Genomic DNA, 53,822 nt, shown 5'->3' with positions numbered 1-53,822 from the left:
GACGATGCCGGGGCTCGAACCGGGCGAACTGGCCCGCGTGGAACGGCTGGTGAAGAAGGCCACCGGCGCGAAGGAGCTGTGGGTGCAGAGCACACCCTCCGGGGGCACGCTCAACCACAACTGCGTCCAGGTGGTCGGCAAGGACGAGGGCCAACCGCGCCCGCACACCGACTCCCGCGCGCTGTGCCGCTACGCCGCCGTGCTCTATCTCAACCCGGTCGTACCCAAGAACTGCGGAACCAGCTTCTACCGGCAGAACCTGCCCGGCGGCCGGCTCGGCGGGAACGTGGTGGCGGCTCCGCACAACAACCTGGTGGACGCGCTGGGTACGCGGTTCGTGGCGCCGGACTCCTTCGTCGAGGACCTCGAGGTCCCGCACCGCTACAACCGGCTGCTCCTCTACCACGCCAACCTGATGCACAGCGCCACCGGCTACTGGGGCAGCACGATGGAGGACAAGCGGATGACCGCGGTCTTCTTCTGGATGGCCTGAGCCCGCATACCGAAAGCGTGAGCCCGCGCACCGAAGGTGTGAACCCGCATACCGATGCCGAGCGGCCCCGGACCTTGGAGTCCGGGGCCGCTCGGCCGGGCGGGGCGGCGGTGCTCAGTTGCCCATGAGTTCGCGCTCGATGGAGGCCAGTTCGTCGGCGCTGCCCTGGACCTTGGGGCCGGAGAACCACTTGCGGGCCGACAGCATCCACCAGGCGCCGGCGAAGCCGAGGACGACGACGACCGCGATCGGCGCGTAGTTGAAGGACTTGGCGGTGACCGGGCTGACCTGCGGGAGCATGAAGAGGATGGTCACGCAGGCGACCCAGCCCACGGCGACGACCGCGACGGGCTTGCTCCAGCGGCCGAGGTTCCAGGGGCCGGCCGCGAAGTCGTCGCCCTGGCGCAGCCGCAGATAGATCGGGATGACGTAGGCGATGAAGAGGCCGATGACCGCGATCGAGGTGACGGCGGCGTACGCGGTGGGGTTGATCAGGTAGGGCAGGCCGAGGAGGAAGGCGCCGCCCGAGGCGAGCCACACCGCGTTGGACGGCGTGCGGGTGCGGTCACTGATCCGGTGCCAGAACGCCGAGCCCGGCAGCGCGCCGTCCCGCGAGAAGGCGTAGATCATCCGGGAGTTGGCCGTCACCGAGGACATCCCGCAGAAGAACTGGGCACCGATGACGATGAGGAGCAGCAGCTTGCCGCCGGTGTCGCCCAGGGCGTCGAGGAAGATCTGCACCGGGGGCACGCCGGTGGAGCTGCCGAGCGCGCCGTCGTAGCTCTGGATCGCGAAGGTGACACCGATCAGCAGGATCCAGCCCGCCACCAGCGAGACGAGGATGGAGTTGACGATGCCGCGCGGACCGGAGCGGGCCGCGTCATGGGTCTCCTCGGTCATGTGGGCGGAGGCGTCGAAGCCGGTCAGGGTGTACTGGGCGAGCAGCAGGCCCAGCAGGGAGACGTACAGGCCGGATCCCCAGCCGGTGTTGTTGACGAAGTGGCCGAAGACGAAGCCCGCCGACTGGTGGTGGGAGGGGAAGACGACCAGCGCGAGGACGACGACCGCCACCCCGATGACCTGCCACCACACGCTGATGTTGTTGAGCAGGGCGACGAGCTTGACGCCTCGCACGTTGAGGAGCGCGTGGACGAGCAGGGTGATGCCGAAGAGGAGCACGGTGTGGCCGGGGGTGGCGGTGAAGCCGAACTGGAGGTCGAGGAAGGCGTTGAGGAACTGGGCCAGACCGAAGTCGATGCCCGCGGTGACGGCGACCTGGCCGAGGAAGTTGAACCAGCCGGTGAACCAGGCCCAGGCCGGGCCTCTGCTCTTGGCGAGCTTGGCCGCCCAGTAGTAGAGGCCGCCCGCGGTCGGGTAGCTGGAGCACACCTCGGCCATGCCCAGGCCGACGGTGAGGGTGAGGACACCGACGATCGGCCAGCCCCACACCATGACGGCGGGGCCGCCGGTGTTCATACCGAAGCCGTAGAGCGTCATGCAGCCGGAGAGGATGCAGATGATCGTGAACGAGACGGCGAAGTTCGAGAACGGCGACATGCTGCGCTCGAGTTCCTGCGCGTAGCCGAGTTCGTGCAGCCGGACCTCGTCGTCGGTCATCGTGGGTGCCGCGCTGTCGTTCGGTCCGGGTGAGCCGGTCTTGTCCAGCGTGTTGTCCGAAGCCACGGGTGATCCCCTTTGTGTGCTGGGGCGGTTGGGAGGGTGTACGGCGCGGACGGCGCACCTCGCGCGAAGGGCGCGAGCGGCGGGGTGGCGGGTGGGTGACGGCTACCGCGACGTCACGCCGCCGTCGACCGCGACGATGCTTCCGGTCATGAAGTTCGCCTCGTCGGAGGCGAGGAAGAGGGCCACGTTCGCAATCTCGCGGGGCTGCCCCGGACGCCCGATGGGCTGGAAGGAATCGATGGTGTCGTAGAGGTGCTCAGGGCCGCCGAGGAGCTTGGCGTGCGCGTGGTTGATCGGTGTGTCGACCCATCCCGGGCAGATCACGTTGCAGCGGGTGCCTGCTTGACGTAGTCCGGTGCCACGCCCTTCGTGAGCATCACGCCGGCACCCTTGGAGGCGTAGTAAACAGTGAGGAAGGGCTCGCTGACCAGCCCATTGACGCTGGAGATGTTCACAATCGAGCCGCCGCCCGCGGTGAGCGTGTGCGGGACGACCGCACGGCAGCCGTAGAGCGGGCCCTTGACGTTCACATCGAGAGTGCTGTCGATATCCGTGTGCTCGATGACATTCGCACCGCCGCGCAGCGGTTGCACATCCATGCGCACACCGTGCGCTACCGACTGACGAAGATCGAACAGAGCGTCGGTATCAATCTCGCCGATCCCGATGTCGGGCTCGCCCTCGCTCTCAGCTCACGTCACTCGACCCCGCCTGCACCACCCGTCCCGTACGACCTCGCCCTCGACGTCGCGGAACACCGCCCGCTCGGGGAGAAACACCCCTGACTTCCACCCGCCATTTCCGGACATGCGTGGGCTACTGCTCAGTTACGGCTTGCTCAAGTCCTGGTGGCCGGACGGTGAGCTCGTCATGATGGGCGCATGACGTTGGCCTCGCGTGCCATGACACAACTGGCGAGCTGGCCGGACCTCACGGAGGCCCGGCCGAGCTGCGGCACAGGGCGGGCGCTGAGTTCGGCACAGGACGAGATCGTGCATTTCCATTCGGATCACGATGTCGACCTGCACCTCACAGCCCGTGCCATTCACCGTTTCCAGGACCATCTCAGGGGCGCGACCGCGGTCCGGATGGTGCCCGAATCGCGGTGGGTGACCATACGCCTCGAAGTCAACGCCGACATCGGCCTGCTCCTCACCTTGATGAGCCTCGCTCTGCAGGCCCACCAGACATGGCCGGTTCAGGGCGACTCTTCCTCGGCGGGCTGCAACGACCTCCGCAGCATGGTGCTTCCGCGCAACAGCGTCGGCTGAGACGCCGCCTCGACCCCGGACGCCCCTCTGGTCGACGGGGCACAGGCCGAGATTCAAGTCGGCTGGTGGGGGCGGGCCAACCGGCCGGGTTCGCCATGCGGCCGCTGGCGATTGTTCCGGGCGTGGCGGATGAAGGCCGGCGGCTTCCAGCGCGTTCAGGACGCTGTTGCAGGCGTTGGAGACGTCGAAGACCGGGCAACTGAGGCCGGTCTCGCCGCGACGATGTGAGTGTCGGCGGGTCCCTGGACGTCGGTACTCCCAACAGGGCCGCCCAGCTTGTGGGCGGAGAAGGTCTACGCAACACGCTCGATGTGTCGGCCCCTGACAGAACCGCCCACGTTCACTGAGGGAGCAGCGGGGGACTGTCGATGGCGAGTTGGACCAGGTGTTCGGCGAGGCCGGTGTCGAGCGGGGAGCCGGTCATGAGGCGTCGGTAGAGGATGGTGCCGGCCCAGATGTCCTGGAGGAGGTCGATGTCTAGGTTGCGGGGCAGGTCGCCGCGTTGGGGCGCAGTTCGGCGCGCGTGTCGCCCAGGTCGGGGATCCCCTCGGCGCGGAAGATCTCGGCGAGCGCGTCGGCGACGAGCGCCTCCTTGCTGGGCCACCAGCGGTAGCTGGTCGATCTGCCGACGCCCGCGGCCGCCGCGACGGCTTCGATGGTCAGCGCCGGATATCCCTGCCCCGACAGGACATCCCGCGCCGCGGCAAGGATCTTTGAAGCAGGCCCTTGACCAGTGGCGCGCGCTCATGAACCGATCTTTCCGCGGCCCCTTTTTGAAGCGGCAGGCGTTGCGGGTGGCTCCTCTTTCGGGGCTCCGGCGGCGTGCTGGTGCGCGCGCCGAGGGGGAGTCGGCGACGTCCCAGGCGAGCTCTGCCCGAACGCTTCGGCCCACGGCAGATTGTCCAAGCGGCACACGATGTGAGCTTGCGCCGGGCCACTGGGGTCGTTCACCTCACCCGGTCTGGCCCACGACGAGCTGGTAGAAGACAGGCTCGCCGGTCGTCGTCACCCGGTGCCGGAACCGCGTCCGTTCCCTCACTGCGAGACCTCCGGAGGCCACCAGCCGCTCGACCGCGGCGCCGAACCCGTCCGGATCCGACTCATCCATCCACCGCTCATCGATCGTGAAAGCCACGGGAGCGCCGGGTGGCAGGACCGCGAGTGCATTTTCGAGCGCCTGCGGTGTGGCGTGCGTGCCGCCGAACGCTCCGGCCGACACCAGCCCCCCGAGCGCGTACGGGCGCAGTGCCTCACGGAGTGCGTCGTCGCGCAAGAAGTCGCCGACCACGTAGTCGGCGTAGACGCCTGGCCGGTCGCGCAGACTCGCCACGCGCGCTGCCGGCAGCGAGTCGACCCCAACAACCTGGGCAACGCCACCACGACGCACGAGTTCGCCGACCAATCCCGTACCGGCGCCGACGTCGAGGACCGTCATCGAGCCCGGCTCCAACCCAAGGAGCGCGGCCGCGCGCAAGAAGCCCGCTGCCGCGACCTCCGGCGACCTGCACTGGAGCCTTTCCTGGACGACATGCTCATAGAGTCCGGGCACGGCATAAATCCGCGTGTACTCGTGCAGGTGCACCATCTCGTGCTCACTCAACGCGATGTACTCGCCGTCGGTCACTGGCGGACCGAGGAGCCGGACACCCGCAAACACATCTGCCATGTGCGCGAGACTATGCGACCGTGTCTGTGCGCCACCACCAGCGACCGGACCGGACCGTTGAGCCGCTGTCGCGGCACCGAGTTCTCATGCCGCTGCACCCGCCACTGCAGCCGTCCCAGGGGGCGAGACGTGCGGGTACGGACAAGGCAGCGTCAGGGACGGCCAACGGCCGGGAAGAAGCCCGGCCGCCGGTGGTGCGGCCGGGCTATTCGACCTTGACCCAGTTGAGCGTGCGCTCCACTGCTTGCTTCCAGCCCGCGTAGCCCTCCGCTCGCTGGTCGTCGGACCACTCGGGCTCCCAGCGTTTGGACTCCTGCCAGTGGGTGCGCAGTTCGTCGGTGTCCCGCCAGAAGCCGGTGGCCAGCCCTGCCGCGTAGGCGGCGCCGAGCGCGGTGGTCTCGGCGACGACCGGGCGGCTGACCGGTACGCCGAGGACGTCGGCCTGGATCTGCATGCACAGGTCGTTGGCGGTGACACCGCCGTCGACCTTGAGCACGTCGAGGTGGACTCCGGAGTCCTGCTCCATGGCCTCGACGACATCGCGGCTCTGGTAGCAGATTGCTTCCAGCGTCGCCCGGGCCAGGTGGCCGTTGTCGTTGTACCGGGCGAGGCCGACGATCGCGCCCCGGGCGTCGGAGCGCCAGTACGGGGCGAACAGGCCCGAGAACGCCGGGACGAAGTACATGCCGCCGTTGTCCTCGACGGTGCGGGCCAGGGTCTCGCTCTCGGCCGCGCTACTGATGACCTTCATCTGGTCGCGCAGCCATTGCACCGCGGACCCGGTGACCGCGATGGAGCCCTCCAGGGCGTAGATCGCCGGGCTGTCGCCGAACTGGTACGCCACGGTGGTGAGAAGGCCGTGCTGTGAGCGGACCAGTTCGGTGCCGGTGTTGAGCACCAGGAAGTTGCCGGTGCCGTAGGTGTTCTTGGCCTCGCCCGGCGCGTAGCAGACCTGTCCGACGGTGGCCGCCTGTTGGTCGCCGAGCACCCCGCTGATGGGGATGGCGGCGCGCAGTGGCCGGGACGTGCGCGTCACACCGAACGCCTCCCGATGGGACGAGGGGTTGATGGTGGGCAGCATCTCCCGGGGGATATCGAAGAAGCCCAGCAGTTCGTCGTCCCAGTCGAGGGTTTCCAGGTCCATCAGCATGGTGCGGCTGGCGTTGGTCACGTCGGTGGCGTGGATGCCGCCGTCGGGGCCGCCGGTCAGGTTCCACAGGACCCAGCAGTCCGTGTTGCCGAAGAGGGCGTGCCCCCGCTCGGCCGCCGCGCGGACGCCGTCGACGTTCTCCAGGATCCACTGGATCTTGCCGCCGGAGAAGTAGGTCGCCGGCGGCAAGCCCGCCTTGTGGCGGATGACGTCTCCCTGGCCCGAGCGCTCCAGGGCCGCGGCGATGGAGTCGGTGCGGGTGTCCTGCCAGACGATGGCGTTGTAGTAGGGGCGGCCGTTGCGCGGGTCCCAGACAACGGTGGTCTCCCGCTGGTTGGTGATGCCGATAGCGGCCAGGTCGGTCGGGGACAGGCTCCCGTGCCGCAGGGCGTTCTGCATCACGGAGTTGGTGCGCTCCCAGATCTCCACCGGGTCGTGCTCGACCCACCCGGAGCGCGGAAGGATCTGAGCGTGCTCCAGCTGATGCTTCGCCACCTCGTTGCCCGCATGATCGAAGATCATGAATCGGGTACTGGTGGTCCCTTGGTCCACCGCGCCGACGAAGTCAGCCATGGGGGTGCCACCTTTTCGTAGGTGTCAGTCCTTGGGAGCGGGGATGCGGCCCGGGGGCTCCGGCTCCGCAGTCGGCAGGAACCGGCCGACAAAGAACTTGTACAGGGCCGCGCCGACCAGACCGCCGACCAGTGGACCGAGGATCGGCACCCAGAAGTAGAAGTGACCGTACTGGTCTCGCCATGCTCCGCCGTACCCCGTGAGGAAACTGGCCAGACGGGGGCCGAAGTCACGTGCCGGATTGATCGCGTAGCCCGCGTTGGTACCCCAGGCCATGCCGATGGCCACCACGACCAGGCCGATGATGAAGGGGCCCAGGTTGGCGCCAGGGGGTGTGTTGAGCAGGTCCGTGATGGCCAGGATCAACAGCAGCAGGATGGCGGTGCCCATGACCTGGTCGCGAAACGCGCCCCACTCGTAGACCGGCAGGTTCGTGTTGCCGTTGGCGGGGAGCGTGGAGAACACGATCTGCGTCTTGAAGGTGTGACCGGGGTCGGCCTTCGCCAGCGCTTCCGTGTAGTTCCACCGCACGAGGAGGGCCGCCACGAAGGCGCCGGCCGTCTGCGCCAGCGCGTAGGGCGCCACCTTGCTCCACGGGAAGCCCTTGAAGGTGGCCAGGGCGACGGTCACCGCGGGGTTGAGATGCGCGCCGCTCAGCCGTGCCGCGACGTAGACACCCATGGTGACGCCGATGCCCCATGCCCAGGAGATGCTGTCGTGGTTTCCGAGGCCACCCGGTGGAGTCGTGAGCGCTCCGCCGGCGACCACCTGGGCCACCACGCCGCAACCGAAGAGGATGAGAATCATGGTGCCCGCGAATTCGGCCGATAGCTCGCCTATCAACCCCGACCTTCTGAACCGCTCAGTCATGGAAGCCCGCCTCCCGCCGGCTCAGCACCGGCCGTCGACTGCCCGAGTCCTCACGGCATCAGCATAGGGCGATCAAGAAATAACCGCACAAACAGTGAGATATCGCGCCCTCGGCCCCGGTCATGCCAGGAGCGGCTGGACGGCCATCGGACGATCGGTGAGGCCCTGGCGAGGCACGCGGCGGCCCCGTCATCAGTGTGCTTCCCGCGACCTACGCGGATCGACCACGCGGCGGACCTGGACCGGGATTCGTCCGCGGCCGGCCGAAGAGGGCGGGCGTCAGCACGGTGACGGAGGTGCCGTCAGGTGACTGCGCCGAGCAGGGCGCTGACGCCGGCGATGATCGCTCCGCCGATCGCGATGGAGACGAACGAGCGGACGAAGCCAGTGTTGAAGAAGCGCCACCGGATCCAGGCCAGGCTCACCAGTTCGAGAGTGATCGTGGCCAGCGCCACGGCGAGGGCGATGTGGTACTGCGGTATCAGGAAGGGCAGGGTGTGCAGCACTCCGCCGAGAAAGGTGCCTGCTCCGGTGATGGCTCCGCGCAGGTAGGGGTTGCCGCGGCCGGTCAGGTCTCCGGTGTCGGACAGGCCTTCGGAGAAGGCCATGCTGACACCGGCGCCGATGGCGGTGGCCAGCCCGGCGAAGAACGCGTAGCGCGGCTGGTGCGTGGCGATCGCGACGGCGAAGATCGGTGCCAGCGTGGACAGCGAGCCGTCGATCAGTCCGGTCATGGCGGGTTGCGCCCGTTGCAGGAGAAACGAACGCCTGTCTTGGTGCTCTGGCGGACGCAACAGCGTCGTGGTCATGAGGTGTGCCTCCTTGCCGATCACGGCTCTTGAGGGCGCCGCAGCAGGGAGAAGCGTCAGGGCGGCGGCGCCGGATGGCGGACCGTGAAACCTGCCGGGCCTGGCAGACAGGGCCCACCCCTGGCGTTCCGCCAACGGGTCGCTCCCCGCGATGGCGCGGTCGTGATTCGACGGTGGCAGACGCCGGCGGCCCCTGGTAGCGGCCGTAAACTTGAGGGGATACAACCCCGGCTTGCAGCTGGGAGGGCGGTGCCATGGCGCTCAGCACGCACGTCCCCGACCTCGCCGCGCTGGAGTTGCTGCTCGTCGTCGCCCAGGAGGGCAGCCTCAACAGCGCGGCCAGGGTCGCGGGGGTGAGCCAGCAGGCGGTTTCGGCGCGGATCAGGGCGATGGAGGCGCAGACCGGCGTCACGCTGGTGCACCGCAGTCCGCGCGGGTCCAGGCTGACTGCGGAAGGCGTCATGATCGCCGAGTGGGCCGCCCGGCTGCTGGACGCCGCCGCCGAGGTGGACGCCGGAATCGCCGCCCTGCGGGCGGACCGGCGCGCCCGGCTGCGGATCAGCGCCAGCCTCACCATCGCCGAGCAGCTCCTGCCGGGCTGGCTGGCCTCCTTCCGCGCGGCGGGACGAGTGGGCGACGCCGCCCCGGAGATCGTCCTGACAGCGATCAATACGTCCACGGTCATCACCCACGTCATCGAGGGCACCGCTGACATCGGATTCACCGAGGGCCCACAGCGGCCGCCGGGTCTCCACGGCAGGGTTGTCGGCCACGACCACCTCGCTGTGGTCGTCGCTCCGGACCATCCCTGGGCCGACCGCCGCCGACCGGTCGGCGCCGCCGAGCTGGCCGCCACTCCGCTGGTGAGCCGCGAGGGCGGTTCCGGTACCTGGGAGACCCTGGCGGCTGCGCTGGCCGCCGTGCTCGGCCCCGGCTCCTCCCAGGCCGGCCCGGCGCAATGGCTGCCGACCACCGCGGCAGTCCGTGCGGCCGCGCTGGTCGGCTCGGCGCCGGCGGTCATCAGCGAACTGGCCGTCGAGGACGACCTGAGCACGGGTCGGCTCATCAGGGTTCAGACGCCGGAACTCGACCTGAGCAGGGCCTTGCGCGTCATCTGGGACGGTGCCACCAGCCCGCCCAGCGGTGTGGCACGGGATCTGATCACCCACATCATCAATCGCCGCGATCGACGACGCGGGGGTGGGCAGACGCGCCGGCCCGCGTCCGGCCCCGGGCTCGCGACCGGCACCGCCCGCCGTCCCACCCAGTGACCGCGCCGTCCCATCCATTGACCGCGCCGGCCCGGCGCACGTGACGACGGACGCGTACAGGTCGCTGCCCCGCCTCCTCAGCGGGAGGCCTCGGCGCTGACTCGTTCCAGCTTCGGCACACCAGCCACAACGCCAGGTTGTATCCCGGCAAGCAAACGGCCCCTACCGGCCGGTTCCCGCGGATGTGAGTGTCGAGAAAGAAGGTCCCAACCATCACGGGAGGACGACATGCAGACGGTGACACTGGGAGTGACCGACCTGAAGGTGACTCCTCTGGCCTACGGCACTTGGCAGTTCGGCGGGGACTGGGGACCGGTGGACGAGCGCGCGGGGCGCGAGGCGATCGGCTGCGCCAGGTCGATGGGCATCAACTTCTTCGACACCGCACAGGCCTACGGGTTCGGCCGGTCCGAGCGGCTGCTCGGGGCGGCTCTGGCCCACGACCTGCGCTCGGCCCGCGAGTCGGTGGTGATCGCCACCAAGGGCGGACTGCGCATGGACGGCGACCGGCTGGTCCGCGACTCCAGCCCGGCATGGCTGCGCAAGGGTGTCGAGGCCAGCCTGGAAGCACTGGGCACCGACCACATCGACCTCTATCAGGTGCACTGGCCCGACCCGGGCACCCCTGTCCCGGACACGGCCGCCGCGCTCGCCGAACTGGTACGGGAAGGCCTGATCCGCCACGTGGGTGTCTCCAACTACAGCCCCGCGCAGATCGCCGAGTTCGCCACGGTGCTGCCGGTGGCAACCGCCCAGCCCCCTTACCACCTCTTCCGCCGCGACATCGAAGCCGACCTGCTGCCCTACGCCGTCGCGCACCGCATCGCGGTGCTGGCATACGGACCGCTGGCCCACGGGCTGCTCGGTGGGGCCCTCACCGAGGGCACGGTGTTCGATCCCGGTGACTGGCGCGCCGACCATCCGGCCTTCACCGGTCCCGGCTTCACCCGCAATCTCGACGTCGTCGCGGCCCTTCGCGCCTTCGCCGCCAATCGCGGCACATCGGTCGCCACGCTGGCGGTGGCCTGGGTGCTCGCCCACCCGGCCGTCCAGGTCGCCATCGTCGGCGCCCGCACCCCGGCCCACCTGGCACAGAGCCTCGGCGCCCTGGACCTGACCCTGACCCGGTCCGACCTGGCCGAGATCGACCACATCATGACCGCCGCGGTACCGATCGGCGGTCCCACCCCGGAAGGCATGTCATGACCACCTCCCAGACCCCCGCACAGCACAGCACCCCGGTCCGCCCGAGCGGCGGCCACCGCACGAAGACACCAGTGATCGCGTTCCTGGGCACCGGGCGGATGGGCGGCCCGATGGCCGCCAACCTGGCCCGAAGCGGCTTCGAGCTGCGGGTGTGGAACCGGACCACCAGCCGCGCCACAGACCTCGCTCAGCACGGAGCGTTCGTCGCACGCAGCCCGGCCGAAGCGGTCGAGGGCGCCGGAATCGTCATCAGCATGCTGGCCGACGGGCCCGCCACCGAGGGGGCCGCGACCGGCCCGGACGGGTTCCTGGCCCGGTTCCCCGGACTGATCTGGGTACAGATGGCCACCGTTGGAGCCAGCTGGTCGGCAAGACTCGCGGTAATGGCCGCCCGGCAGGGAGTGACGTTCGTGGACGCTCCGGTTTCCGGCAGTCAGGAGCCGGCCCAGGACGCACAGCTGCTCATCCTGGCCAGCGGGCCCGATCGGGTCCATGACGTTCTTGCGCCCGTGTTCGACGCGCTGGGCCGGACCACGCTCTGGCTGGGTCCGGCCGGCGACGGCACCAAGGCGAAACTGGTGTTGAACACCTGGCTCGTCGACCTCGTGGAAGCGACCGCGGAAACCCTGTCCTTCGCCGGCCACCTGGGCTTGGACCCCGCCTCGATCGTGGAACTGCTGCAGTCGACCCCGCTCGGAAGCCCGTATGCGGTGCAAAAGGCCACCACCATGCTGGCCGGCAACTTCACCCCCGCGTTCGCGCTCAAACACGCCCTCAAGGACGCCGAACTCGCGGTGCAGGCCGCGCACTCCAGTGGCACCCGACTCGCGCTCACAGAAGCGCTGCTGCCCCGCTGGCGGCAGACCGCCCTCCTGCACGCCGACAACGACCTGTCCGCGGTCTACATCACGGCCTGATCGAGCCGGCGCAGCGAGAGGACGCACGGCGATGAAGACGAACGTCTGCCCCACCGGCCCGACCACGCAGTACGCGGCGGCGAGGCAGCCCCCTGACACCGTCACCACAGCGGCAGCCCAGGAGCACCCCGGGACCGCCGCTGCCCGGACGGCCGAGCACGGACGGCTGGGGCTGGCGCTCATCCTGGTCGCCGCCTTCATGGTGGTGCTGGACTTCAGCATCGTGAACGTCGCGCTGTCATCGATCCAGCGTGAGCTCGGCGTTTCGGCCGCCTCGGTGCAGTGGGTGGTCACGGGCTACGCCATCGCCTTCGGCGGCCTGCTGATCCTCGGCGGCCGGGCGGGTGATCTCTACGGCCGCCGACGCCTGTTCCTCGTCGGGATCGGCGTGTTCACCGCCGCATCACTGGCCGGCGGGCTCGCCCGCGACCCGGTACTGCTGATCGCCTCCCGCGTGGTGCAAGGGAGCGGGGCCGCGATGGTCGCGCCCGCCGCACTGTCGCTCATCACCACAGGCTTTCCCGAAGGCCCGCGCCGGACCAGGGCATTGGGCCTGTACGGTGCCACGGCGTCGGTCGGCTTCGTCGCCGGCCAAGTGCTCGGCGGCGTACTGGTGGAGTTCCTCAGCTGGCGCTCGGTGTTCCTGGTGAACGTTCCTGTGGGGCTTGCCGCCCTGCTGCTCGCCCCCCGTACCCTGCGGGAGTCGAGATCGCCGCGTGCCGGACGGCATCTGGACACTTCGGGTGCGCTGCTCATCACCCTGGCTGTGGGCGCCCTGGTCTTCGCCGTCTCCCGCAGCGGCAGCGCCGGCATCGGCTCGGCCGACGTGCTGGTCCCGCTCGTACTGTCCGCCCTGGCGGTGACGGCCTTCGCAGCGAACGAACACCGTCATGCCGACCCGCTCATGCAGCCGGCGCTGCTGCGTTTTCACGGGTTGCGCAACGCCGGCGTCCTCATGCTGCTGCTCGGCCTGTGGAACGGCGGTGAGATGCTCGTGCTGTCCGTGTATCTCCAGCAAGTCCTGCACATGTCCCCGCTCGCGGCCGGACTGACCATCGCCCCACAGGGAATCGTCGGTCTCGCGACCGGCCTGCTCGGCGCCCGGCTGGCACGGCGCCTCGGCATTCAGCAAGTGCTGGTGGTGACCGGAGCCGCCGCCACCGCCGGTTTCGCGTTCCTCACCCAGCTCCCGGGAGGCGGTGGATCCCACCTGCCGCTCGCGGCGGTGACGCTGGTGGGCTGCGGCACGGCCGGCATGGCGTTCGGCAGCATGGTCACCGCCACCGCCGGGGTCGCCGACCGCGACCAGGGCCTGGTCGGCGGAGTGATCAACACGAGCCGACAGCTGGGCGCCGCGATAGGAGCAGCGCTGCTTCCCGCGGTCGCCGACGCGGTCGACCGCACGCGGCACACCTCCACGGCGGTCGGCGACCGGGCAGCCATGTTCGCCGGGCTGGCGGCGGCCGGCCTCGCCACGCTGGTGGCGGCAAACGCCTGGCGTCAGTCGCGCCACGACGGCGTCGCGCGATGCGCACCACGAGCTTGATCCGGGCCCGGATCAGGTCTTCTTGACCTGGTCGTAGCCGGCCGAGAAGCGATGGCCTTGACGAGCCCCTTGTAGCTGGCCGCATGGAGCTGGCGCACCATGGCACCTCGGTGCGGTGAGACCCCGCCGTACATCACGGCCTCAGCCTCGCCGACGGCCGAGGTGGACCACACCCATGCCGCCCGCGCCTAAGAACTCCCTGCGCGGCATCGGCCTCTTTCCGGGACCGGCCCTTGGAACCCCTGCCGGAGACGGCCACGGTGACCTGGCCCGGACGGCTCTGCACCAAGGAGTGGTTCAGCGAGCGCGGGTCGGTCGGGCCGTTACTCGTACCGGTACTTCAGCGAGTCCGCCTCCGCCTGCTCGATGTCGGCGATCGTCAGCTCCGGCATCCGCAGTTGGGCCAGCGTCACCTCGGCCGAGGCCGGCTGGGCGTCCGCAGGCAGCCACTGCTCCGGCTTCCAGGCCCCGCTGCGCAGCAGCGACTTGGGGCAGTGCGGGTAGACCTCCTCGATCCCCAGCACCAGTGCACTGGCCGGCGGCTTGCCCACGGCGGTCAGCTGCGACAGCAGCTTCGGGCGGGTGGAGACGCAGGCCCGGCCGTTCACCCTGAGCGTCGTGGTGCGCCCCGGGATGACGAACAGCAGCCCGGCCCGTCCGGTGGCGACGACGTTCTGCAGGGTGTCCAGACGCTTGTTGCCGGTCGCGTCCGGTATCGCCACCGTCCGTGCGTCCAGGACGGCGACGAACCCGGCGGGGCCGCCGCGCGGGGAGACGTCACAGTTGCCCTCGGCATCCGCGCTGGCGACCAGGACCAGCGATGAGCAGCCGATCAACCGCCGGGTCTGCTCGGTGAGTTCGGTCATCTGCTTCCGCACGGCCGCGTCACCGGGGCGTTCGTAGACCCGACGCAGCGCCTCCTGGTCGGGCACCGCGTCGAGGCGGAGCGAGTCGAAGGCACTGCCGGCAAGGGGTGTCGTCATGCCTGCGACCCTAATGGGCCGATCTGCGAACTGCCCGCGCAGGACGGACATGGCCGAGACCCTAGAGCGCTGGTCACAGCCACACGTCGAGTACCGCGACCAGCAGGGCCGCGGCTCGCCGTTGACGGCGTGCCGGGCGATGGCGTCGGCCATCGGTTCTAGGGCACCGCCACCTTCCCCGGAACGCTCCCCGGGCAGCTGGACGTCCGGTCGGCCCGGGCCGCCCGGGCGGCCCGGCATCACGGTCATCCGCGACTACGAACGGCCACGGCCGGGGCGCAAACTTGAGTCTCCCGCAGGGGGAGACAGGAAGATGCGCTCATGGACGGCGGCAACCTCTACTCAATCGGTGAACTGGCCCAGCGCACCGGACTGACGGTCAAGACGATCCGCTTCTACTCCGATCGCGGCATCGTGGCGCCCGCTGACCGCACCCGGGCCGGCTACCGGCGCTACGCCCCGGATGCCGTCGCTCGCCTTGCCCTCGTGCGGACACTGCGCGAACTGGGACTCGGCCTCGACATGATCCGGCGGGTCGTGGATCAGGAACTCACCCTCAGCGAAGTCGCCGTGGAGCACGCCGCCGCGCTGGACGTGCAGATCAGCATCCTGCGTCTGCGACGGGCGGTGCTGACGGCCGCCGCCGAACGCGAGCCCACCCCCAAGGAGATGGAACTCATGCACCAGCTGGCAACGCTGTCCGAAGCCGAACGCCGACGCTTGATCGGCGACTTCCTCGACTCCGTCTTCGCAGGCCTCCACAGCGGCTCCCACTTTGCCGCAGCTCGGCGCTCCATGACACCCGAGCTCCCCGACAACCCCACAGACGTTCAGATCAGGGCGTGGGTGGAGCTGGCGGAACTGTCCCTGGACCCGGACTTCCGTGTCAGTGTGCGGCGCCTGGCCGAAGACCATGTGGCAGACCTGCCCGACGGCACCCCCACACCACCGCGCCCGGACCTGGTCGCCGTCGCCCGTGATCTCGTGAGACCGGCCGTGGCGTGCGACATCAGCCCGGATTCGCCCCAGGCCGGTCCTGTCGTCGCGGCACTCACCGCTCACTGCGCGCTCGCCCACGGCCGCCCCGATGACGCCGAGCTGCACCGGTGGCTGCTGCAGCGGCTGGAAGCCGCGAGCGATCCGCGCTGGGACCAGTACTTCCAGCTGCTGGCGCTGATCAACGGCTGGCCGGCACCGGAACGACTCGCCCCGGTGATCGACTGGTCCATCGCAGCTCTGCGGACACGGGCAGCCCCATGACGGGTCCCTCAACGCCCGCAGCTTGGGATTCCATGATGGCAAGAACGTCCCCCCCCGGGCGCTTCGTCCGCCGAGGTCGGCCACTGGAGCGCACCGGCCATCAAAGAGGTGTTGCTAGTTCCGCGGCGGCTCGACGGCGGCCGGTCCGCAGTCGCTCGCGTCAGGCCGAGCGCCGACACCGACGCCGACACCGACACCGACACCGACGGGGCACGCGATCGACCAGCACCTTCACCGAAGGAACTCAGTTCCCTCGATCTTGTGCACTGAGTGCCACAATTTCCGCGCGATGCTAGGTTCCGTCCATGAGCGAGGCACCCCGTGGCGGCGACACCGCCGACACGACGACGGCGAAGCCACCTATGCGGGACGCGCTGGTCGCGGCGGCCTTCCAGCTGTTCCTGGAGCGCGGGTACGAGCAGACCACGGTCGACGACATCGTCACGCTCGCCGGGGTCGGCCGACGGTCCTTCTTCCGCTACTTCCCGTCCAAGGAGGACGTGGTCTTTCCGGACCACGAGCGCTGCCTGACCGACATGACGGCGTTCCTGGGTGCCGGCACCGGCGAGGAGGAACCGGTACGCAGGGTGTGCGACGCCGCCCGGCTGGTGCTGCGCATGTACGCCGAGAACCCGACCTTCTCCGTGCAGCGCTACCGCCTCACCAAGAAGGTCCCCGGCCTGCGCGCGTACGAGCTGTCGGTCGTCTGGCGTTACGAGCGCGCCCTCGCGGAGTATCTGCGCGGCCGCTTCGCCGGCCGGCCCGACGGCACCCTGCAGGCCGACGTCATCGCCGCGGCGGTGGTCGCCGCGCACAACAACGCCCTGCGCTCCTGGCTGCGTTCGGACGGACAGAGCGATCCCGACACGGCCGTGGACCACGCGCTGGGATACGTACAGGCCTCGTTCGGCGGCTCCCCCGGGCACGGTGACGCACCGGCCGGGGAGCAGGAGGACGTGGTCGTCGTGATCTCCCGGCGCGGGGCACCGATGTGGCGCGTCGTACGGGAGATCGAGTCCGCGCTCGGCCGGGAGTGAGACGCCGAATCACAGCCACTTCCTCATTGAGGGTACCGAGTGCCTTTACGAGTGGCACTCAGTGCCATACCCTGTGGCTCGTGCGCGGCGCTCCGGGCACCTCAGACTCCGGCCCAGTGCAGGGAGATGACATCGTGTACCACTCAGGAATCGCCCTTCATCCAGGCGTCGGACCCGCGACGGACATACTCGGCAGCGACTCCGCGCCGAACGGGACGTCGGCCTCGGACGCTCTCCTCTTCCAGCGGTGCCGCTGGTGCGGGACGGCGATGTACCATCGCCTTCTCTGCCCGGTCTGCGCGGGCAGCGACCTGCGGACGGAGACGAGCGCGGGGGCCGGCGTCGTGCGCCATGCCACCGTCGTCCACCGCAACACCCCGGCGGCTCGGAACGTCTCCCTCATCGAGATGGCGGAGGGGTTCACCGTACGCGGTCGGGTGATGGGCGCGCCCGCCGACGTCCACAGCGGCGACCGGGTCCAACTCTCCACCGCCCAGGACCCGGTGCGCAGCCAGCCGGTGTTCCAGCTCGTCGACGGTCCCTATCGCGGCTGGAGTTGACATGGGGCGGCTGGACGAACCGGCGGGCCCCGCCAGTTCGTCCGGTCACCGGGAGACAACCCTCAGCCGCACGAGCGGACGAACGTACCGAAGGTCTGCGCCGCGAAGTTCGAGACGTTCAGCGTTCCGGCGCCGTTGAACTGGAACACCTTGTCGCCGGCTTCCTTCGCGCCGCCGCCCGAGACGGTGTAGACGTTGGACGACGAGGAGCCCAGGATCGTCGCCGCGTCCTCGCCGACATCCTCCCACCAGACGTTCTGCAGCGTGCAGCTGCCCAGGCAGTGGATGCCGTCCGCGGCGGGGGCGCCGATGATGACGTTCTTCAGAACGGTGCCGGCGGCCAGCTCCAGGATCGGCCCCTGGTCCTCGTCCTGACTGCCGGAGCCCAGGTCGCCGGTGCCGTAGAGCCGCTTCATCCCGTAGTCCTTGGTACCGGAGACCGAGATGGTGGCGGAGACCGCCTGACTGCCGTTCGCGGTGGGCCAGGTGGCGGCACTCGCCGGAGACAGACCACCGTACGCCATGATCATGACAGCCGACAGGCCGGCTGCGGCCAGGGAGCCGGTGAGGGCGCGCCGTCGGGCGCGCGGGCGTGCCGCTGATGAGGTCATGTCCCGATTCCTCCTTCTGAACGTGGGGCGGTCAGAGCTTTCCGGCGCCCGCGCCGGACGTCACCGAGGCGACGACACTTGAGGCGGGCTCGGCGGTGTAGGCGTAGGGCGCGGTGGTGAAGGTGCCCACCTGCGAGATCTCGGTGACGGCTCCCCCGAGGTCGTTGCCGCGCAGGTTGGCGTATCCGTCGCCGTCGCTGTCGCGGTTGGTCGTGACGGCGACCGTGGTGGTGCGGAAGGCGTTGTTCTCGACGAGCAGGTGGGCGCCCATGCGGGAGTGCACGGCGGTGTCGGCCCCGACGACGTAGTTGTCGTAGAAGTGGCCGGTGCCGAAGCGCAGGCTGGGGATGCGGGAGTTGACGCTATTGAACCAGTTGTGGTGGTACGTCACCCGCAGATGTCCGGTGTCCTCGCTCGCGTTGTTGTCGCTGTGGCCGACGAGCGAACCCTTGTAGTGGTCCTTGAAGGTGTTCCAGGACACGGTGACATGGTCGGAGCCGTGATTGATGTCGAGCAGACCGTCGTAGTAGTCCTTTCCGTGGTCACGGTCGGACGAGAAGGAGTTGTGGTCGATCCACACCTTCGTCGACGCCTGCACGGTGATGCCGTCGGCCGGCTTGAGCGGCTTGCTGATGTTCAGGTTGCGTACGACCACGTTGGTCACCTTCTTCAGCCGCAGTCCGCCGCCGGTGAAGCCGGATGCCGAACCCACGCCGAGAACGGTGGTGTTGGAGCCGATGTCGACCTGGCCACTGAGTGTGATCAGGCCGGTCACGCGCACCACCTTTGAGGTGTCGCCCGTGACGGCCGCCTTGAAGGCGTCGAGGCTCGAGACGGTGACGGCGGTGGCTCCCCCACCGCCCGTGGTTCCGGCACCGAAGCCGACCGGCGAGGTGTCGGCGGCCGAGGCGGACGACGGCAGCACGAGAGCGGTGGCCGTGGCCAGGGCCAGTCTGCGAGTGCGTGTTCGTGGGGGGCGAGTACGCATGCGGGTGCGTCCCTTCGGGAGTGCCGCAGGTCAAGTACACGAACGATGTGCGCCATATCGAACAACATGAGTCGGCCGTGGCACTCACACCCGAGAATCGTCAGCTCCAGGAAGTGCGCGCATCCCCAGGTGATGCGGTTCGGAGATCTGATGTCTCGCATATGAGATGTCAGGCGCGGGTCAGGCTGCTGAACGGGAAACGTAAGGGGTAAGCGCTTTCTAGTCAACGCTTCGCGCAGCACGCATCCGGTCGGCTCCCGCACTCCGCCCCGCCGGTGGACACAAGGAAGCCGGGCCCGATCCGCGGAGGGATCGGGCCCGGCGAGGCTGTTCGGCCGCGTCGCGGCGGGTGGCGCGTCAGCCGAGGCCGAGGTCGGAGAGGGCGGTGGTCCAGTCGTTGATGATGGCGTCCTGGGCGTCGGAGAGCGAGACCGTACCCGCACAGACGGCCTTCTTGAGCTTGTTCTCGACGGTGTCCTTGTTGGCCGCCGTCTTGGTGCCGTACTGCGGCTCGGGCCAGAGGTTGAGCTCGCTCTTCGGTGCACCGCCGAGCTCCAGGGGCACGAAGTGGTCTTCCTCGTAGTCCGAGGTGCTGGTGTCGGTGTAGCCGTACTCGACGATCTGCTTCTTCTTCAGGGCGGTGGTGTACGAGCTGGAGGGCCGTACGGTCGCGGTCCAGCCGGAGACACAGATCGTGGAGTCGATGGTGGACTGGGTGACGTCCGGGTTGAGGGCGCCGGGCTGGCAGCTGGGGTCCGGCAGGGGGAGGTAGGCCTGGCTGCACGTCGCGGCGTGGGCGCTGCCGGTGGCGACGGTGAGGCCGGCGGCGGCGAGGGCGAGAGCGGACAGGGAGGTGACGAGGGGGCGGGGTATACGGGACATCGTGGGGGTCTCCCGATGTGGTGCCCGGCAGGAGTTCCGGGCGGTCGTGCACATGACAGCACCGGGAGCGTCTATGCGGGTAGACCCTTTGACCGGACCGGGAGACGCTTGATTGAAGGTTTGTCCATGACCTGACAGCCTCGGATGAAGTCATGGCCTCGGCTTGGTTGTTCAACGCGGTACGGCCGAACGGCGGGCCCCGTCGCTCCGGACGCCGCCCCACCGAGAAGGTGCGTGGCGGCGGGCGTCAAAGTTCAGCTCCGTGCGGATGGCGAGGCCATGGCCTGAGCCGTCGCCGTCGGCCGGCCTCACACGGTCGGGGCAACCCGCCTCACATTTGAGGGGGCTGTCTCGTCATAGAGGTATGAACTCGAAAATCAGGTACGCCAGTCTCGGCCTCCTGGCCGTGACCGGGCTGTACACAGGCATCTGGGCCTACTGCTCCCCGACGAGCTGGTACGACGACTTCCCCGGCCTCGGACTGAGCTGGCTGCCCCAGCTGGGCCCCTACAACGAACACCTCGCCAAGGACGCCGGAGCCATGTTCCTGGCCCTCGCCGTGCTGACCTTGATCACCCTGCGCTCCGTGCACAACACCCGGCTGGTGCAGACAACAGGTGCCGTGTGGCTGCTCTTCAACGTGCTGCACTTCAGCTACCACGTCCAGCACCTCGGCATGTACAACACACGTGACCAGATCCTCAACGTAGTGTTCCTCGCCGCACTCATCCTGCTCGCGGCCCTGCTGCTGCTCCCCGCCCTCACCGCCCTCCCCGCACGACAGGACCACACACGATGACCCACAACGGCGACAACGGCACCGTGAGCGCGAAGGAGGAGCGCGGCATTCGGGTGGCAGTGGCAGGCGGAACCGGACTGGCGGGACGGTATGTGGTCGAGGAGCTGACGGCGGCCGGGCACCACCCGGTGGTACTGGCCCGATCCAGGGGCGTGGACCTTGTGACCGGCACCGGACTCGACGCGGCCCTGGCCGGAGTGGACGCGGTCATCGACGTCACCAACGTGACGACCACGAGCGGCAAGAAAGCCGTCGCGTTCTTCGACCGCGTCGCACACGCCCTCAAGGAGGCCGGTGAACAGGCCGGGGTACGCCACCACGTCCTGCTGTCGATCGTCGGGATCGATCGGGTCGGCCTCGGCTACTACCACGGAAAGCTGCGGCAGGAGAACGTGCTGAAGAACGGGCGGACACCGTGGACGGTGCTGCGCGCCACCCAGTTCCACGAGTTCGCCCAGCAGACTCTCGACCGCGTCCCGGGACCCGTCGCGGTGGTACCCCGGATGCGGTGCCGGCCCGTCGCCGCCCGTGAGGTCGCCCACCACCTCGTGCAGCTCGTCTCCGCCCCGGCGCAGGGCATGGCCCCCGAACTCGCCGGACCCCGTGTCGAACAGGTCGTCGGCATGGCAGGCCGGCTGCTGCGGGCCCGCCACCGGCACCGGCTGCTGCTGCCCGTGAAGATGCCCGGCGCCACCGGCACGGCCATGACCGGCGACGGCCTGCTCCCCGCCGGACCCGGCCCCCGCGGCAGCCAGACCTTCGACGAATGGCTCACCCAGCACACCGCCCAGCACGCCCGCCGGGGAGGATGACGGCCCCGTGTCCACACCCCCGGGACCCGCCGATGACCGCGCCCTCGGCGCCCTCATGGCCGAACGCCGCCGCCTGCTCAACCTCGGCTACCGCATGCTCGGATCCCTGCAGGACGCCGAGGACGTGGTCCAGGAAACCTACGCGCGCTGGTACAGCCTGTCCGAGGAGGAACAGCAGACGATCGGCGCGCCGCTGGCCTGGCTGACCCGGGTCGCCTCCCGGATCTGCCTCGACCACCTCACCTCGGCCCGCGTCCGCCGCGAGCAATACACCGGTGAGTGGCTGCCCGAACCCGTCCGGCACAGTGCCACGTGGACCAGCACAGGCGATGAGGGCGGGACCGATCCGGCCGACCGGATCACCCTCGACGAGTCGGTCAGCATGGGCATGCTGGTGGTCCTGGACTCGTTCACTCCCGCGGAGCGAGTCGCCTTCGTCCTCCACGACATCTTCGGCATGCCCTTCACTGAAATCGCCGACACCGTGGGCCGCACCCCCGCCGCCTGCCGCCAGCTCGCCGCCTCCGCCCGCCGACGTATCGCCGACCAGCGGCCCGGCAGCAGTAGCGCACACGAACACCGGCAGATCGTCACCGCGTTCCGCCACGCCTGCCGGACCGGCGACCTCGACACCCTCGTCGCGCTCCTCGACCCCGCCGTCGAGTCACGCAGCGACGGAGGCGGCAAGGTCCGCGCCGCCCTGCGCCCGGTCATCGGCCGGGACAAGGTCGCCCGCCTCTTCCTCGGACTCATGCGCAACGAACCCGAGGTGGAACTCGTCGAGGAGGACGTCAACGGCGCTCCCGGCGTCACGGTCCGCATCGCCGGCACCACCATCGCCGTCCTCGCCCTGGACATCCACGACGGACTGATCACCGACGTGTGGATGGTCCTCAACCCCGACAAGCTCCATGCCTGGACCGGCTACGAAACCCCCTGAGGAGCGGAGCCGAGCGGCCGGAACGTCCCGCTCGCGTGGGTCTACCGCGGCTCGAAACTCGGCTCGACGCCCGTCAGATCGCGGCTGAGGTCCCACAGCCGAGCCGCGACCCGGGCGTCGGCGAAGTGGTCCCGGACAGGTTCGAGCCGCGGCTTGCCGCGCAGGCCGAAGACCGTCGGCCCCCACAACTGCCCTCCGCCCACCCCAGGGTCGAGGACGGCCCGCACCACGGGCCACGCACCGGCCTCCTTGCCCTGAACGAGGAGGCCGGCCGGCAGGCCGCGCAGCCGTTCACCGGTACCGCGCACGTGCACCGGCGGTCGGGGAGGGGTCAGGGAGTCCAGTGCGCCGCCGGGATGAGCCACCACACTCAGCACCGGGCTGCCTGCCGCCCGCAGACGGCGGTCGAGCTCGAATCCGAAGGTCATCTGCGCCAGCTTCGAACGCCCGTAGGTGCGCTTCGGCCGGTAGTCCCTGCCGGACTGCGGATCGTCCAGGTCCAGCCGCTCGGACCGCGCCGCGAAACTGCCGACCGTCACGACGCGGGCCGCCGGTGCGGCCGACAGCAGCGGCGCCAGCCACCGGGTCAGCGCGAAGTGCCCGAGGTGATTGGTTCCGAACATCAGCTCGTTGCCGTCCCCGGTCCACCGTCGCGGCGGCTCGTCGAGCGCCACTCCGGCGTTGCAGACCACCGCGTCGAGGCACTCCGTCTCCAGCGAGTCCACCGAGGTCCTGAGCGATGCCAGATCGGCGAGGTCCAACCGGAGACGGCGCAGCCGCGCACCACGGACGCGGGATCGGATCGATCCCATGGCGGCTTCGGCCTTCGCCGGATCCCGGCTGCCCAGGACGACGGTGGCCCCGGTCCCGGCGAGCTGCTCGGCGACGAAATACCCGATGCCCGCGTTGCCGCCGGTGATCAGGAAGGTGCTGTCGTCGGCGCGCGGCAGTCGACGGACATCCCACGGCCGGGTACGAGACATGGACGACATGAGGCAGGCTCCTGGTGCTGAGTACGACGGGACGGCTCCAAAGTCGCAACAGCGGCTGACAGATCACCTACACGTCACCGACAACCCCGACAGGCTCCCGACAACCCCACCCGAGCTCGACGTCGCCCTGCACAACGGACAACCACTTCAGTCCGGACAGCAACCACGTCCTGTCCTTGAGACCGGAACTACGACTCGGACGAGGAGCCGAAGTTCTCCATGAACTTCCCGCCCGTACAGATGAGTTGTCCCGAGGGCACGTCCGTGACACGGACAGGAGGGGTGAGGGTCCGGCCGGTGGCCGGGCCCTCACCCCTCCTCACGTGGTCAGGGAGATGCGAATCCCGACCGTGCCGCTCTCGCCCCGCCGCAGACGGCTGCCGAAGAGGGTGAGACGGCCGAGGATGCCGTACTTGCCCGCGATCAGCTTTCGATAGCGCGCGGTGGCGGCCGGGTCGAGGATCTCCGCGGTGGCGGGGACCTGCTCACCGGTCGGATTGCCGCGCACGTCGCACGGACCCACCAGGACATCGGCCCGGTTGCGGATCCGCTTCACCTTCCAGGAGTCCGCGGTGGTCCAGGCGCCGAGCGCCGCACCGTCGCGGACCACCCACACGGGCGTCGCCACGCCCGTACCGTTCTTGCGGTAGCTCGTGATCAGCAGGAACTTGCTTGAACCAAGCGCGTCCAGCTTCGTCTCGTCCATGCGGGGAGTCTAAGCAGTCACGGCCGGGAGTCCAGGCCGCCCGGTCAGGACAGCTGGCCGTTGTAGTCCGGCAGCTTGAACGTGCGCTCGGCGTGGCCGCCGACGAGGTCGGAGTCGTTGTTGCCGACATTGGCGATGATCGTGTAGCCCAGCGACTCGATCTCCGCGCGCTTGCTGGTCTTGTAGGCGCTGACCTCGTCGAACAGATCGGGCAGGTCGCGCGTGTAGAGACCGGAGACCGGGTAGCCGACGGTCGTCAGGTTCCACTGCGTCAAGGACGAGATGATGCCCGGGCGTGCGCTGATGAAGAAGATGTCGACGCCGCGGGAGCGCGCGTAGCGGGCGAGGTCGAGCGAGGGCTTGACCGCCGGGGTCGGCAGCTCGTACCACGGGTGGAAGTCCGTCTCCAGCGTGGTGTTGTCGATGTCGAAGACGAGGGCCAGCTTCTGCCCGGCGGCGTTCGCGGTGCGCTGCTCGACGTAGGGCCGCGCCTGGTCGATGACCGCCTTGACGTCGCCCTGCCAGGTGGCGTAGTCGACCGCGGCCGTCGTCGCCGTCGCGCTCACCGCCGTCCGGGCCGGAGCCGCGGCGGCGGTCCCCGCAGCGGTGACCGTCCCCCCGATGCCCAGCGCCACGACCGCCGAGACCGCGCCGATCCGGCGCCCCACACCGCGTCCTGTCATGCTCATCCCCTTTTCATGTAGGAGCGGCGAGGTGCCTCGACCGTCGCCGCTGGACAGATGATCGTGCCTAAGGATGTACAAGAAGGGAAGAGGAAGTTACTGATCGGTAGAAGAACTCGTGGCCGCTGCCCTCCCCTCCGACGCGGGGTGGCATGCGGGGTCATCCCGTGTGAGCCTGGGCTCGCGGGCGGCGGGCCGCGATGTCGGCACACGGAGAGAGGCAGCTGAGATGGACGCACCGAACATCGTGATCGTCGGCGGCGGGTTCGCCGGCGTCGAGTGCGCACGCGGGCTCGAGCACGCACTTCAGCCGGGTGACGCCCGGATCACCCTGGTCAGCCCCACCGACTACCAGCTCTATCTGCCGCTGCTGCCGCACGTCGCGGCCGGTGTCGTCACCCCGCAGTCCGTGGCCCCCTCGCTGCGCCGGATCCTGCGCCGCACGACGTTCCTGCCGGGCGGGGTGATCGGCGTGGATCCCGCGTCCAAGAGGTGCGTCGTACGCAAGATCACGGGGGAGTTCGTCGATCTGTCGTACGACTACTTGCTGCTGACCCCCGGCAGCGTGACCCGCACCTTCGACATCCCCGGTCTCCTCGACGAGGCGCGCGGGATGAAGACGCTCGCCCAGGCGGTGTATCTGCGTGACCATGTGATCGCCCAACTCGACCTGGCCGCGGCCACGTCGGACGAGGACGAGCGGGCGGCGCGACTGCAGTTCGTCGTGGTCGGCGGCGGATACGCGGGCGCCGAGACCGCGGCCTGCCTGCAGCGCCTGACCACCGCCGCGTCGAAACGCTACCACCCGCGCCTGGACCCCGGGCTCATCAAGTGGCACCTGGTGGACGTCGCCCCCAAGCTGCTCCCGGAGCTCGGTGACAAGCTCGGGGCGAGTGCGCTGCGCCTGCTGAGCGAGCGCGGACTGGAGATCTCCCTCAAGACGACCGTCGCCTCGGTCACGGAGGGCAAGATCACCCTCACGGACGGCCGGGTACTGCCGTCACGGACGCTGGTGTGGACCGCCGGTGTCGCGGCGAGTCCGCTGGTCGACTCGCTGGGCGCGGAGACCGTAGCCGGCCGGGTCCTCACCGAGACGGACTTCAAGGTGCCCGGCCTGGACGGGGTGTTCGCGCTGGGCGACGCGGCCGCCGTGCCCGACCTGGCGAGGGCCGACGGTTCGTACTGCGCGCCAACCGCCCAGCACGCCGCCCGGCAGGGCCGGCACGCGGCGAAGAATCTGGCGGCGCTGCTGCGGGGGCAGCCCATGACGCCGTACAAGCACAAGGACCTCGGCCTGGTCGTCGATCTCGGCGGCCACGACGCGGTATCCAAGCCGCTGGGTATCGGTCTCAAGGGCGTGCCCGCGCAGGTCGTGGCCCGTGGATACCACCTGTACGCGCTGCGCACGGGCACGGCCCGGTTCCGTACGGCCGCCAACTGGTTCCTCAACGCGGTCGCGGGCGACGACTTCGTGCGCACCGGCTTCCTCGCCGACCGGAAGGGAACCCTGCGGGAATTCGAGCACACCGACAGGTACCTGACGCCGGAGGAGGTCGCCGCCCGCCTGCGTTAGGCCCGTCCGGCGGACAGGCCCCGGTCATCGCTCGGCGGCGCCGTTCAGCAGGGCGAGGTAGCGGTGGGCGAAGAGGTAGGCGTCGCCCGGCCAGCGGGCCGAGAGGTAGCGGCCGTCCTCGACGACGAACGCGTCCGTGTCGTCGGTGGCGGTGCCGCGCCGGGTCAGGGTGCGGGGGCCGCGTACGAACTGCGTTTCCGGGTCGGCGAGGGCCGATCTGACCTCGTCCTCGACGTACGCGGGATAGGTGCGGTAGTAGCGGCCGAGGCGCCAGGCGGTGGTGAAGTAGGCCGTGCGTTCCATGTATTTGGGCAGGCAGGTCGTACGCCGGTCGGCCAGGACGCCTCGTCCGGTGGTGAGGTCGCGGGCGCGGGCGAGCACCAGGACGCCGTGGCAGATCGCGCCGACGGGCCGCCCGAGGGCCCAGAAGCGGGCGATCCGCTGGTGAAGCGCGGTCGAGCCGAGGTACTGCCGCATGCCGGGTGCGTGTCCGCCGGGCAGCAACAGGCCGTCGTACTCCTCGACGTCGGCCTCGGCCCAGGAGACGGTGGTGGTGAACTCCGGTGCCGCGGCGAGCTGCTCGTAGAACCGCCGGGGTTCCTCGGCGGCGCCCAGTTGTCCGAAGAGCACCCCCGTCAGCAGCCGTGGGTCCGCCGCCGGCCGGGTGCCCGCGCGCTCGGTGGCGAGCACCACCTCGTGCCCCGCATCGGTGAGGATCCGCCAGGGAACAGCCACTTCGGTGACGTCGAAGTCGCGGTCGGGGACCGGCATCAGCACGCGCATGCGCCCATCATGGCAGGCCTCGAGGTTGCCACTGGTGCGTCCGGCAGGAGAGTAACAACTTCCCTTTTCAGCCAGCTTGTTGACGCCTACATTGCCGGTTGACACGTCACAGGAAATGTCCAGGAGCTGATTCCGTGCCCGAGAACCAGGCCGCCTCGGAACTCCCCGCCGAGGGGATGCTCAGCCGGATCATCACAACGCGCCCCCACACGGCCCGGATCTGGAACTACTGGCTCGGCGGCGGCGACTACTACGAGGTCGACCGGGCGGCCGGGGAGCGTATCCGCCAACTGCACCCGGGCATCGGCGACTACGCGCGGGCGGACCGGCTGTTCCTGGGACGCGCCGTACGTCATCTGGTCGCCGAGTGCGGAATACGCCAGTTCCTCGACATAGGCACCGGCCTGCCGACCGCGGACAACACGCACGAGGTCGCGCAGCGGTCCGCCCCGGACGCCCGGATCGTCTACGTCGACAACGACCCGCTGGTCCTGGCGCACGCCCGCGCCCTGCTCACCAGTGCCCCCGAAGGCCGCACCGACCACCTCGACGAGGACCTCCGCAATGTGGACGCCATCCTCGAACGCTCCGCGAGCACGCTGGACTTGAGCGAGCCGGTCGGGTTGATGCTGCTCGGGGTCGTCATCTTCATCGGCGACGACGTGGAGGCGTACGACATCGTGCGCCGGCTGCTGGAGGGGCTGCCCTCGGGGAGCCATCTGGTCCTCTCGCACACGATCACCGGCCCAGCGATGCCGGACGTGGACGCCGCCGTCTCCTACTGGAACCAGCACGGCACACCCTGGATCACCCAGCGCACCCCCGAGGCGATCGCCCGGTTCTTCGACGGACTCGATCTCCTGGAGCCCGGTGTCGTCTCCTGTTCGCGCTGGCGTCCGCAGGCGACGGACGGGGACGAACCGGCCGAAGTGGCCATGTTCGGCGGGGTGGGCCGCAAACCCTGAACCGGAGAACGGCCGGGGGTGAACGCGGGGGCACGGGCGCACGTATGGAAGGAGGGCTCACGACCGGAGCCCCGGCGGCGTCGACGCCGCACCGTACGGCTTCGGGAGCCCATGCATGAGGCACGCACGACGACGGATCGTCCGACGGGGGGCGCGACTCGCGGCCGTCGGCGGGGTCCTCTGCGGAGGGTTGATGGTGACGCACGCCATGGCGAGCGAGCCGTCCGCCGCGTCACGTGCCCCCCAGAGCGCCACCCTGGCCGCCGCGGGCAAGGGTGCGGGCCTGGTGTCGACCCTCGGCACCTCCCGTACGGCGGGCAGTTGGATCGCCGCCGACGGACGCCCCGTGGTCGCGGTGACCGACTCGGCCGCGGCGGCCGAGGTGAAGAAGGCGGGCGCCCGCCCCAAGGTCGTGAGCCACAGCATGGAGGATCTCAAGTCCGTGACGAAGGCGCTGAAGGCGGCGCCACGGGTCGCGGGCACCGCCTGGGCCATGGACTACGTCAACAACGAGGTGGTGGTGCAGGCCGACCGCACCGTCTCCGCCTCCGACTGGTCCCGGATGAAGAAGCTCGCCGCGAGCATGGGCAGTTCGGTCCGCATGGAGCGGACCGAGGGCACGTTCACCACACGGCTCAACGCCGCCCTGCCGATGTTCTCGACCGGCGGGCGCTGTTCGGCGGGCTACAACGTGACCAACGGGCGCAACGAGTTCATCCTGACGGCCGGGCACTGCGGGCCGGCCGGGTCAGTCTGGTTCGGTGACAACCAGGGCACCAAGCAGCTGGGACAGACGGTCACCACGGCGTTCCCCGGCAACGACTTCTCCCTCATCCAGTACAACAACGGCGAGAACGACACCGGGAACAACGTCGTCTCGATCGGAGGCGGCAAGGGCGTCCAGATCATCGGCGCCGCCGATCCGACGGTCGGCCAGCGGGTCTTCCGCAGCGGCAGCACCAGTGGACTCCACGACGGCCAGGTGAAGGCGCTCAACGCGACGGTCAACTACCCCGAGGGCACCGTGACCGGTCTCATCGAGACCAATGTGTGCGCCGAACCGGGCGACAGCGGCGGTCCGTTGTTCTCGGAGGGCATCGCGCTCGGCGTGACCTCGGGGGGCAACGGGGACTGCACCGCGGGCGGTACGACGTTCTTCCAGCCGATCACCAAGGCGCTCACGGCGCTCGGGGTGAAGCTGACCGGCCCGGGGGCAGCCGCCCAGGGCGCGACGGGGGCCACCGCCCAGTCCTCCCCCGCCCCCGCGTCCTCACAGGGCGCGGCCGTCGTGCCGGGATCCGCCGCGCCCGGCTCGGTCCAGGCGGTCGGGTCGGGCGCCTCCGAGCCGCTCCTCGCCCGCCTCACGGACCCGCAGAACATCGGGCCGGGGCTACTGGTCATCGCCGGCAGCATCATCGCGCTGGTCGCCACGCGGTACATCCGTACGGAACAGGAACGCAACCGCTACCGGCGGCAGTACTCGCAGAGTTGGGGCTGAGGCCGGGCGGGGGACGCGGGGACGGGGCGGAGATTCACAACCAGGAGTCACGCCCCGCTCGTCACGGGCCCGCGGGGCGGCCGAGCGGGCTCACGCCGCCTGTGTGGGCGACTGGGGGGCGGCTTGCGCCCACTCCAGGACGAGCCGCTGATACTCCCGCCGCTCCTCCATGCTCAGCGTCCCACCAGCCCGGAACCAGAGGGCCCGGATCTCCTCGTTGACATCGGCGGCGGACCGCACGGAGTCGGTTTCAGGAGTGGTGGACATGGTGTGAAGCATACGGGCCTTGGCGTGAAGGCGATGTGAGTAAAGGTGCACCTTGCGACATTACGGACCGTGAACCTGATCACTTGTCTGACGTGGGATCACCCTCCGCACCTGCTCACCGTCCCTCCCCCGTCCCCAGCACCAGCACCTGAATGGCCAGCACCGCGGCCCCGCGCGCCCAGTCGTGGAAGTCGGAGACCTTCGTCTCCAGATTGACCGGATCGGCCTGGGGATGGCGGTGTGTGAGGATCGTCTCCTCGACGACCGGGCCCGCCACGTCGAGGAGTCCGACGCCCTCTCCGGCGAGCAGGATCTTCTGCGGCATGGCGAAGTTGGCGATCTGCGCGACGAGGGTGCCGAGCGCGCGGGCCGCCTCGTCGAGGACACGGGCCGGCAGCGGGTCACCCGCCGCGGCACGGGCGAGGATCTCCTCGTAGGTCAGGTCCTCGCCGGTGGCGGCCCTGACCTGGTAGCGGATGCTGGGGATGGTCAACAGGGAGATGGCGCTGCCACGTTCCCCATCGGGAGTGAGGGGACCGTACGGGTTCACGATCCAGCGGCGGCCCGCGCCCCGCCCGTCCTCGACGGAGGCGACCCGGGTGCCGCCGAGGACGAGGCCGTAGCCGATCCCGGCGCCGATGGTGAGGACCACGAAGCGGTCGAGTCCGCGGCCGGCGCCGAACCAGGTCTCGGCCTCCACGAGGGCGGCGACGTCGTTCTCGACGACCACCGGCAACCCGGTGCGCAGTTCGACGAGTTCGGCCAGCGGGACGTCCGTCCAGCCGAGGAAGGCCGACTCGGCGACGACCGATCGTCTCTCGACACGGCCGCCGACTCCGATGCCGATGCCGGCCGGTGCGGGAGAGGACCGGGTGAGTTCCTCGGTCATCTCCGCCAGCAGGTCGGCGACTTCGGCCGGGGTGTGGGTGGTCAGCGGGCGGTCATGGCGCGCCACGATGTCGCTGCGCAGGGTGGTGACGACGCCGTAGACCATTTCCCCGGTGATCTTGAATCCGATGAAGGAGCGGGACTCGGCGACGATGTCCAGGGGCTGCGAGGGACGCCCCTGCCGTACCTCCGCGCTCTCCCCCTCCCCCGACTCGGCGGCCTCGATCAGCAGGCCGGACTCGATCAGCGGTTTGGTCAGCCGGGTGAGACTGCCCGGCGACAGGTTCAGACGGCGCGCGATCCCGCTGCGCGACAGCGGCCCGTGCACGAGCACCTCGATCGCCACCGCACGCTCACCCTGACTCAGCGGCAGCCAGCCGGCCTCGGCACGTGTGGTCATGAGGACTCCCACAAGATTTTATTTTGCCTCAGAAGTAACGGCGCCAGTCTATGACATGGAAGTTCGCCGGAAAGGATGTGTACAGGACTCTTGACGCCTTGATTGTTCCGCATCAAAAGTAAATGGGGCCAGGACGAGCCCGACCTGTGAAGTCTCCACCAGTGAAGGATGTTGCTCAGATGACGTTCTCTCTCGGCATCGTCGGCGCCGGCCAGTTCTCCGGCCAGTTCGCGAAGCTGTTCCTCGCCCACCCCGGCGTCGGCGATGTCCACGTCACCGATCTGCTCCCCGAGCGGGCGGACGAACTGGCCGCCGCCGAAGGGCTGTCGGGCACCTTCCCCTCGTACGAGGCGATGCTGGAGTCGAAGGCGGTGGACGCCGTCGCGATCTTCACCCAGCGCTGGACCCACGGGCCGCTGGTGCTCCAGGGACTCCGGGCGGGCAAGCACGTGTACTCCGCGGTGCCGATGGCCATCACCCGGGACGAGATCGCCGCGATCATCGACGCGGTACGGGCGACCGGACTGACGTACATGATGGGCGAGACCAGCCAGTACAACCCGGCGACGGTGCACGCCCGCAACCAGATCGCCGAGGGCGCCTTCGGGCGGCTGTTCTACGCCGAGGGCGACTACGTCCACGACATGGATCTCGGGTTCTACGAGGCGTACCAGTACAGCGGCGGCGAGAACTGGAAGGCGACCGCCAGCTATCCCCCGCTCCTGTACCCGACGCACTCGGTGGGCGGGGTGCTCGGCGCCTGGCGGACGCACGCGGTGAGCGTGTCGGCGATCGGGGTGCGCGACGAGCGCGGGGACGGGGTGTTCGACAAGGAGGTCAGCCAGTTCGGCAATGACTTCTCCAACGCGACCGCGCTGTTCGAGGTGGCGGGCGGCGGCTCGTTCCGTACGAACGAGTTCCGGCGGGTCGGTTATCCCTCACACATCCGGGAGTCCCGTTTCCGGTTCTTCGGGACCGACGCCAGCATGGAGCAGCTCGCGACCGTGAGCTTCTGGCAGGACAAGAAGGGGGTACGGGACATCACGGAACTGCTTGAGCCCAAGCCGACGCTGGCGCCGGACGATCCCTCGCTCCAGCACATCGCGCCGGCGCTGCGGGCCGCGTTCACGTCCGGGTCGGCGCCCGTGCACGACCGGGCGCGGCTCCCCCGGGAGTTCGACCACCTGCACAACGGGCACGAGGGCAGCCACCACTTCCTGGTGGACGACTTCGTGACCGCGGTGAACACCCGGACGCTGCCGTCGGTGAACGCGTGGGTCGCGGCCCGTTACACCCTGCCGGGCATCGTCGCGCACGAGTCCGCGCGGCAGGGCGGGGTCAGGCTGGAGATCCCGGACTTCGGGGACGCGCCCGAGGCGTGAGGTCCCCGGGCGGGGCCGGGTGCCGTCAGGTGCCCGGCTTGCGGCCGTACACGAAGACGTCGTCGCCGTTCTTCAGCAGCGACCAGTACTTCTTGGCCGTGGTCGTGGTCATGTTGACGCAGCCGTGCGAGCCGGGCGGGTTCCACATGCTCAGGCCGACCGAGTGGAAGGCCTGACCGCCGTCGAAGAACTGGCTGTAGGGCATGGGCACGTTGTAGATGTTCGAGACGTGGTCGATGTCCCGCCAGTAGATCTTCTTCAGGCCGGTGCGGGTCTCGTAGCCGTCGCGTCCCGTGCGGACCGGCACCGGACCGTAGACGAGCCTGCTGCCGTCCTGGATCCAGCTGAGCTGGAGCGTCAGGTTGACGCAGGCGATGCGGCCCTTGTTGACGGGACACTTGCCGTCCTTGTTGGGCTTGTTGCCGACGGCCTTCTGCTTGTTCATGAGGTCCATCACGCCCCACGTGACGGACCCGGCGTAGCCCGCGTTCGGGGTGATGCCGTGCTTGGTCTGGAAGGCCTGGATCGCCTTGCAGTCGGCGGTGGACTGCCGGCCGTCGACCGGTCGGCCCAGGAACTTCTCCACCTGCTTCTGGTACGGGCCGGTCTGTGTCGTGCAGCTCGCGGCCTGCGCGGGCGCCGTGCCCAGCGCGAGCGTCAGCGGCGCGACCAGTCCGGTGATGCCCAGAGCGACGGCTCCCCGTCTGCGTATGTCCCCCATGTCAGGCCCTTCTGTCCGCGTGTTTACGGGTGTTTCCCTTGTTCTCCGCCTGCTAGACCCGCGTCGGGGCGCAGGCGTTGTACGGCTGTCCGGTCTGCGACGAAACGGTGACATTGGGAGCAGTCCAGTTACCCCGAATTGGACCAGGCTCCGGGTGCGCCGCCCGACCTAGGCTGCCGCCATGCACCGCACACTCGCCGACGATCTCTCCCGGCTTCCCGAGCTCCTGCAGTCCGCCCGTGACTTCGCCGCCGACGAGGTGGACGGACTCGACGGGCGTCCCGTCGCCCACCCCGGCAAGGCGCCCGACCCGGAGCCCCTGCCCGCCGAGGGGCACGGCGCGCAGGGGGCGCTGAGCCGCTTCGCCGAGCGCTGGGCGCCCGGATTCTCCGGTTCCGCGGGGCCCCGCTACCTCGGTTTCGTCACCGGCGGCGCGACGCCCGCCTCGCTCACCGGGGACTGGCTGACCGGCGCGTACGACCAGAACGTGTCCGGGGGTGGCGGATCGTCGGCGAGCGCGCTGGAGCGGGAGACCGTGGGCTGGCTGCGCGAGCTGTTCGGACTGGGCGAGGCGCACAGCGGGGCGTTCGTGACCGGCGCGAGCGTCTCGAACACGGTCGGTCTGGCGATCGCGCGGGAGTGGCTCGGCGAGCGGCTGGGCGTGTCCGTGTCGCGGGAGGGCGCCGCCGCGCTCGGACCGGTCGATGTCCTGTCCGGCTCCCCGCACTCCAGCGTCGCCAAGGCACTGTCCGTGCTCGGCATCGGCCGGGACCGGCTGCGTACGGTGCCGGTACTGCCGGGGAACCGCGAGGCCGTCGACGTCGAGCGGCTGGCCGCCGACCTCGACGCGCTCGACGGGCGCCCGGCGGTCGTCGTGGCGAACGCCGGAACCGTGAACACCGTCGACTTCGACGATCTGCGGGCCATCGCCGCGCTCAAGGAGCGGTACGACTTCTGGCTGCACGTGGACGCGGCGTTCGGCGGCTTCGCCGCCCTGTCACCGTCGTCCGCGCATCTCGTCGACGGGCTCGACGCGGCCGACTCCGTCTGTGTCGACCTGCACAAGTGGCTCAACGTCCCCTACGACGCGGCCGTGCAGTTCACGCGCCGCCGGGACCTCCAGGTCCGGGTCTTCCACAACGAGTCCCCGTACCTGGGCCTGCCGGCCGGCGACCCCGACTTCCTGCACCTCACGCCGGAGAACTCGCGCCGGCTGAGGGCGCTCCCGGCGTGGTTCTCGCTGATGGCGTACGGACGCGAGGGGCATCGCGAGATCGTCGAGCGGAACAACGCGCTCGCCCGACTGCTGGGCGAACGCATCTCGGACGTACCGGAGTTGCGGCTCCTGGCGCCCGTCCGGCTCAACGTCGTCTGCTTCACCCTCGCCGACGAGCCCACGCGGGAGCGGGTGCACGCGCTGGCGGCGGCGGTCGAGGCCTCGGGCGAGGCCTTCGTGACGCCGACCGTGTACGCGGGGACCCATGGGCTGCGGGCCGCCTTCAGCAACTGGCGTACGACGGAGGCCGACGCCGAGAGGGTGTTCTCCGTCCTGCGGTCGGCCGCCCTCACTGCCGCACCGTGCTCCGGAAACCCGTGTTGACCGCGGTGAGGCCGCCGTCCACGCACAGCGTGGTCCCGGTGATCCATGCCGCGTCCCGGGAGGCGAGGAAGGCGACGGCGGCCGCGATGTCGTCCGGCTCACCGACCCGTCCCAGCGGATAGACCCCCGACGCCTGGGCGAGATCGTCGTCGCGGCCCTCCCACGCCGTGGTGCGGACCGTGCCCGGCGCGACCAGGTTGACCCGCACACCACGGGGGGCCGCGTGCCCCGCGAGGGTGCGGGTGAGGGACATGAGACCCGCCTTGGCCGCGCTGTAGGCGTGGTTGCCGAAGTCCTGGATGCCGTTCACCGAGCCGATGTTGACGATGGCGCCCCGGCCCGAGGCCACCAGGTGCGGGAGGGCCGCGCGGCTGCAGCGGTACGCGCCGGTCAGGGTGAGGTCGAGGTCACGGGCCCACACCTCGTCCGGCTCGTCCTCGAAGAGCGGGGCGTCGGGAGAGCACCCGTACGCGTTGTTGACCAGGACGTCGAGCGAGCCGAAGGAGTCCACGGCGTACGCGACGGCCGCCTCCACCGCCGCCCGGTCCCCCACGTCACACACCAACTCCTCGGCCCGCGCCCCCAGTTCACGGATCGAGGCGGCCGTCTTCTCCGCCTCGGCCGGGTCGACGTCCGTGACGAGCACCCGGGCGCCCTCCTCGGCCAGCCGGCGGGCGGTGGCCGCGCCGATGCCGCGGGCCGCGCCCGTGATCAGAACTCCGTATCCTTCAAAGCGCCTCATGACAGATACCGTGCGCCCATGTCCGCGTTCATACAACAACTTCCGGCACTGATCGGCGTGGTCATCGGTGCGCTCGGCTCGTATCTGGCGATCGTGCGAGGCGATCGGGCCCGCTTCCGCCGGGAGCGGACGGCCCGGTGGGAGGAACGGCGGCTCGCGGTGTACGCCGACTACGCGCGGGCGCTGAAGAAGAGCGTCACTCTGACCTACCGGGTGGCGTCCTATCTGGGCAACGACCCGCACCCGCACCCCTTGTCCCCGGACGAGGCCGCTCCGCTGCTGGCCGAGGCCACCCTCGCGCGGGATCCGTCCGGGGAGACGCTGATCCTCCTGGGCAGTCCCGAGGTGGTGGAGCGGGCCCGGGCGTGGGTGGTCAGGGTGATGGAGATGGAGCAGTTCCTGCGTGAGGGGACGCGTGACCCGCAGGCGTGGCAGGCCCTGTTGGAGCGGCAGCGCGCCGGGCGCGAGGGCTACTACGCGGCCGTACGGGACGATCTGGCGCTGCCCCCGGGCCACTCCGCGCGCTGGCCCCTGCAGCCGGTGCAGCACACCTGATCTCAGCGATACCCCGTCACATCCGCCGGCCTGCCCGCGTCCTGGACCTCGACGAGATAGCGCCAGGCGTCCGGCCTGCTGCCGTCGCGGTCGGTGAAGCCGTACTCCTGGGCGAGCCGCCCGCTGGAGAGCGAGCGGCCGTTCCAGCGCGCGACCTCCGGGTCGGCGGCCAGCGCCGCCACGGCACGGCCGACGTAGAAGGGCGTCTCGGAGATGGCGAAGTGCGGGACGCGCTCCAGGGCGTCCCGCCAGTTCTCCTCGCTGACGTCGAAGGTGTCGAGCATCATCTCCGAGCGCAGCCAGCCGGGGGTGAGCGCGAGAGCGGTGGCGCCGTGCGGGCCGAGTTCGTGGCCGAGGGAGAACGCCATGCGCAGGACGGAGGCCTTGGCCAGGTCGTAGAAGAAGGAGACGCGGTAGGTGTCCCGGTTGTACTCGGCGGTGCCGTCCGTCATCTCGACGACGAGGCCGCCGGGGGTGCGCAGCAGCAGGGGCAGTGCGTGGTGGCTGGTGATCGCGTGCGTCTCGACGGCCCGGCGCAGCAGCCCGAGGCCCTGGTCGAGGTCGGATTCCCAGAGCGGGGTGTCCCACTCGAAGTGTTTCTCGCCGCCCCAGACGTCGTTGACGAGGAGGTCGAGGCGGCCCTGGTCGTGCGCGATGCGGGCGACCAGGGCCTCGACCCCGGCGGGGACCAGATGGTCGGTGGGCACCGCGATGCCGGCGCCTCCGGCCGCGGTGACCAGGTCCGCCGTGTCCTCGATCGTCTCGGGGCGGTCGTACTCGGAGCGCCGTTCGCGCGTGCTGCGTCCGGTGACGTAGACGGTGGCGCCGGCCGCGCCGAGTTCCACCGCGATCCCTCGGCCCGCTCCGCGGGTCGCGCCCGCGACCAGCGCGACCCTGCCGTCCAACGGCCCTGCCATGTCCGACCTCCGTGCTCGTGGTGTGCACGGGCCGCCTTCGCCCGTGTGTCCCCACGAGAGTCCCGCGCAAGCCGGACATCTCCTGTCGTGATTCGCTGGTGTGTCGCGGTGGTCCCGCTCAGTGGCCGCGCGCGATCCACTCCTCCAGATGCGGGGCCTCGGCACCGATCGTGGTCGAGTCCCCGTGCCCGGTGCGGACGACCGTATCGGCCGGCAGGGTGAGCAGGCGCTCGCGGATCGACTCGACGATCGTCGGAAAGTGGGAGAAGGAGCGCCCGGTGGCTCCGGGGCCACCCTGGAAGAGCGTGTCACCGGTGAAGACGGTGCCCAGGCCCGGGTCGTAGAGGCAGACCGCGCCCGGGGCGTGGCCGGGCGTGTGCAGGACGGTCAGGTCCGCGCCGGCCGCCTCGATCACCTGTCCGTCCTGCAGCCAGGCGTCGGGGAGCCGGTCGGGGTGGGTCTGCTTCCACAGCTGCAGATCGTCGGGGTGGAGCCAGATCGTGGCGCCGGTGCGCTCGGCGAGGGCGGGCGCGGCGTCGATGTGGTCGTTGTGGGCGTGGGTGCACACGATGGCCAGCAGCCGCCGGTCGCCCACCGCCTCGGCGATGGCGTCGGCGTCGTGCGCGGCGTCGATCACGATCGCCTCGTGGTCGTCGCCGACGATCCACACGTTGTTCTCGACGTCCCACGTGCCGCCGTCGAGCGAGAACGTGCCCGAGGTGACGAGGTGCTCGATCCGGGCGCTCATCACAGCACCACCACCGAACGCAGCACGTCACCCTGGTGCATCCGCTCGAAGGCGGGCTCGATCTCGTCGAGGGCGATCGTCTCGGTCACGAACGCGTCCAGGTCAAGTCGCCCCTGGAGGTGCAGGTCGATGAGCATCGGGAAGTCGCGGGAGGGCAGGCAGTCGCCGTACCAGGACGACTTGAGGGCGCCGCCGCGTCCGAAGACGTCGAGGAGCGGCAGTTCGAGCTTCATCTCGGGGGTGGGTACGCCGACGAGGACGACCGTGCCGGCGAGGTCGCGGGCGTAGAAGGCCTGCTTGTACGTCTCCGGGCGGCCGACCGCGTCGATGACGACGTCGGCCCCGAAGCCGCCGGTGAGTCCCTGGATCGCCTCGACGGGGTCGGTCGAGGTGGAGTTGACGGTGTGGGTCGCGCCGAGCTTCGAGGCGGTGGTGAGCTTCCGGTCGTCGATGTCGACGGCGATGATCTTCGCGGCGCCGGCCAGCCGGGCTCCGGCGATCGCCGCGTTGCCGACGCCACCGCAGCCGATGACGGCGACGGAGTCGCCGCGGCCGACGTTGCCGGTGTTGATGGCGGCGCCGATGCCCGCCATCACCCCGCAGCCGAGCAGCCCGGCGACCGCCGGGGAGACCGCGGGGTCGACCTTGGTGCACTGCCCGGCGGCGACCAGGGTCTTCTCCGCGAAGGCGCCGATGCCCAGGGCCGGGGACAGTTCGGTGCCGTCCTTGAGCGTCATCTTCTGCTTGGCGTTGTGTGTGTTGAAGCAGTACCAGGGCCGCCCGCGCAGACAGGCCCGGCACTGCCCGCACACCGCACGCCAGTTGAGGACGACGAAGTCGCCGGGAGCCACGTCCGTGACGCCGTCGCCGACCGACTCCACGATCCCGGCCGCCTCGTGACCCAGCAGGAAGGGGAAGTCGTCGTTGATGCCGCCCTGCTTGTAGTGCAGGTCGGTGTGGCAGACCCCGCATGCCTGGATCTTCACCACGGCCTCTCCCGGCCCAGGATCCGGCACGACGATGGTCTCGACGCGCACCGGCTCGTTCTTGCCCGGGGCGATCACGCCACGTACTTCCTGCGCCATGGTGGTGAACCCTTTCGTAGATCGACGTTCGTCAACCGACCCTACGGTGTGACCCGCCGGTAACCGACCGGGGGAACGTCAGGTGGCGTGCGGCCGCCTCGGCCCAGATGGGGCGGGCGGCCGGCTTCCGGCCAAGGGCGGCGCGTACCGTCCGAGGTGAGGGCGTGGCCGAGCGCGGTGGCGAAGGCCTCCGGCGTATCGGCGAAGCGGGCGTCGGACCCGAAGACCTCATGCGGGACGGGCAGATCACGCGGCGACGAGCGACGGCAGAGCGGCCTCCGGTACGCCGCCGAGGACGACCGGCTCGATGCCGGGTCCGGCGGCCCGCGCCTCCCACCTCGCCCGGTATTCGCGGTAGTCGAAGAGGTTCTCGCCGCTCGCGATCACCGGCCGCGCATCGGGACGCGCGGCGCGCAGCACGGCGTACGCCTCGATGAGGTCGAGGGAGCCCTTGCGCGGCTCGATCCCGCCGACGGTCAGGACGTACGGGCCGAGGCGAACGCGCCAGGCGGCGCGGGCCGGCTCGGCGTTGGACCGGCGGGACACGTGGATGTGCGCCCGGTCGCCGTGGGCCACCGCGTCCAGCACCGGCGGCCCCGCCTCGTCGGGGTGGCCGGGGACGCGCACGGTCCGGTCGGGGCGTGAGGTGAACCGCGCCAGTTCCTCCGGGGCGCCGTAGCCGACGAGCACGGTGCCACGTGGTGGAGATGCCTTGCCCTGGAGATCGGGCAGGGCGGCGACGGACCCGCGGTGATCGAAGCCATCGGCGTGCGGGCATGTCGGCCGAGGACATGCTCAAGGCGGCCGAACTCGCGCTGATCGGGAGGGCGGCGGGGCCGCGCCCGGCGACCGGTCGTCGGCGGCCGCGTGGGCGGGCGCCGGGGCCGACATGAGCCGGGCCCCCGGTCGCGGGCCCGGGAGGAGCCGCCTAGCGTGGAAGGCGTCCGGGCGGGGGACGGCACGGCGGACGTGGGGGCCGCGTCCTGTCTTCGGAGGTCCCCCCGTGGGTACCGTCTCGTTCCTCCTCGTCGTGGTCGTCGTGACGGCCCTGGCCTTCGACTTCACCAACGGGTTCCACGACACGGCCAACTCGATGGCGACGTCGATCGCCACCGGGGCCCTGAGACCGCGCGTGGCCGTCGCCGTCGCGGGAGCGCTGAATCTGGCGGGCGCGTTCCTGTCCACGGCGGTCGCCAGAACCATCTCCGGCGGCATCGTGGACGACGCCAAGGTGTCCCTGGTGATGATCTTCGCCGGGCTGGTCGGCGCTCTCCTGTGGAACCTGCTGACGTGGCTCGCCGGGCTGCCGTCGAGTTCGTCGCACGCGCTGTTCGGCGGGCTGATCGGCGCGGTGTGGGTCGGCGCCGGCGCATCCGCGGTGCAGTTCGGAGCGATCGTCGAGAAGATCCTGATCCCCGCCGTCGTCTCGCCGCTCGTCGCCTGTGTCGTGGCTCTGCTGGCGACCTACTTCGCGTACGTCATCACCCGCCGGACGGCCCCCGACCAGGCGCGGCGCGGATTCCGCCGGGGGCAGGTCGGTTCGGCCTCGCTGGTGGCGCTGGCCCACGGCACCAACGACGCGCAGAAGACCATGGGTGTCATCACCCTGGCCCTCATCTCCACCGGGGCGCTCGCCCACGACTCCGGGCCGCCCTGGTGGGTGGTACTCATCTCCGGGATGGCGATCGCCCTCGGTACGTACACGGGTGGGTGGCGCATCATCCGCACCATGGGCAAGGGGCTCACCGACATCGAGGCGCCGCAGGGCTTCGCGGCCGAGACCAGCGCGACGGCCGTGATTCTCGCCTCCTCCCACATGGGGTTCCCCCTGTCGACCACGCAGGTGTGCACCGGCAGCATCCTGGGCGCGGGCCTGGGCCGCAGGCTGGCCCAGGTGCGGTGGGGCGTGGCCGGGCGCATCGCGCTGTCCTGGCTGCTCACGCTGCCCGCGGCGGCGGCCGTCGGCGGCGCGGCGGCCTGGACCGCCGGCCACGGCACCGCGGGTGTGGCCCTGGTGGCCGCCGTCGCGGCCGCGGCGGCGGCCGGCTTCTGGGCCCTGTCGCGCCACCGCCCCGTGACCCCGGACAACGTCAACGAACTGCCCGCCCGGCCGGCCCAGCGCGTGGAGCAGCCAGCGGCGTGAGAGCGGGCCGGCCCGTCCGGCGGCGAAAGGAGGAGTGGCGATGGACATCCAGTGGGCCACCCTCGCCGGCGTGTGCGGTGTGAGCCTCGGGATCACGCTGCTCACGGTCGTGCTGTTCTCCCTCGGTATCGCCGCCTGGCCCCGTGGCGACGGCGGTGGCGACGGCGCAGGACGCGCGTGCGGCACCCACCGGACGGCCACCGCGGCAGCGGTGCTGTGCTTCGGCGCGTGCCTGGCGGTCGCCGTCTACGGGCTCACCCTGATCATCGGCGGCTGACGTCCGTCGCGCCCGAGGCACCCGCTCACGCCGGACCCGGTCGTCCGGCGCTCCAGGCCCCCGGCCTGCCCCGCGGACCCGAACTGCCTGACACGGCGGGGGCGTTGTCAGTGGCGGCTGGCAGGATCGCCGACATGACAGACCCCATGGACGACTGGCGGTCCTTCCTGGTGCGCTGGAGCCAGGAACGGGCAGACGCACAGGACCCCGGAGCCCCGGCGGGCGAGCGACACGTGCGCGACGAGGAGCCTCTGCGTACGCGCTGGCTGGGCTTCCCGCCCGCGTCCGAGGAGCGCGTCCGCGCCCTGGAGGAGCGGCTCGGGCACCGGCTGCCGCCCTCGTACCGGACGTTTCTGGCGGTGAGCGACGGCCGGCGGCACGCGGGCGGCTTCGTCTGGCTGCTCGCCGGTACCGACGCGGTGCGCCGACACGAGGACGCGGCGGGCCTGGCCGAGTACTTTCCCGGGGATCTGGACGACGACCCCACGCCCGAGGACGTGTTGCTCGCCGGGATGTGGGAGCGGGCGCTGGAGCCGGACGTGGAGTCGGACGCGGTCTACGCGCTGCTGGACCCGGGGGATGTGGACGACGCCGGTGAGTGGGCGGTGTACTGCTACGCGTCGTGGCACGCGAGTCCTCCGCAACGGTACGCGTCGTTCGGCGCGTTCGTGGAGGCGATGTACCGCGAGTTCCACAGCCTGCGGGTGAGCCGCTCGGAGCGTGCGGGGGCGGAGTTCGTCAACGCGACGACGAGGGCCTTGGACGCGTCCGTCGAAGCCGCGCGGCTGGACGCGCTGCGCGGGAGGTACGAGCGGGCCTCGGCGCCCCTCGCGGAGGCGATCGCGTACGGCAGGCCCCGGGCGACAGGGCTGCGCGACCAGATCCGCCGGCTGCTCGGGGAGACGTACATGGTGTATTTCCACGGGCTCACGGCCGACCCGCTGTACGCGCCCGAGTTTCTGGCCGTGCCGGCGGACGAGGCCGTGCGGCACCACCGGGACCGCCCGTTGTCGGCCCGCCACCTGGGGGCGCCTTTGACGGGATGCGCGAGACGGCGGAAGAGATCCTGCGGCAGGTGGGTGACGGCACCTTCCGCTACACCGCCGAAGACCCCTTCGGCCGTGCCGGGGCGAAGGCGCGGGAGCCGGCGCGCTGGGGCGACGGGGACGCGGCTTGGCACACCCTGCGCGCCGCACTGCCCGAGTGGCGGCCGGTCGGCCCCGAGCACCTGGCGCCGGTCGGCCTGTGCGCCGACCCGCCCCTCGGCCCCCTGATCACCCCGGAGCGGGGCCGGGAACCGCCGGCCACGCCCCGGGTCGGACAGCGGGGCGACGCGCCCGCTCCGGCGGCCGACCTGGACCCGCCGGGTCCGGCGTGGCTGGCGGAGGGCGATCCCGGCAACTTCCTGGTGTCGTACCGCTTCGTCCTCGTGGAGTCGGTGGAGCCGGCCGAACTGCCCGGCCGTGTCGGTTGACCCCGGCAACGCCGTGCTGAACGCGCCGATGACCTTGTGGGACGCGCGCACGCGTTTCCCCCGCAACCGGACCGTGACGTGGGAGGACGAGGCGCTGGCCGCCGTCGGCCGGGCGTGCCCCGGCTGGAGCTTCGCCTTCGAGCCGCGGCCGGGCGGGAGCTTCGACGAGCGGCGGTTCGTCTCCCCGGGCGTTGCCGCTTCCCGGGGCACCCGTGCGGTGACGGTGAGGAGCGAGCCGGCCCGCACCCACCGTCCCGGTGTCTTCCATCTGTCCGTCACGGAGAACGGCGAGGAGCGGTACGCGTTCACCGTCCGGGGGACCTCGGTCAGCAGACGGGGGTCCGCGCCGGCCACATTGGACCCGGACCGTCTCTTCCCGCAGGACGACCCGCACACCGAGCGGCTGGGCGAGCGCCGTGCCCTGGAGGCCCTGGCCGCCGAGTTCGGCGTCCGGCTGCCGCGGTTCGCCCTCGAACGCGGACGTCTCCACAGTTTCCGGACCCGGCCCTGGACCCGGCCGCCGGGCCCCGGCGAGGGCTAACTGACGCTGGGCGTGGTCCGCGCACGGCCCTGACGACACACGGCGGCGCGACGGAGGATGCCGGTCCGTGAAGTCACGGGGCGGGTCGCGCGCGGCCACGGTTGAGGCGGTGGGCAAGGGCGACGGTGAGGGAGTTGCCGGTGCCCCGGGCAGTGTCGAGGATGCGGGCGCGGTGACCGGCGCCGACGACGGCCGTACGGGGAGCGGGAGTTCGGCCCATGGAGGGGGTCCTTTCCGGCCTCCGCGCGGGGAGTCCCAGGTGACCCGATTCTTGTCCTGCGCGGGCGCACTTCCCTGGCACAGGCAACCCACAGGTCCCGTTTCGCTTCCTTCGAGGCGCGAGGGGTTCCCGGTACCGACGGGACGCCCGCGCTCGAAGTGCGAGGAGGGGATCCTTGAACCGTACCCGGCGAATAGCGGTCACCGCCGTGGCCGTTCTCGCGGCCCTGGCGGGCTCACCGGGACTGGCCCAGGCCCAACATCCGGCCCAGGTAGAGCCATTGGCGGAGAAGACGGACAGCGCGCTGCCGCCGGGCTGGCGCGTCACCGGGGAGGGCGTCGCGCGTGAGCTGGTCTGGCGGTCGGACAGGGCCGTGCCCGTGGGCGACGCCCGCGTCGAGTTCCACGCGGCCGGCCGGCTGCTCGGCTTACCGAAGGCGGCCAAGGACGGCCACACGTTCCGGCTCGCTCTCCACGGAGCCACCCCGCTCAAGGACCTTCAAGTCCTGGCGGCCGGACGCCGGTTGGACGCGCCCGCCGACAACACCGGCAAGAAACCGAAGGACTCCCTGAAGGCCGGGCGGCCCCCGGCCCCACTCCCGGCGAACGCCGTGGACCCGGGCAGGCCGGGCGGATACCGCACGGTCACCGGCGAGTACCACCTCGACCCGGTGAAGCTGCCCGGCTTCGCCCAGCCGGTCGAGATGCAGGGTGTCGTCGTCGCGCCCACCGGCGCCACCGGCAAGCGACCCCTCGCCCTGTTCCTCCACGGCCGCCACCCCACCTGCTTCAAGCCGGGCGGGTCCGAGGACGACGTGACCCTTGAGTGGCCCTGCTCGGCCGGCACCCAGCCGATCCCGAGCCACAAGGGCTATCTGAAGGACCAGAAGCTGCTGGCCTCCCAGGGCTATGTGACGGTGTCGATCTCGGCGAACGGCATCAACGGCCAGGACGGGGACGTCGAGGACGGCGGTGCGCAGGCGCGCTCCTCGCTGGTGCGGCAGCACCTGGCCAAGTGGGCCGGCTGGGCCGCCCACCCGGGCACCGCCCCGGCGGCCGTGCCCGACGCGGCCAAGGCAGACCTGTCCCGCGTCCTGCTCGTCGGCCACTCGCGCGGCGGCGAGGGCGTCAACCGGGCCGCCATGGACAGCCTCTACCCGCCGCCCGCCGCGCAGGACGGCTACCGAGGCCCGGTGCGCTGGAAGATCCGCGGGACCGTCCTCATCGGACCGACGATCTTCGGCCAGAATCCGGTGGCCGACGTGCCGTCCACGACGATCCTCCCCGGCTGCGACGGTGACGTCTCCGACCTCCAGGGCGAGGTGTACGTCGACGGGACGCGCGGGGTCAGCCGAGGCACCGCGCTGCACAGCGCCGTCTACGTCGTCGGCGCCAACCACAACTTCTTCAACACCGAGTGGACGCCGGGCAAGTCCGAGGCACCCTCCTTCGACGACTTCTGGGACGACCCGCAACAGCAGCCCGACCCGGTGTGCTCCACGGGCACCCGCACCCGGCTGACCGCCGACCAGCAGCACCAGGCGGGCGCCGCCTACATCGCCGCCGCGGCTCGGCTGTTCGTCGCCGGCGACGACCGGGTGCGCCCGCTGCTCGACGGCTCGGGCCGGCGCGCCCCCTCGGCGGGCCCTGCCCGCGTGCTGACCCACGCGGTCGGCGCCCACCGCACGGGCGGCTTCCTGCCCGACGCCCCGGTGAAGGTGACCGGCGGCAGGCTGTGCTCGGCGCTCGACCCCGACCCGGCCGTGGCATGCCTCGCCCCCGACGCCGCGGGGAGGTCGCCGCACTTCGCGCGGTGGTGGACGGAGAAGGAGGCCGGCCGCGGCGCGGTCGCGCTGACGTGGTCGGCGCCGGGCGCGGCGACAAAGATCCGCCCCGCCGCTCCGGTGTCCCTCTCCGGTGCCAAGAGTCTGGCGCTGCGGGTGTTCGTGCCGCCGAACACGACCGGCACCAAGCTGGACGTGGCCGTCACCGACTCCAACGGCCGCCGGGCCGAGCTCGGGCAGGTCCAGGTCGACGGGCTGCCGGGCACCGACCGCACCGCCTCCTACTGGGCGCGCGAGCTGCGCGTCCCGCTGACCGCGGCCACCCGCGCCGGCCTCGACCTGAGGCACGTCAAGTCCCTTGAACTGACCCCGCGTTCACCGTCAGGACAGGCCTGGCTGATGGATGCCTGGGGCTGGGCCCCCGGTACCCCGGCGGCCGGGGCCGCGACGTTGCCGCGCGTCGACATCGGCCGGCTGACCGTCAAGGAGGGCGACTCGGGCACCCTCACGTACCACATCCCGGTCCAGGTCTCCGGGCACGGCAGCGGCAAGGTCCGCTTCTCCGTCCTCGACCCGGACACCGGGCAGGCCAAGGACAGGCTGGTCACGGTACGGCCGGGCAGCGACCCCATCGACGTGCCCGTGGAGGTGAAGGGCGACACACGCTTCGGCTACGACGAGCATCACGACGTCGTCGCGAAGGCCGTGCACGGCGCCGTCATCGGCTCGTACCGGGGCGGGGTCACGGCGGTGAACGACGACCCCGCGCCCGCGGTCACCCTGACGCCGGTCACGGACCGGGTGACCGAGGGAGGGACGCTGACGTGGCGGATCTCCCTCTCCGAGCCCGCCGACGTGGACATCTCGCAGCCGGTCCGGGTGCTTCCGGTCACCGAGGGCGCCGAGCTGTCCACCAAGGACGTGGACCCACGGTGGCTGATGGACTACGCCGGTGAACTCCCCGACCCGGAGCGCCCACTCTCCCGGGCGAACCTGTGGGTGTGGACGGACATTCCGGCCGGGACCACCACCGCCGACTTCACCGTGCCGACGGTGACGGACCAACTGGCCGAGCCGGCCGAGTCGGTACGCCTCGCACTGACCGACGACAACGCCGAACCGCTTCCCGGCCATCCCGTGCTGACGGGCACGGTGGTGGACGCACCGTAGGCCGCCTCGTGCAGGGGGCATGGACAGGGTGGTCCATGCCCCCTACGCGGAGCCGCGCCCGCCGCTCGTCGGCTCCCGCTCCGCGGCCGCCGCCTCCACCGCTTCCGCGACGGGTGACACGACACGACCAAGGCCTGATCAGGGCATGCGGCTACGCTCGTGTTCGCGGGGCCCGCCCGCCGCGGCGATCCGCGATCTCACGGAGCGGCACATTCAGCGAACATCACCGGCAGCTGCGGGACATAGGCCGAACGGACCGCCTACCCGACGTCCGGCAATTCGACAGCCGGCGGCGGCGCCGGGGTCGGCGGCGGATCCAGCAACCGCTCCGACCGGCGCGCGTTCTCCAGCCGCATCGCCGTCAGCCACCGCCACAGGTCCGGCAGCTCCTGCCGCGGGCACGCCAGCCGGTGCTCGATCCGGCACCGCTGCGCCGGATCCGCCGGGCACACCCCGTACACCGTGACCCGGCCGTCCGACAGCACTATCCACCGATGCTCCGCCGGCACCAGGTGTGCCGGCACGTCCACCCCCGGCTCCAGCAGCACCCAGTCATGCTCCAACGTCGGCAACCGATCCTGCGGCAGCCCGCAACGCGGACACCTGAACACCTGCCGCGCGCCAATCCGGCGCGGCCCCTCCTCGACAACCCCCATATACAGAGCGTGCGGGCCGACCGGGCATGGCGACACGGCGCCAACCAGTCGGGTCACCTGAGTCGGGAACGGATCAGTGGGGCCAAAAGTGAACCAGCAGGCCCAACGAGCCACGGCCAACCCTCGACCGACAGGCCGAGACACGCGCCTAGTGCCGCGGCAGGCAACGTTTGCCCGTCAAGGAGCGGCGTCCGGTGCGTGCTCTCGGCGTGCCGGCCGGAGGCCCTCGTACTGGACGTACTTGGGTCTTCGGCTGGTGCGGCGAGAGTGCGTGCCGGGCGTCGCGACAGGGCGAACGTTGCCTGTTGCGGCACTAGGTCCTGACCGGCGGTTGACCCGCTGGGCCGCAGCGATCGCGGAGCTGGTGCCGGGCCACGAGGACACCACCCGCAGAAAGACCCGCCGTTTCGACGAGATCAGCCTGGGCGGCCGAGGGATCGACCTCGTGCGTGCGCTGCAGCGACCGACGGGCGCCGGCCTCGAGCACCGGCCGGTCCCCGGCCGCGAGGTGGTCCACCCATGAATCGGGGCGCCCTCCGGGCAGGCGGGGCCGATCGGCTTCAGCGCGGCCAGGGTGTTCGTGGCCCCCTTCTCGAGGCGCCGCCCGGGGCGGCCCCGCTCCGCCCCGGCTCGACCCGGCGGCGGGCCGGATGCCGAGTGGTTCCAACGGCGCGAAGAACACTCCTTGTCGAGACGGCGGGTTCCGCCGTGGTCGTGGGGCTACTTCAGCTCGGCGTCGGTGTAGTAGCCGCCCGCGACCAGGACACTGTCGTAGTTGGTCTTGTCGACGCTGATGGGCTGCAGCAGGTAGGCGGGCACGACCTTGGCTCCGTTGTCATAGGTCCTGGTGTCGTTGAGCTGCGGCTTCCTCTTGTTGAGCACGTCGTCGACCATGTTCGCGGCGACGTCGGCGAGCAGGCGGCTGTCCTTGTAGACGGTCTGCGACTGCTGACCCGCAATGATCGACTTCACCGAGGCCAGTTCGGCGTCCTGCCCCGTGATGACCGGGAGGGGCTTGCTGAGCGAGCCGTAGTCGTCCGACCTCAGCGCTGCCAGGACGCCGATGGAGATACCGTCGTACGGCGACAGGACCGCGTCCACCTTCCTGGTCTTGTACGACGTGGTGAGGATGTCGTTCATGCGCTTCTGCGCGGTGGCGCCGTCCCAGCGCAGGGTGGTGACCTGGTTGAGGGCGGTCTGACCGGACTGGACGACCAGTTGCCTGCTGTCCAGGAACGGCTGCAGGAGGTGCAACGCGCCGCTGAAGAAGTACTTGGTGTTGTTGTCGTCGCTGGAGCCGGCGAACAGCTCGACGTTGAACGGGCCCTTGCCGTGCTCCAGGCCGAGCTTGTCGATGATGAAGCGGGCCTGGAGCCGGCCGACCTGCTCGTTGTCGAAGGAGGCGTAGTAGGTGACGTTCTTGGTGCCGAGGATGAGCCGGTCGTAGGAGATCACCGGGATGTCGGCGTCGGCGGCCCGCTGGAGCACCTTGTTCAGCGACTTGTTGTCGATGGCCGCGATGATCAGTGCGCTGACGCCCTGCGTGATCAGGTTCTCGATCTGTGAGACCTGGGTCGCCGGGTCGTTCTCGCCGTAGACCAGCTTGGTCTTGTACCCGTTGGCCTGCAGGTCCTTGACGACGCTCTTGCCGTCGGTGATCCAGCGCTCGGAGGCCTGGGTCGGCATGGCGATGCCGATGGTGCCGCCCTTGGAGCTGCCCGTGCTGTTCTGGCCCCCGCAGGCGGACATGGTGAGGGCGACGGAGGCAGTTCCGGCGAGGGCGGCGAGGGCGGCTCTGCGATTGCGCATGGTGATCGTTCCTTGTTCTTCTCGTCGTTGAGAAAGATGACGGCATAACAGATGTCGGTGAGAGAGCGGCGATTGAGCGAGCCGGGCGCGCGACGAGCAGATCGAGCGCGAGTCGGCCGTGCCGCGTCCAGGCTCAGGGCCCCGCGTAGGGGCGCCGCACGGGCGGATTCCGGGCGCCCTGGACAGGCCGAACTTCAGGTACAGCGGCGCGCCACGGCGGATCAGCTCGGCGACCGTGCAGATGCGCACGCGGCAGCCGAGGTCGTCGGGGCCTTTGGTGCGCATCTCCATGGGAGTGAACTACCCGTATTCCCTTGCGATGTGACTGATGGTCAGGTTGGCCGCAAACAATGGTGAGTGGGGGCTCAGGAGCCTCGATGTCTCACGGTTCGCCGATCGGCGCGTCGGCGCAGCCCAGGCATCCGGGTCTCGTCGATTCGCGTGGCCCCTCTGCCGGTGCACACCTGAACGCACGTCAGGCCCCACCGCGACGTTACGTCCACGTGTGTTCCAACTCCGGTGGCGCGCAGGGCAGTTGCCTTTCAACCGTTCGAAATTTCGTCACACGTTCGGACGTAGGCGTGACCCTAGAAGGGCGGGTGCGGGGTGTCAACGGGGAGGACTGGCAAGGGTTCCTGAAAGGTATTGGGGATTCGCTCCGTGAAAGCTCGGCTCTGATACCGAGCCCGCGCACTCTCTGCCGGCGCGGGCTCGTCATGGTCCGCGACCGGTCCTCCTCGCGCGGCGGGTGACCCGTTCCCCTCCGGGGGCCGCGCCGACGTAGCCTGAATACTCCGCACCGAACTCCCGCTAGGAGCACCGTGAGCATCGCAGAGCCGTACGCCGGACCGCCCGCCTGGCGGCTGCTTCTCGGGTACGTACGACCGCACAGATGGGCGCTGCTGGCGGGCGCGTTGCTGGCACTGACGACCGGCGCCACGGGTCTGGTGCTGCCGCTGGTGGCGCGGGGGCTCATCGACGACCTGTCGCACGACCGGTCCATCGGGCGGGCGCTCATCGGTATGGCGGCGCTGGTGGTCACCAACGCCGCGGTGGGGGCGCTGGGTTCGTACGTACTGCGGCGCACCGCCGAGTCGGTGGTGCTCGGCGCGCGGCGCGCCCTTTCCTCGTATCTGCTGCGGCTGCGGATACCGGCCGTGGACCGCAGCGAACCGGGCGACCTGATGGCCCGCATCACCTCCGACACCACGCTGCTGCGCGAGGTGACCACCGATTCACTCGTGGGCATCGGCACCGGCGGTCTCACCCTGGTGGCGACGGTGGTGATGATGGGCCTGGTCGACGTGGTACTGCTCGGCGTCACCCTGGGAGTGATCCTTTGCGCGGGTACGGTGCTCGGCGTGATCGTGCCGCGCATCAACCGGGCCAGCAAGCAGGCGCAGGACGCCGTCGGCGTGATGGGCGCCTCGCTGGAGCGGATCCTGGGCGCGCTGCGCACGGTCAAGGCGTCGGGTGCCGAGCACCGGGAGGAGCAGACCATCCACGCGGCGGCCGAGGAGTCCTGGCGGCAGAGCGTACGGGCCGCCAAGTGGTCGGCGGCCGCGGGCAACACGGCCGGTCTCGCGATGCAGATCGCCTTCATCACGGTCCTCGCGGTGGGCGGTGCACGGGTCGCGACCGGTGCGATCGAAGTCGGCACGCTGGTCGCCTTCCTCCTCTACGTCTTCTATCTGATGTCGCCGATCCAGCAGGTCGTCGGCGCGATCACCCAGTACCAGACGGGCGCCGCCGCGCTCGCCCGCATCCAGGAGGCGCTGCGGCTGCCCGCCGAACCGGACGCGCTGCCCGCGCCCCTGCCGGCCCCCGGCTCCGCGCCGGCCGCGCTCGCCTTCGACGACGTCCGCTTCCGGTACGCCGACGACCTGCCGTACGTCCACCACGGCGTGACCTTCGCCGTCCCGGCCCGCGGCATGACCGCGTTCGTCGGCCCCTCCGGCGCCGGCAAGACCACCGTGTTCTCGCTGATCGAGCGGTTCTACGACCCCGAGGCGGGCGTCATCACGGTCGATGGCCGTCCCCTGGAGGAGTGGGACCTGCCCCGGCTCCGGTCGGCCATCGGGTACGTGGAGCAGGACGCCCCGGTCCTGTCCGGTTCCCTGCGCGACAACCTGCTGCTGGGCAACCCGGAGGCCGACGACGCCGATGTCACTCGTGTGCTGAAGACGACCCGGCTCGACGGGCTGGTCGCCCGGCTGCCGCGCGGCCTGGACACCCTCGTCGGGCACCGCGGCACCAAACTGTCCGGCGGCGAACGCCAGCGGGTCGCGATCGCCCGCGCGCTGCTGCGTCACCCCCGCCTGCTGCTCCTGGACGAGGCGACCTCACAGCTCGACGCGGTGAACGAGGCCGCGCTGCGCGACACGGTCGCCGATGTGGCCCGTACGACCACGGTCCTGGTGGTCGCGCACCGGCTGTCCACCGTGACGATGGCCGACCGTATCGTCGTCATGGACGCCGGCCGCGTACGCGCCGTGGGTACCCACCGGGAACTGGTGGCCGGGGACCCGCTCTACGCGGAGCTGGCCGCGACCCAGTTCCTCGCGACGGCGGGCTGAGGAGAGCGGACCGCCGCGCGTTCTTCGTACGAAGTTTCCTTCACTCGGCCCACCCCATAAGCGTCTGCCCCCGGCACGGGATGCCAGGGGCAGACGCGAACGGCACGGGCGGACAGGACCTAGGCCTGGAGGCCCGGGAGGAGTCCGGTGACGGGGGCGACCAGGTCGGTGACCTGGTGCAACTGGTTGAGGTCGTTCAGACGGTTGAGTCCGGCCAGTTGGTCGGCGATCCGCGGGATGTCGGCCTGGTGCTGCGCGGGGATGTCGCTGACGGCGAGCGCGTCGAGCTGGGTGATCGGGTTCAGCTTCCCCGCGTCCGGGGCATCGGCGGCGGCCGCGGACGCCATCGGCGCGGCAAGGCCCGTGACACCGACGGCGAGACCAACGGCGGCGACCATACGTCGTGTTGAGATCATGCTTGCAGCAACGGTCCCGGACGGCGCGCGGTCACGGCCGTCCCCCGCTCCTCACCCGAGAGGCGCATCGCACCTGCTGGGCTTGCCGTGGGGCATGGGGCGGAGGACGCTCGGTAGAGAGGCCCTTCGCGGTCCCCTCCTTACTGGACCGCGGCCTTCCAAGGAGGTCGACATGGGCACCATGGCAGGCCCCGCCTTCGACACCGAAGCGCTACGGCGGGGCATAGAAGGACACAGTGCGGCGGATCTCCTGTCGCTCTACGCGGACGACGCGGAAATGACCATCGTCGACCGCAACACCCAGCCAAGCCACCCGATGATCAAACACGGTCGCGGCGAGATCGCCGAGATGCTCAACGACGTCTACAGCCGCGACATGACCCACAAGTTGGAAGAGTGTGTCGTCCAGGGCGACCACGTGGCGTTCACCGAGTCCTGCCAGTACCCGGACGGCGTGCGGGTACTCGCCAGCTCGATGGTCTCGCTGCGCGACGGCAAGATCGTCGAACACACGCTGCTGCAGGCATGGGACGAGTAGGAAGGAACTGGCCGAAGGTCCAGATCAACTCTCGCCTGACCTGGACCTTCTCGGCGAAGGCCGCGATGGGGCGCTCGCGCCCGGGGCGGCCTCGGCTGCCACGACCAGTTTCCGCAGCAGGTCTGCGAGCTTCCGCTTCTCTGCTGGGGTCAGTACTGCGAGCAGCGCGTTCTCACCCCGGTCCTCCGACACCGCGTGCCGTTCGAACGCGGCGTATCCGGCGTCGGTGAGCCGCACCTCCACGCGACGCCGGTCGGCCGTGTGATGGGTACGGGCGATCAGCCCCGCCTCCTCCAGCGGACCGAGCCGCGCCGACAGGGCGCCGCGGGTCAGCCCGACCATGTCGGCGAGCTGCGAGGGGCTCGCCGCGTAGGGCGGGCCGAGTCTGCGCAGCATCAGCAGCACCTTGAACTGCCAGTGCTGCAACCCGCCGGAGTCGAGCATGTCCCGGCGGGCCTGGGCCGCGTGCCGGGCCAGGATCGCGAGCCGGACGAAGATCTCCTCCTTGACCGGGTCCACCCAGTCGAGTTCCTTCGCCCAGACCGCGACGTGCCGGTCGACCGAGTCCGCCGCCCAAACCTGCCCCCGCGCGCCCTTCCCCTCATCCGCCTTCACGTCAGCCGCCTTCACATCTTCCATGCGCCCCTCCGTAGATAGTTTTCTTGTGGATAGTTTTTCTGATTACTACTTTCCCTGCCATGACGAACACCGCAAGTACCCTTCGTACGGTCGTGGCGCTCGACGAACTCATCGCCGTTGCAAGGGAGTTGAGGATCGGCGGTCGCTGGGAGCGCGCGACGCGCCTGCTCGACTCCGCCGAGGCGACCGATCCGCTGGCCCGTGCACACCTCGCCGTGGCCGCCGCCGAAGTCGCCCTGGAGAGGGACTGGTTCGGCGGGACGACCCTCGCCGGGCCACGGCTCGCCGCCGCCGAGGAGCTCGTCGAGGTGCTCATCGAGAGCCTCGCCGGGAAGCCCTCCGATGAGGCGCACCCCGGCATCCGCTGGGACCTGGACTCCCTCCGGCTGCGCCACGGCTACCTCGGGCGGGTGCGCGTCGACGGTGCCTTCCGTGCCGGACCCGACGGCAAGGACCCGGACGCGCTCGCCGCCCTCCGCACGCACGCCGAGCGGCTCCGCGGCCAGGCCCCGGACGAGGTGCGCCGGGGCTGGGCCGAGATGTATCTGGGCCTCGTCGCCGACAATCTCTTCGCCGAGCGGGACCTGGCGCCCGGCCACTACGAAGCCGCGCTGCGCGCCGGTGAAGCGGGTGAGGCGGCTGAGGCGGGTGAAGAAGGTGAAGCGGGCGGCTCACCCGGCTCCGGTGACGACCTGCTGGCGCGTGAAGCGTTGCGGCACCTCGGTGATCACGACCACGACCACGGTGA

56 protein-coding genes and 1 pseudogene (2 of these 57 cut by a window edge) are annotated in these 53,822 nt (G+C 70.5%); 28 read left to right on the top strand and 29 right to left on the bottom strand.

The genetic code is table 11. The features are described from left to right. Positions 1-493 carry the 3' portion of a DUF6445 family protein gene (locus ACIQTP_RS36185; protein ID WP_403407957.1) on the top strand. The gene continues 188 nt to the left of window position 1, outside the view, so the window shows 493 of its 681 coding nt (coding positions 189-681); its start codon lies off the left edge, out of view; the stop codon is at positions 491-493. 114 nt (positions 494-607) lie between these two features. On the opposite strand, the gene ACIQTP_RS36180 is transcribed toward ACIQTP_RS36185, so the two are convergent. From ACIQTP_RS36180 to ACIQTP_RS36170, 3 genes are all read right to left on the bottom strand, one after another. After that, entirely contained in the window at positions 608-2,110 is a 1,503-nt protein-coding gene (locus ACIQTP_RS36180; RefSeq protein ID WP_402034182.1) for an amino acid permease, read from the bottom strand. Positions 2,111-2,278: 168 nt separating this feature from the next. Continuing rightward, the gene (locus ACIQTP_RS36175; RefSeq protein ID WP_403407955.1) at positions 2,279-2,500 is read right to left on the bottom strand and encodes an SDR family oxidoreductase; all 222 of its coding nucleotides are present in this window, start codon (positions 2,498-2,500) and stop codon (positions 2,279-2,281) included. After that, a complete protein-coding gene (locus tag ACIQTP_RS36170) occupies positions 2,497-2,775 on the bottom strand; it encodes an SDR family NAD(P)-dependent oxidoreductase (RefSeq protein WP_403407953.1) in 279 nt (92 codons plus the stop codon). Before ACIQTP_RS36170 ends, ACIQTP_RS36175 begins: the two co-directional genes overlap by 4 nt. A gap of 9 nt (positions 2,776-2,784) precedes the next feature. On the opposite strand from ACIQTP_RS36170, the gene ACIQTP_RS36165 reads away from it, so the two are divergent. Then, complete coding sequence (locus ACIQTP_RS36165; RefSeq protein ID WP_403407951.1) at positions 2,785-2,961, top strand: hypothetical protein; 177 nt, start codon at positions 2,785-2,787, stop codon at positions 2,959-2,961. Positions 2,962-3,057: 96 nt separating this feature from the next. Then, the gene (locus ACIQTP_RS36160; protein ID WP_403407949.1) at positions 3,058-3,447 is read left to right on the top strand and encodes a luciferase family protein; all 390 of its coding nucleotides are present in this window, start codon (positions 3,058-3,060) and stop codon (positions 3,445-3,447) included. A gap of 340 nt (positions 3,448-3,787) precedes the next feature. Here the strand turns inward: ACIQTP_RS36160 and ACIQTP_RS36155 are convergent, their stop codons facing one another. The 5 genes from ACIQTP_RS36155 to ACIQTP_RS36135 form a co-directional block, all read right to left on the bottom strand. Beyond that, entirely contained in the window at positions 3,788-4,051 is a 264-nt protein-coding gene (locus ACIQTP_RS36155) for a TetR-like C-terminal domain-containing protein (RefSeq protein WP_403407947.1), read from the bottom strand. Between the two features lie 348 nt (positions 4,052-4,399). Further along, a complete protein-coding gene (locus tag ACIQTP_RS36150; protein WP_403407945.1) occupies positions 4,400-5,071 on the bottom strand; it encodes a hypothetical protein in 672 nt (223 codons plus the stop codon). A gap of 247 nt (positions 5,072-5,318) precedes the next feature. Next, positions 5,319-6,836, bottom strand: a complete 1,518-nt coding sequence (gene glpK, locus ACIQTP_RS36145) for a glycerol kinase GlpK (RefSeq protein ID WP_403407943.1) — start codon at positions 6,834-6,836, stop codon at positions 5,319-5,321. Between the two features lie 24 nt (positions 6,837-6,860). Then, positions 6,861-7,706 (bottom strand): MIP/aquaporin family protein, encoded by an 846-nt coding sequence (locus tag ACIQTP_RS36140; RefSeq protein ID WP_403407941.1) that lies wholly within the window; start codon positions 7,704-7,706, stop codon positions 6,861-6,863. A 302-nt stretch (positions 7,707-8,008) separates the two neighbouring features. Continuing rightward, positions 8,009-8,440 (bottom strand): hypothetical protein, encoded by a 432-nt coding sequence (locus ACIQTP_RS36135; protein ID WP_403407939.1) that lies wholly within the window; start codon positions 8,438-8,440, stop codon positions 8,009-8,011. Between the two features lie 329 nt (positions 8,441-8,769). Between ACIQTP_RS36135 and ACIQTP_RS36130 the strand changes: the two genes are divergently transcribed. The 4 genes from ACIQTP_RS36130 (at position 8,770) to ACIQTP_RS36115 (ending at position 13,455) form a co-directional block, all read left to right on the top strand. Continuing rightward, positions 8,770-9,786, top strand: a complete 1,017-nt coding sequence (locus tag ACIQTP_RS36130; RefSeq protein ID WP_403407937.1) for a LysR family transcriptional regulator — start codon at positions 8,770-8,772, stop codon at positions 9,784-9,786. 228 nt (positions 9,787-10,014) lie between these two features. Beyond that, positions 10,015-10,992, top strand: coding sequence for an aldo/keto reductase (locus tag ACIQTP_RS36125; RefSeq protein WP_403407935.1), 978 nt, complete (start codon positions 10,015-10,017; stop codon positions 10,990-10,992). Further along, positions 10,989-11,909 carry an NAD(P)-dependent oxidoreductase gene (locus ACIQTP_RS36120; protein WP_403407933.1) on the top strand — a complete coding sequence of 307 codons (921 nt, stop codon included), beginning with the start codon at positions 10,989-10,991 and terminating at the stop codon, positions 11,907-11,909. The genes ACIQTP_RS36125 and ACIQTP_RS36120 overlap by 4 nt, the downstream gene beginning before the upstream one ends. A gap of 31 nt (positions 11,910-11,940) precedes the next feature. Beyond that, entirely contained in the window at positions 11,941-13,455 is a 1,515-nt protein-coding gene (locus tag ACIQTP_RS36115; protein WP_403407931.1) for an MFS transporter, read from the top strand. Between the two features lie 323 nt (positions 13,456-13,778). Here the strand turns inward: ACIQTP_RS36115 and ACIQTP_RS36110 are convergent, their stop codons facing one another. Next, entirely contained in the window at positions 13,779-14,438 is a 660-nt protein-coding gene (locus tag ACIQTP_RS36110; protein WP_403407929.1) for an MSMEG_1061 family FMN-dependent PPOX-type flavoprotein, read from the bottom strand. 321 nt (positions 14,439-14,759) lie between these two features. On the opposite strand from ACIQTP_RS36110, the gene ACIQTP_RS36105 reads away from it, so the two are divergent. The 3 genes from ACIQTP_RS36105 to ACIQTP_RS36095 all read left to right on the top strand — a co-directional run bounded on the left by ACIQTP_RS36105 (position 14,760) and on the right by ACIQTP_RS36095 (position 17,295). After that, complete coding sequence (locus ACIQTP_RS36105) at positions 14,760-15,698, top strand: MerR family transcriptional regulator (RefSeq protein WP_403407928.1); 939 nt, start codon at positions 14,760-14,762, stop codon at positions 15,696-15,698. A 362-nt stretch (positions 15,699-16,060) separates the two neighbouring features. Next, a complete protein-coding gene (locus tag ACIQTP_RS36100; protein ID WP_403408058.1) occupies positions 16,061-16,735 on the top strand; it encodes a TetR family transcriptional regulator in 675 nt (224 codons plus the stop codon). 134 nt (positions 16,736-16,869) lie between these two features. Then, positions 16,870-17,295 carry a Zn-ribbon domain-containing OB-fold protein gene (locus ACIQTP_RS36095; RefSeq protein ID WP_403407926.1) on the top strand — a complete coding sequence of 142 codons (426 nt, stop codon included), beginning with the start codon at positions 16,870-16,872 and terminating at the stop codon, positions 17,293-17,295. Between the two features lie 65 nt (positions 17,296-17,360). Here the strand turns inward: ACIQTP_RS36095 and ACIQTP_RS36090 are convergent. The 3 genes and pseudogenes from ACIQTP_RS36090 to ACIQTP_RS36080 form a co-directional block, all read right to left on the bottom strand. Beyond that, positions 17,361-17,906, bottom strand: a pseudogene (locus ACIQTP_RS36090) (pectate lyase); the annotation flags it as partial. Positions 17,907-17,937: 31 nt separating this feature from the next. Next, complete coding sequence (locus tag ACIQTP_RS36085; protein ID WP_403407924.1) at positions 17,938-18,894, bottom strand: polysaccharide lyase family 1 protein; 957 nt, start codon at positions 18,892-18,894, stop codon at positions 17,938-17,940. 357 nt (positions 18,895-19,251) lie between these two features. Further along, entirely contained in the window at positions 19,252-19,776 is a 525-nt protein-coding gene (locus ACIQTP_RS36080; protein WP_403407922.1) for a hypothetical protein, read from the bottom strand. Between the two features lie 364 nt (positions 19,777-20,140). Between ACIQTP_RS36080 and ACIQTP_RS36075 the strand changes: the two genes are divergently transcribed. From ACIQTP_RS36075 to sigJ, 3 genes are read left to right on the top strand one after another with little or no spacing between them, the layout of a single operon-like run. After that, positions 20,141-20,575 (top strand): hypothetical protein, encoded by a 435-nt coding sequence (locus ACIQTP_RS36075; RefSeq protein WP_403407920.1) that lies wholly within the window; start codon positions 20,141-20,143, stop codon positions 20,573-20,575. Further along, positions 20,572-21,387 carry an SDR family oxidoreductase gene (locus tag ACIQTP_RS36070; protein WP_403407918.1) on the top strand — a complete coding sequence of 272 codons (816 nt, stop codon included), beginning with the start codon at positions 20,572-20,574 and terminating at the stop codon, positions 21,385-21,387. The genes ACIQTP_RS36075 and ACIQTP_RS36070 overlap by 4 nt, the downstream gene beginning before the upstream one ends. 55 nt (positions 21,388-21,442) lie before the next feature. After that, on the top strand, positions 21,443-22,327 hold the full coding sequence (gene sigJ, locus ACIQTP_RS36065) for an RNA polymerase sigma factor SigJ (protein ID WP_403408056.1): 885 nt from the start codon (positions 21,443-21,445) through the stop codon (positions 22,325-22,327). A 41-nt stretch (positions 22,328-22,368) separates the two neighbouring features. On the opposite strand, the gene ACIQTP_RS36060 is transcribed toward sigJ, so the two are convergent. From ACIQTP_RS36060 to ACIQTP_RS36050, 3 genes are all read right to left on the bottom strand, one after another. Continuing rightward, the gene (locus ACIQTP_RS36060) at positions 22,369-23,319 is read right to left on the bottom strand and encodes an SDR family NAD(P)-dependent oxidoreductase (RefSeq protein ID WP_403407916.1); all 951 of its coding nucleotides are present in this window, start codon (positions 23,317-23,319) and stop codon (positions 22,369-22,371) included. Positions 23,320-23,638: 319 nt separating this feature from the next. Further along, positions 23,639-24,025 (bottom strand): PPOX class F420-dependent oxidoreductase, encoded by a 387-nt coding sequence (locus ACIQTP_RS36055; protein WP_402032925.1) that lies wholly within the window; start codon positions 24,023-24,025, stop codon positions 23,639-23,641. 44 nt (positions 24,026-24,069) lie between these two features. Then, on the bottom strand, positions 24,070-24,708 hold the full coding sequence (locus ACIQTP_RS36050) for an HAD family acid phosphatase (protein ID WP_402032927.1): 639 nt from the start codon (positions 24,706-24,708) through the stop codon (positions 24,070-24,072). Between the two features lie 229 nt (positions 24,709-24,937). Here ACIQTP_RS36050 and ACIQTP_RS36045 point away from each other — a divergent pair, with 229 nt between their 5' ends. Beyond that, on the top strand, positions 24,938-26,281 hold the full coding sequence (locus ACIQTP_RS36045; protein WP_403407913.1) for an NAD(P)/FAD-dependent oxidoreductase: 1,344 nt from the start codon (positions 24,938-24,940) through the stop codon (positions 26,279-26,281). 24 nt (positions 26,282-26,305) lie between these two features. On the opposite strand, the gene ACIQTP_RS36040 is transcribed toward ACIQTP_RS36045, so the two are convergent. Then, complete coding sequence (locus tag ACIQTP_RS36040; RefSeq protein ID WP_403407912.1) at positions 26,306-27,064, bottom strand: type 1 glutamine amidotransferase domain-containing protein; 759 nt, start codon at positions 27,062-27,064, stop codon at positions 26,306-26,308. A 134-nt stretch (positions 27,065-27,198) separates the two neighbouring features. Here ACIQTP_RS36040 and ACIQTP_RS36035 point away from each other — a divergent pair, with 134 nt between their 5' ends. Together ACIQTP_RS36035 and ACIQTP_RS36030 are read left to right on the top strand one after the other, a co-directional pair. Beyond that, positions 27,199-28,029 carry an SAM-dependent methyltransferase gene (locus ACIQTP_RS36035; protein WP_403407910.1) on the top strand — a complete coding sequence of 277 codons (831 nt, stop codon included), beginning with the start codon at positions 27,199-27,201 and terminating at the stop codon, positions 28,027-28,029. A 115-nt stretch (positions 28,030-28,144) separates the two neighbouring features. Beyond that, positions 28,145-29,527 carry a S1 family peptidase gene (locus ACIQTP_RS36030; protein WP_403407908.1) on the top strand — a complete coding sequence of 461 codons (1,383 nt, stop codon included), beginning with the start codon at positions 28,145-28,147 and terminating at the stop codon, positions 29,525-29,527. 90 nt (positions 29,528-29,617) lie between these two features. On the opposite strand, the gene ACIQTP_RS36025 is transcribed toward ACIQTP_RS36030, so the two are convergent. Beyond that, positions 29,618-29,806, bottom strand: a complete 189-nt coding sequence (locus tag ACIQTP_RS36025) for a hypothetical protein (RefSeq protein WP_402032936.1) — start codon at positions 29,804-29,806, stop codon at positions 29,618-29,620. A 103-nt stretch (positions 29,807-29,909) separates the two neighbouring features. Then, a complete protein-coding gene (locus ACIQTP_RS36020; RefSeq protein ID WP_403407906.1) occupies positions 29,910-31,082 on the bottom strand; it encodes an ROK family protein in 1,173 nt (390 codons plus the stop codon). Positions 31,083-31,261: 179 nt separating this feature from the next. Between ACIQTP_RS36020 and ACIQTP_RS36015 the strand changes: the two genes are divergently transcribed. Continuing rightward, a complete protein-coding gene (locus ACIQTP_RS36015) occupies positions 31,262-32,464 on the top strand; it encodes a Gfo/Idh/MocA family protein (RefSeq protein ID WP_266418182.1) in 1,203 nt (400 codons plus the stop codon). A gap of 25 nt (positions 32,465-32,489) precedes the next feature. Here ACIQTP_RS36015 and ACIQTP_RS36010 read toward each other — a convergent pair whose 3' ends face one another. Continuing rightward, on the bottom strand, positions 32,490-33,185 hold the full coding sequence (locus tag ACIQTP_RS36010) for a L,D-transpeptidase (RefSeq protein ID WP_075028209.1): 696 nt from the start codon (positions 33,183-33,185) through the stop codon (positions 32,490-32,492). Positions 33,186-33,366: 181 nt separating this feature from the next. Here ACIQTP_RS36010 and ACIQTP_RS36005 point away from each other — a divergent pair, with 181 nt between their 5' ends. Continuing rightward, positions 33,367-34,785 carry a pyridoxal phosphate-dependent decarboxylase family protein gene (locus ACIQTP_RS36005; RefSeq protein WP_403407904.1) on the top strand — a complete coding sequence of 473 codons (1,419 nt, stop codon included), beginning with the start codon at positions 33,367-33,369 and terminating at the stop codon, positions 34,783-34,785. Here ACIQTP_RS36005 and ACIQTP_RS36000 read toward each other — a convergent pair. Then, positions 34,751-35,527, bottom strand: coding sequence for an SDR family NAD(P)-dependent oxidoreductase (locus ACIQTP_RS36000; RefSeq protein WP_403407902.1), 777 nt, complete (start codon positions 35,525-35,527; stop codon positions 34,751-34,753). The genes ACIQTP_RS36005 and ACIQTP_RS36000 overlap by 35 nt on opposite strands. Before the next feature lie 18 nt (positions 35,528-35,545). Here ACIQTP_RS36000 and ACIQTP_RS35995 point away from each other — a divergent pair, with 18 nt between their 5' ends. After that, positions 35,546-36,082: a hypothetical protein gene (locus tag ACIQTP_RS35995; protein ID WP_403407900.1), complete on the top strand. Its 537-nt coding sequence runs from the start codon at positions 35,546-35,548 to the stop codon at positions 36,080-36,082. Positions 36,083-36,084: 2 nt separating this feature from the next. Here the strand turns inward: ACIQTP_RS35995 and ACIQTP_RS35990 are convergent, their stop codons facing one another. The 4 genes from ACIQTP_RS35990 to ACIQTP_RS35975 form a co-directional block, all read right to left on the bottom strand. Then, positions 36,085-36,999, bottom strand: coding sequence for an SDR family oxidoreductase (locus tag ACIQTP_RS35990; protein WP_403407898.1), 915 nt, complete (start codon positions 36,997-36,999; stop codon positions 36,085-36,087). 118 nt (positions 37,000-37,117) lie between these two features. Continuing rightward, positions 37,118-37,747, bottom strand: coding sequence for an MBL fold metallo-hydrolase (locus tag ACIQTP_RS35985; protein ID WP_403407896.1), 630 nt, complete (start codon positions 37,745-37,747; stop codon positions 37,118-37,120). Further along, positions 37,747-38,832, bottom strand: coding sequence for an S-(hydroxymethyl)mycothiol dehydrogenase (locus ACIQTP_RS35980; protein WP_403407895.1), 1,086 nt, complete (start codon positions 38,830-38,832; stop codon positions 37,747-37,749). Before ACIQTP_RS35980 ends, ACIQTP_RS35985 begins: the two co-directional genes overlap by 1 nt. A gap of 246 nt (positions 38,833-39,078) precedes the next feature. Beyond that, positions 39,079-39,522 carry a hypothetical protein gene (locus ACIQTP_RS35975; RefSeq protein ID WP_403407893.1) on the bottom strand — a complete coding sequence of 148 codons (444 nt, stop codon included), beginning with the start codon at positions 39,520-39,522 and terminating at the stop codon, positions 39,079-39,081. A 313-nt stretch (positions 39,523-39,835) separates the two neighbouring features. Here ACIQTP_RS35975 and ACIQTP_RS35970 point away from each other — a divergent pair, with 313 nt between their 5' ends. The 4 genes from ACIQTP_RS35970 to ACIQTP_RS35955 all read left to right on the top strand — a co-directional run bounded on the left by ACIQTP_RS35970 (position 39,836) and on the right by ACIQTP_RS35955 (position 43,267). Continuing rightward, positions 39,836-40,975, top strand: coding sequence for an anion permease (locus ACIQTP_RS35970; RefSeq protein ID WP_403407891.1), 1,140 nt, complete (start codon positions 39,836-39,838; stop codon positions 40,973-40,975). Between the two features lie 40 nt (positions 40,976-41,015). Next, positions 41,016-41,252: a hypothetical protein gene (locus ACIQTP_RS35965; protein ID WP_403407889.1), complete on the top strand. Its 237-nt coding sequence runs from the start codon at positions 41,016-41,018 to the stop codon at positions 41,250-41,252. A gap of 134 nt (positions 41,253-41,386) precedes the next feature. Next, a complete protein-coding gene (locus tag ACIQTP_RS35960) occupies positions 41,387-42,526 on the top strand; it encodes an SMI1/KNR4 family protein (protein WP_403407887.1) in 1,140 nt (379 codons plus the stop codon). Positions 42,527-42,715: 189 nt separating this feature from the next. Continuing rightward, positions 42,716-43,267: a hypothetical protein gene (locus ACIQTP_RS35955; protein ID WP_403407885.1), complete on the top strand. Its 552-nt coding sequence runs from the start codon at positions 42,716-42,718 to the stop codon at positions 43,265-43,267. A gap of 73 nt (positions 43,268-43,340) precedes the next feature. On the opposite strand, the gene ACIQTP_RS35950 is transcribed toward ACIQTP_RS35955, so the two are convergent. Next, on the bottom strand, positions 43,341-43,487 hold the full coding sequence (locus tag ACIQTP_RS35950) for a hypothetical protein (protein WP_403407883.1): 147 nt from the start codon (positions 43,485-43,487) through the stop codon (positions 43,341-43,343). A gap of 175 nt (positions 43,488-43,662) precedes the next feature. Here ACIQTP_RS35950 and ACIQTP_RS35945 point away from each other — a divergent pair, with 175 nt between their 5' ends. Then, positions 43,663-46,440: an alpha/beta hydrolase family protein gene (locus ACIQTP_RS35945; protein ID WP_403407881.1), complete on the top strand. Its 2,778-nt coding sequence runs from the start codon at positions 43,663-43,665 to the stop codon at positions 46,438-46,440. 260 nt (positions 46,441-46,700) lie between these two features. Here the strand turns inward: ACIQTP_RS35945 and ACIQTP_RS35940 are convergent, their stop codons facing one another. Next, the gene (locus tag ACIQTP_RS35940; RefSeq protein ID WP_403407879.1) at positions 46,701-47,096 is read right to left on the bottom strand and encodes a DUF6083 domain-containing protein; all 396 of its coding nucleotides are present in this window, start codon (positions 47,094-47,096) and stop codon (positions 46,701-46,703) included. Positions 47,097-47,427: 331 nt separating this feature from the next. Between ACIQTP_RS35940 and ACIQTP_RS35935 the strand changes: the two genes are divergently transcribed. Further along, positions 47,428-47,619, top strand: a complete 192-nt coding sequence (locus ACIQTP_RS35935) for a hypothetical protein (RefSeq protein ID WP_403407877.1) — start codon at positions 47,428-47,430, stop codon at positions 47,617-47,619. A gap of 197 nt (positions 47,620-47,816) precedes the next feature. Here the strand turns inward: ACIQTP_RS35935 and chvE are convergent, their stop codons facing one another. Next, entirely contained in the window at positions 47,817-48,905 is a 1,089-nt protein-coding gene (gene chvE / locus ACIQTP_RS35930) for a multiple monosaccharide ABC transporter substrate-binding protein (protein WP_403407875.1), read from the bottom strand. 821 nt (positions 48,906-49,726) lie between these two features. Here chvE and ACIQTP_RS35925 point away from each other — a divergent pair. Further along, positions 49,727-51,481, top strand: coding sequence for an ABC transporter ATP-binding protein (locus tag ACIQTP_RS35925; RefSeq protein ID WP_403407873.1), 1,755 nt, complete (start codon positions 49,727-49,729; stop codon positions 51,479-51,481). Between the two features lie 119 nt (positions 51,482-51,600). Here ACIQTP_RS35925 and ACIQTP_RS35920 read toward each other — a convergent pair whose 3' ends face one another. Beyond that, the gene (locus tag ACIQTP_RS35920) at positions 51,601-51,897 is read right to left on the bottom strand and encodes a hypothetical protein (protein WP_403407871.1); all 297 of its coding nucleotides are present in this window, start codon (positions 51,895-51,897) and stop codon (positions 51,601-51,603) included. A gap of 172 nt (positions 51,898-52,069) precedes the next feature. Here ACIQTP_RS35920 and ACIQTP_RS35915 point away from each other — a divergent pair, with 172 nt between their 5' ends. Then, positions 52,070-52,435, top strand: a complete 366-nt coding sequence (locus tag ACIQTP_RS35915) for a nuclear transport factor 2 family protein (RefSeq protein ID WP_351296380.1) — start codon at positions 52,070-52,072, stop codon at positions 52,433-52,435. Between the two features lie 24 nt (positions 52,436-52,459). On the opposite strand, the gene ACIQTP_RS35910 is transcribed toward ACIQTP_RS35915, so the two are convergent. After that, on the bottom strand, positions 52,460-53,074 hold the full coding sequence (locus ACIQTP_RS35910; protein ID WP_403407869.1) for a MarR family winged helix-turn-helix transcriptional regulator: 615 nt from the start codon (positions 53,072-53,074) through the stop codon (positions 52,460-52,462). A 59-nt stretch (positions 53,075-53,133) separates the two neighbouring features. On the opposite strand from ACIQTP_RS35910, the gene ACIQTP_RS35905 reads away from it, so the two are divergent. After that, on the top strand, positions 53,134-53,822 hold the 5' portion of the coding sequence (locus tag ACIQTP_RS35905) for a hypothetical protein (RefSeq protein WP_403407867.1). Its footprint extends 265 nt past the window's final position; only the first 689 of its 954 coding nucleotides appear in the window; it begins with the start codon at positions 53,134-53,136; its stop codon lies beyond the right edge, outside the window.

It is taken from the genome of Streptomyces sp. NPDC090798 (assembly GCF_044768965.1).
Classification (GTDB): domain Bacteria; phylum Actinomycetota; class Actinomycetes; order Streptomycetales; family Streptomycetaceae; genus Streptomyces.
This window is presented reverse-complemented; position numbering and strand designations above follow the sequence as displayed.

Excerpts from the sequence above, each read along its gene's own strand:
- ACIQTP_RS36180 (WP_402034182.1), bottom strand. The coding sequence starts at position 2,110 with ATGACCGACGACGAGGTCCGGCTGCACGAACTCGGCTACGCGCAGGAA.
- ACIQTP_RS36170 (WP_403407953.1), bottom strand. The coding sequence starts at position 2,775 with ATGGATGTGCAACCGCTGCGCGGCGGTGCGAATGTCATCGAGCACACG.
- ACIQTP_RS36160 (WP_403407949.1), top strand. The coding sequence starts at position 3,058 with ATGACGTTGGCCTCGCGTGCCATGACACAACTGGCGAGCTGGCCGGAC.
- glpK (WP_403407943.1), bottom strand. The coding sequence starts at position 6,836 with ATGGCTGACTTCGTCGGCGCGGTGGACCAAGGGACCACCAGTACCCGA.
- ACIQTP_RS36140 (WP_403407941.1), bottom strand. The coding sequence starts at position 7,706 with ATGACTGAGCGGTTCAGAAGGTCGGGGTTGATAGGCGAGCTATCGGCC.
- ACIQTP_RS36135 (WP_403407939.1), bottom strand. The coding sequence starts at position 8,440 with ATGACCGGACTGATCGACGGCTCGCTGTCCACGCTGGCACCGATCTTC.
- ACIQTP_RS36130 (WP_403407937.1), top strand. The coding sequence starts at position 8,770 with ATGGCGCTCAGCACGCACGTCCCCGACCTCGCCGCGCTGGAGTTGCTG.
- ACIQTP_RS36125 (WP_403407935.1), top strand. The coding sequence starts at position 10,015 with ATGCAGACGGTGACACTGGGAGTGACCGACCTGAAGGTGACTCCTCTG.
- ACIQTP_RS36120 (WP_403407933.1), top strand. The coding sequence starts at position 10,989 with ATGACCACCTCCCAGACCCCCGCACAGCACAGCACCCCGGTCCGCCCG.
- ACIQTP_RS36115 (WP_403407931.1), top strand. The coding sequence starts at position 11,941 with ATGAAGACGAACGTCTGCCCCACCGGCCCGACCACGCAGTACGCGGCG.
- ACIQTP_RS36110 (WP_403407929.1), bottom strand. The coding sequence starts at position 14,438 with ATGACGACACCCCTTGCCGGCAGTGCCTTCGACTCGCTCCGCCTCGAC.
- ACIQTP_RS36105 (WP_403407928.1), top strand. The coding sequence starts at position 14,760 with ATGGACGGCGGCAACCTCTACTCAATCGGTGAACTGGCCCAGCGCACC.
- ACIQTP_RS36100 (WP_403408058.1), top strand. The coding sequence starts at position 16,061 with ATGCGGGACGCGCTGGTCGCGGCGGCCTTCCAGCTGTTCCTGGAGCGC.
- ACIQTP_RS36085 (WP_403407924.1), bottom strand. The coding sequence starts at position 18,894 with ATGCGTACTCGCCCCCCACGAACACGCACTCGCAGACTGGCCCTGGCC.
- ACIQTP_RS36080 (WP_403407922.1), bottom strand. The coding sequence starts at position 19,776 with ATGTCCCGTATACCCCGCCCCCTCGTCACCTCCCTGTCCGCTCTCGCC.
- ACIQTP_RS36075 (WP_403407920.1), top strand. The coding sequence starts at position 20,141 with ATGAACTCGAAAATCAGGTACGCCAGTCTCGGCCTCCTGGCCGTGACC.
- ACIQTP_RS36070 (WP_403407918.1), top strand. The coding sequence starts at position 20,572 with ATGACCCACAACGGCGACAACGGCACCGTGAGCGCGAAGGAGGAGCGC.
- sigJ (WP_403408056.1), top strand. The coding sequence starts at position 21,443 with ATGGCCGAACGCCGCCGCCTGCTCAACCTCGGCTACCGCATGCTCGGA.
- ACIQTP_RS36060 (WP_403407916.1), bottom strand. The coding sequence starts at position 23,319 with ATGTCGTCCATGTCTCGTACCCGGCCGTGGGATGTCCGTCGACTGCCG.
- ACIQTP_RS36055 (WP_402032925.1), bottom strand. The coding sequence starts at position 24,025 with ATGGACGAGACGAAGCTGGACGCGCTTGGTTCAAGCAAGTTCCTGCTG.
- ACIQTP_RS36050 (WP_402032927.1), bottom strand. The coding sequence starts at position 24,708 with ATGACAGGACGCGGTGTGGGGCGCCGGATCGGCGCGGTCTCGGCGGTC.
- ACIQTP_RS36045 (WP_403407913.1), top strand. The coding sequence starts at position 24,938 with ATGGACGCACCGAACATCGTGATCGTCGGCGGCGGGTTCGCCGGCGTC.
- ACIQTP_RS36040 (WP_403407912.1), bottom strand. The coding sequence starts at position 27,064 with ATGCGCGTGCTGATGCCGGTCCCCGACCGCGACTTCGACGTCACCGAA.
- ACIQTP_RS36030 (WP_403407908.1), top strand. The coding sequence starts at position 28,145 with ATGAGGCACGCACGACGACGGATCGTCCGACGGGGGGCGCGACTCGCG.
- ACIQTP_RS36025 (WP_402032936.1), bottom strand. The coding sequence starts at position 29,806 with ATGCTTCACACCATGTCCACCACTCCTGAAACCGACTCCGTGCGGTCC.
- ACIQTP_RS36020 (WP_403407906.1), bottom strand. The coding sequence starts at position 31,082 with ATGACCACACGTGCCGAGGCCGGCTGGCTGCCGCTGAGTCAGGGTGAG.
- ACIQTP_RS36015 (WP_266418182.1), top strand. The coding sequence starts at position 31,262 with ATGACGTTCTCTCTCGGCATCGTCGGCGCCGGCCAGTTCTCCGGCCAG.
- ACIQTP_RS36010 (WP_075028209.1), bottom strand. The coding sequence starts at position 33,185 with ATGGGGGACATACGCAGACGGGGAGCCGTCGCTCTGGGCATCACCGGA.
- ACIQTP_RS36005 (WP_403407904.1), top strand. The coding sequence starts at position 33,367 with ATGCACCGCACACTCGCCGACGATCTCTCCCGGCTTCCCGAGCTCCTG.
- ACIQTP_RS36000 (WP_403407902.1), bottom strand. The coding sequence starts at position 35,527 with ATGAGGCGCTTTGAAGGATACGGAGTTCTGATCACGGGCGCGGCCCGC.
- ACIQTP_RS35995 (WP_403407900.1), top strand. The coding sequence starts at position 35,546 with ATGTCCGCGTTCATACAACAACTTCCGGCACTGATCGGCGTGGTCATC.
- ACIQTP_RS35990 (WP_403407898.1), bottom strand. The coding sequence starts at position 36,999 with ATGGCAGGGCCGTTGGACGGCAGGGTCGCGCTGGTCGCGGGCGCGACC.
- ACIQTP_RS35985 (WP_403407896.1), bottom strand. The coding sequence starts at position 37,747 with ATGAGCGCCCGGATCGAGCACCTCGTCACCTCGGGCACGTTCTCGCTC.
- ACIQTP_RS35980 (WP_403407895.1), bottom strand. The coding sequence starts at position 38,832 with ATGGCGCAGGAAGTACGTGGCGTGATCGCCCCGGGCAAGAACGAGCCG.
- ACIQTP_RS35965 (WP_403407889.1), top strand. The coding sequence starts at position 41,016 with ATGGACATCCAGTGGGCCACCCTCGCCGGCGTGTGCGGTGTGAGCCTC.
- ACIQTP_RS35960 (WP_403407887.1), top strand. The coding sequence starts at position 41,387 with ATGACAGACCCCATGGACGACTGGCGGTCCTTCCTGGTGCGCTGGAGC.
- ACIQTP_RS35950 (WP_403407883.1), bottom strand. The coding sequence starts at position 43,487 with ATGGGCCGAACTCCCGCTCCCCGTACGGCCGTCGTCGGCGCCGGTCAC.
- ACIQTP_RS35940 (WP_403407879.1), bottom strand. The coding sequence starts at position 47,096 with ATGGGGGTTGTCGAGGAGGGGCCGCGCCGGATTGGCGCGCGGCAGGTG.
- chvE (WP_403407875.1), bottom strand. The coding sequence starts at position 48,905 with ATGCGCAATCGCAGAGCCGCCCTCGCCGCCCTCGCCGGAACTGCCTCC.
- ACIQTP_RS35920 (WP_403407871.1), bottom strand. The coding sequence starts at position 51,897 with ATGATCTCAACACGACGTATGGTCGCCGCCGTTGGTCTCGCCGTCGGT.
- ACIQTP_RS35915 (WP_351296380.1), top strand. The coding sequence starts at position 52,070 with ATGGGCACCATGGCAGGCCCCGCCTTCGACACCGAAGCGCTACGGCGG.
- ACIQTP_RS35910 (WP_403407869.1), bottom strand. The coding sequence starts at position 53,074 with ATGGAAGATGTGAAGGCGGCTGACGTGAAGGCGGATGAGGGGAAGGGC.